We start from the raw sequence: 56,590 nt of genomic DNA, 5'->3' as shown, positions 1-56,590 counted from the left end.
CAGACGGGCACGGTGACCGTGACCGGGGTCCGCGGCCAGGACCCGGAGGTGGGGGCTGCGGCGGGGGCGGCGGCCGGGGCCGAGGCGCCGCCGCTGACGATGACCGGCGCGTTCACCGTGACCGCGCCGGGCCCGGTCACCCTGACCCCGGGGGACCACGTCCTGCACACCACCCCGTGCACGCTGGACGACGCGCCGGTCGCGGCTCGCCTCGACACGACGCCGCTGCCGATGGCCAACCTGCGCTCGGTGTCCCTGGCCACGCCCTCCGGACGGCCGGGGGAGAGGGTCACGGTGACGGGCCGCGGCTTCGTGCCGGGGGCGGCGGTCACCGTGACGGGCCGGGCGGGCGAGGCGCCGACCGCGGACCGGGCGACGGCGACGGCGGACGGGGCGGGCGGGTTCAGGGCGGAGCTGGCGGTCACGGACCGGGGCACGACGGGGATCGTGGCGCACGAGGGCACGGAGTGGGTGGCGGGACGGTCGTCGGGGGTGGCGGCGTACGCGGTGACGGCGCCGACGCCGGTTCCGGTGCCGGGCGCTCTTCCCGCTCCCGCGCCCACGGCCGGAGCCGGGCCGGGCACGCTGTCGATGGCCCAGACCGGTGCGCAGATCACGCTGGGCGCGGTCGCGAACGGCGCGGGCGGCGGGGCGGCGGGCCGGATCGGCACGGTCACGGTGACGGACACCCGGGCCGGCGGTGGCCGGGCCGGGTGGACCCTGACCGGGAAGGTCACGGTGTTCACGGGGCGGGCCGGCAAACCGTTGCAGGGGGCGAGGCTGGTGTGGCGGCCGGCGTGCGGTGGCGGCCGGTGCGCGCCGGGTCCGGCGGGGCCGGTCGGGGTGGACGGCGCGGTCCTGGCGTCCGGGCCGGCGGGCTCGGGCACGGTCACCGTGGACGCCACGGTCACGCTGGAGGTCCCGCGGTACACCCCGCCGGGCGCGTACACGGCAGTCCTGACACTGACGCTGACGCCGTCGTAACGCGCCCCGGTCCGCTGCGCGGAGCCTTTCCCCCACCCCGCCCCTGCCCGAATCCGGGGCAGGCCCCGGCCCCGCGCCTCGTAAGCCGGCGTTCGAGGCGGACCCGGAGGCGGGGCCTCTGGGACGGGGCGGCCGGGGTCCTGGCGGCCGCTGGTCGGCGCAAGGGGCCGCATCGGGGAGAATGGCCCGTATGAGCGATCGTTCCCCCGAGCCCACCGCCCCGCACCGTGCGGGCTTCGCCTGCTTCGTCGGCCGCCCCAACGCCGGCAAGTCGACCCTGACCAACGCACTCGTGGGCACGAAGGTCGCGATCACCTCCAACCGGCCGCAGACCACCCGCCACACGGTCCGCGGCATCGTGCACCGCCCGGACGCCCAGCTGGTGCTGGTCGACACGCCCGGCCTGCACAAGCCGCGCACCCTGCTGGGCGAGCGGCTCAACGACGTCGTGCGCACCACCTGGGCCGAGGTCGACGTGATCGGCTTCTGCCTGCCCGCCGACCAGAAGCTCGGCCCCGGTGACAAGTTCATCGCCAAGGAGCTCGCGGGCATCAAGAAGACGCCCAAGATCGCCATCGTCACCAAGACCGACCTGGTCGACTCCAAGACGCTCGCCGAGCAGCTGATCGCGATCCAGCAGCTCGCGCAGGAGCTCGGTTTCGAGTGGGCGGAGATCGTCCCCGTCTCGGCGGTCGGCGACAGCCAGGTCCAGCTGGTGGCCGATCTGATCGCCCCGCTGCTGCCGGAAAGCCCTCCGCTGTACCCGGAGGGCGACCTCACGGACGAGCCCGAGATGGTCATGGTGGCCGAGCTGATCCGCGAGGCCGCGCTGGAAGGCGTCCGCGACGAGCTGCCGCACTCCATCGCCGTCGTCGTCGAGGAGATGCTGCCGCGCGAGAACCGCCCGGCGGACAAGCCGCTGCTGGACATCCATGCGAACGTCTACATCGAGCGCCCCAGCCAGAAGGGCATCATCATCGGCCCGAAGGGCTCCCGCCTGAAGGAGGTGGGCATGAAGTCGCGCAAGCACATCGAGGCCCTCCTCGGTACGCCGGTCTTCCTGGACCTCCACGTGAAGGTCGCCAAGGACTGGCAGCGCGACCCCAAGCAGCTGCGCAAGCTCGGCTTCTGAGACCGGCCGGGCCCGGGGGCCCGCCGCCTCAGCCCATGCGGCGGACCTTCAGCGCGTTGTCCAGCCGGACCCCGGGGCGGCCGTCCGGCGCCGGCTGTACCCGCTCGTGCTCCGCGCACACCTGGACCTCCCAGTCCCCCTCCGGCAGGTCCAGGTCCGCCAGGACCTCCTCGGCCGTGGGGAAGGTGATGTCGGGGCGCGGGTTCTCCTCCCACGAGGGCCAGCCCGCGTGGCCGACGATCAGCAGGGTGCCGCCGGGGGCCACGGCCGCGGCCGCCGTACGCAGGATCCGCTCGCGCGGCATGTCACCGGGCGAGTGCAGGAAGCAGGCCGAGACCAGGTCGAAGTGCCCGGCGGGGAAGGACGCGCCCAGGTCGTGGCGCTCGAAGGCGATCCGGCCCGCGACCCCCGCCTCGGCGGCGTGCTCGGCCGCCCGTTCCAGGGCGACGGCGGAGATGTCCGTACCGGTCACCTGCCAGCCGCCCCGGGCCAGCCAGACGGAGTCGGCGCCCTCCCCGCAGCCCAGGTCGAGGGCCCGCCCGGCGGGCAGCCCCTCGACCTCGCGGACCAGGGCGGCGTTCGCCTTGCCGCTCCAGATCCGGTCGCTCTCGCGGTAGCGCTCGTCCCAGAACTCCTGCTCCGACCGGTCGGCGGTGGCCCGGGTGCCGTGCTGCCGGGCGTGGTCGTGCTCGTGCTCGCTCATGTGCGGTGCCCCTCTTGTCTCGACGGGGGTGACACCGGCGATGCTCCGCCGCCCAGGCGGAGGGGGCAAACTTCGTTGCCGGTTCGGCAACCCGCCCGCCGCGCACGGGCGCGAGGAGCCCGGCTACTGCGCCGGCTCCGCGATCAGTGCCGTCGCGACCCGGCGGAAGCCCACCCGCCCGTAGATCCGGGCCACGTCCTCGTCGCCCGCCGACAGGAACACCGTCTTCGCCCCGCTCGCGAGCGCGTCGGCCACCAGCGCCGCCGTGACGCCGAGGGCCAGCCCCTGACGGCGCGCCGCCGGGAGGGTGCCCACGCCCACCACCTCGGCCACGTCGCCCACCGGGTTGTACTGGCCGGAGCACAGCACCACCCCGTCGCGCACCGCGACCGCCGCGGCGGTCCGCCCCGACGCCAGCATCCTCGACACGTGCGCCCGCCGGGACTCCGTCGAGGGATCGGTCACCGTGGTCTCCAGCTCGGCCGGGCCCGCCTCGCCCAGCGCCGTGCCCGGCGCCGCGAAGGCCAGCATCGGTACGGCCACCGCCTGCAGCAGCAGCGGGTCCTCCGCGCCGAGGTGCCGGACCTCCGGGTGCGGCGCCGGGAGCTCGGCCGCGGGGTCGAGCACCATCAGCGGGTGTGCATGAACATGCAGTCCGGCCGCCTCGACCGCGGCGCGCAGGGAGGGGGTGGTTTCGGCCACCCATTCGAAGGCCTGGGGCACGTTCAGCTCGCGCTGGCGCTCCAGGACCCGGTTCACCTCCGCCACGGTGACGTCACCGGCCGGGCCGTCGAGCGTAGGGCGGGCGTAGTAAGGCCAGCCCTCGCCCTCCTGGACGAACAGGGTCAGCGGGCCGAAGTCCTCGGCCCGCGCCCCGCCCACGCGCGGAACGGTGTCGTAGTAGCGCTCAAGGTCATCAAGAAGGGTCATCGGGCCATCCAAACAAAGAAGCCCAGCTCAGGCACCCTCTTTGAGGACCTTGGAGATCAACTGCCGCTGGGCCTCCGACAGGTGCGGCTCGTGGACGGACACCGTCCGCCCGTCGACCGTGATCCGGTACGAGAAACCGTCCCGCACCCGGTCGCCGGGCCGGCCGTCCGGCGCCGGCCCCGGCCGCAGCGCCAGCTGGGCCAGCGCCCGCCACTCCTCCTCGTCCGGCCGGCCGGAGGTGTCCACCTCGGCCTGCCGCTCGATGCCCGCGAAACCGCCCGTCCGCACCACGTGAATCCGCATGGCCCCTTGTCTACCCGTCCTGGCCCGCCGCCGCGCGCCGTCGCGCTATTCGGTGGGCACGCCCACCGACGACCAGGCCTTGAGGAGCGCCTGGTGCTCCGCTCCGCCGTCCCCGAACCGGGTCACCGCCGCCGCCACCGACTGCCGCGCGAAGTCCTTGAACGTGGCGTTCGTGCGCAGCTCGCCGCCGGTGAGGGTGTCGTACCAGATCTGCCCGGCCCGCTCCCAGGCCTTTCCGCCGAGGTCGGTGGCCAGCAGGTAGAAGGCGTGGTTGGGGATGCCGGAGTTGATGTGGACGCCGCCGTTGTCGCGGGAGGTGTTGACGTAGTCGTCCATCGTCGCCGGCTGCGGGTCCTTGCCGAGCTCGTCGTCGTCGTACGCCGTGCCCGGCGCCTTCATCGAGCGCAGCGCGACGCCGGAGACGTTCGGGCCGAGCAGCCCGGCGCCGATCAGCCAGTCGGCCTGGTCGGCGGTCTGGTCGAGGGTGTACTGCTTGATCAGGGAGCCGAAGACGTCGGACATCGACTCGTTGAGCGCGCCGGCCTGCTTGTAGTACTCCAGGTTGGCCGTGTACTGCGTGACACCGTGCGCCAGCTCGTGCCCGATGATGTCGACGGACACGGTGAAGTCGAGGAACAGGTCGCCGTCGCCGTCGCCGAAGACCATCTGGCGGCCGTCCCAGAAGGCGTTGTTGTACTCCTCGCCGTAGTGGACGGTGGCGTCCAGGGCCAGGCCCGCGTCGTCGATCGAGCGGCGCCCGAAGGCCTTCAGGAACAGCTCGAACGTCGCGCCGAGACCGGCGTACGCGCGGTTGACGGTGGCGTCCTTGTGCGGCTCGCTGCCCTCGCCGCGCACCTTGGTCCCGGGCAGCCGGGTGCGGTGCTGGGCGTCGTAGATGGTGCGCTCGGGCTGGTCGGGGGCCGGTACGGAGCCGAGGGCGGCCGGGGTGATGCCCCGGACGGTGGTGATCCGGCGCCGGGTGCGCTGGAGGGAGTCGTGCTCCAGGGTGCGCTGGGCGATGTCGGCGCGGGCGGTGTTCCCGGACTGCGCGATCTTGTCCAGCAGGTGGGGCGGCACGATCGTGCAGAAGACGGGGTGGAGGGTCCGGGCGTGGGTGGCGGTGGCATCCATAGACCGGAAATGTGGCAGTGCGTCATGACGGTGTCACTAGCTGCGACCATGATTCATTCGACTGTCTGAAAGGTGTCACGCTGGAGTTGACGGATCCCCCGGAGCTCGGGGCGAGGGATGCGACGTAGCTCACAAACAGCGCAAAACGGACACTCGGATCTTGCATACTGAAACAGGTCCGCGCATCAAGGCGCGGCTCGGCTAGGCTGCGGCACATCATGCGTTTCGGGCTGCTTCTCCTTAGCTGCCGCGGCGAGGGTCTGTAGTCGTAGGCCGACCCCCTCCCCGCGGAGTCCGGTGTTGCGCCGTCTCACTGAACCGAGGCAGTACGACCTGTCGGCCGCTGAAGCGAACCACGCGCGGATACGCGAGGAGCCCAACGCCATGAGCCAGACCATCGGTCGCCCCACGCCCATCACCAACGCGACCCACACCCAGAAGCCCTCCGGGATGCCGATCCACAAGTACGGCGTGTACGAGCAGGTGGACATCCCGGACCGCACCTGGCCGGACAAGCGGATCACCCGGGCCCCCCGCTGGCTGTCCACCGACCTGCGCGACGGCAACCAGGCCCTGATCGACCCGATGAGCCCCGCCCGCAAGCGCGAGATGTTCGACCTGCTGGTGCGCATGGGCTACAAGGAGATCGAGGTCGGCTTCCCCTCCTCCGGCGACACCGACTTCAACTTCGTCCGCTCGATCATCGAAGAGGGCGCGATCCCGGACGACGTCACCATCTCCGTACTGACCCAGGCCCGCGAGGACCTGATCGAGCGCACGGTCGAGTCGCTGCGCGGCGCCAAGCGCGCCACCGTGCACATGTACAACGCGACCGCCCCGACCTTCCGCCGGGTCGTCTTCCGCGGCTCCAAGGAGCAGATCAAGCAGATCGCCGTCGACGGCACCCGCCTGGTCATGGAGTACGCCGAGAAGATCCTGGGCGACGAGACGGTCTTCGGCTACCAGTACAGCCCCGAGATCTTCACCGACACCGAGCTGGACTTCGCCCTGGAGGTCTGCGAGGCCGTCTGCGACGTCTGGCAGCCCGAGGCCGGCCGCGAGATCATCCTGAACCTGCCCGCCACCGTGGAGCGCTCCACGCCGTCCACGCACGCGGACCGCTTCGAGTGGATGTCCCGGAACCTGACCCGCCGCGAGCACGTCTGCCTGTCCGTGCACCCCCACAACGACCGCGGCACGGCGGTCGCGGCGGCCGAGCTGGCCATCATGGCCGGCGCCGACCGCATCGAGGGCTGCCTGTTCGGCCAGGGCGAGCGCACCGGCAACGTCGACCTGGTGACCCTGGGCATGAACCTGTTCTCCCAGGGCGTCGACCCGCAGATCGACTTCTCGCAGATCGACGAGATCCGCCGTACGAGCGAGTACTGCAACCAGATGGAGGTCCACCCGCGCCACCCCTACGCGGGCGACCTGGTCTACACCGCCTTCTCCGGCTCCCACCAGGACGCCATCAAGAAGGGCTTCGACGCCATGGAGGCCGACGCGGCCGCCGCCGGCAAGAGCGTGGACGACATCGAGTGGGCGGTCCCGTACCTGCCGATCGACCCGAAGGACGTCGGCCGCTCCTACGAGGCGGTCATCCGCGTCAACTCGCAGTCCGGCAAGGGCGGTATCGCGTACGTCCTGAAGAACGACCACAAGCTGGACCTGCCGCGCCGGATGCAGATCGAGTTCTCGAGGATCATCCAGGCGAAGACGGACGCCGAGGGCGGCGAGGTCACGCCGAAGGCGATCTGGGACGTGTTCGCCGACGAGTACCTGCCCAACCCGGAGAACCCGTGGGGCCGCATCCAGCTGCGCTCCGGCTCGACGGCCACCGACAAGGACGGCACGGACACCCTGACCGTCGAGGCGGTCGTGGACGGCGCGGACACCGTCCTGACGGGTACCGGCAACGGCCCGATCTCGGCCTTCTTCGACGCGCTGGCCGGCATCGGGGTCGACGCCCGCCTGCTGGACTACACGGAGCACACGATGAGCGAGGGCGCGTCCGCGCAGGCCGCCTCGTACATCGAGTGCGCGATCGACGGCCGGGTGCTGTGGGGCATCGGCATCGACGCCAACACCACGCGCGCGTCGCTGAAGGCGGTCATCTCGGCGGTGAACCGGGCGGGGCGCTGAGCGGCCACGCCGTCGTCGTGACGGGCCCCGTCCCCTCCGGCCGGAGGGGACGGGGCCCGTTCGTATACGGGACCGGGACCGGTTCGGGTACGGGTGGTCAGCGGGCGAGGTAGCCGCCGTCCACGGGGAGCACCGCGCCGGTGATGAAGGAGGCCGCGTCCGAGGCCAGGAAGGCGATCGCCCGCGCCACCTCCGCCGGCTCGCCGAGCCGGCCCATCGGGTGCAGGGCCGTGATCTCCGTCAGGTACTCGGGGCCGCCCGGCTCGTCCTGCAGCGCCCGCACGCGCTCGGTACGGATCGTGCCGGGCGCGACCGCGTTCACCCGGATCCCGCGGGCGGCCCACTCCACCGCGAGGTGCTTGGTGAGGCCCGTGGCCACGAACTTCGCCGGCCCGTACGCCGCCTGGCGGGCCTGGCCGGCCATACCGGAGATCGAGGACACCAGGACCAGCGCCCCGCCGGCGGGGTCCTGCGCGGTCATCGCCTCGATGGCGTACTTGCAGGTGAGGAACATCCCCCTGCCGTCCACCGCCATCACCCGGTCCCAGTCGGCGGGCGACGTCTGCGTGACATCCGAAAGGGGGAGCAGACCGGCGTTCGCCACGGCGACGTCAAGGCGGCCGTACACCCGGACGGCCGTGTCGACCATCGCCCGATGGGAGTCCGGATCGGAGACGTCACCGGTCACGATCTCGACGCCGAGGCCGTCCTCGGCCAGCTCGGAACGGAGGGCGGCCAGGCCCTGCGCGTTGATGTCGGCCGCGGTGACCCGGGCCCCTTCGCGGGCCAGCAGCACGGCGGTGGCGCGGCCGATGCCGCTCGCGGCGCCGGTGACCAGACAAGACTCATTGTTCACGGGAGCCGAGGGTAGGGGGCGCGGGGGAGCACGAGGGGCGCACTTCGGCCAAGTGCGTGCGCTGCCAGATGTTGTCCTGTCACACGGCTGACGCATCCTCACCGATGTGGCTAACATCACGCCAACCCGGCGAAGCTGTCGTGGGTTTGGGGTGACGGAGGTTCGACGTGCTGCCAGCTCGAGGTGGGACCGGCCGGAAAGTCATGGTCTGGGGCATTCGTACCACCTGGAACACCGTGGGCGACGGGGAGTTCTTCTGCCCGGCCTGCGGGGGCGACCGCAACTACCGCAGGCGCACCGGACGCCGCCGGTTCACGGTCCTCGGGGTGCCGCTGCTCCCGCGCGGGGCGATCGGCCCGGTCGTCGAGTGCGGGGCGTGCCGGGACCGCTTCGACACCGAGGTCCTGGACCACCCGACGACCACGCGGCTGTCGGCGATGCTGCGCGACGCCGTGCACACGGTGACGCTGGCGGTGCTGGCGGCGGGCGGCACGGCGTCCCGCTCGGCGCTGGAGGCGGCGGTGGCGTCCGTACGGGCGGCGGGCTTCCAGGACTGCTCGGAGGAGCAGCTGGAGAGCCTGGTCGCGGCGCTGACCGTGGAGGAGGGCCGCCTGCCGGGTCTCTACGACGGCCCGGAGTGCTGCGGGGCGGCCCTGTCGATCGAGCTCCACGAGGCCCTCGAACCGCTGGCCCCGCACCTGGCGGCGGTGGGCCGCGAGTCGCTGCTCCTGCAGGGCGCGCGCATCGCCCTCGCGGACGGCCCGTACACGCCGGCCGAGCGCGAGGTCCTGGCGACGGTGGGCGCGGCGCTCCGGCTGGACAGCGACGAGGTGGCCCGCCTGCTGGCGGGGGTCTGGCTCCGGTGACCCCGTCCCCCCGGACGGTGGGGGAATCGGTTCCGGGCCTCTCGACCCGGTCGGCCGGGGCGGCGGAAAACCGTCCAAAGCGCCCGCCGCGCACGTAACGATCCGGCCTCGGGAGCGGTTCTCGGCCAGGTTCGGGCGCCGCGGAGGCGCGGGGGCCGGGGTGCGGTGTCCACCCCTCGGACAGCCGCGGCGGGGGCTTCGGGTGTGCTGGGGGCGGCAGTCGCCGGGCGAACTCGCCTGGTCAGCGCCGCCCCCTTCGTCATCGCGCGGCGTGAGCCGCCCTTCCGGCGGCCGTTGCGCTTACCTCGGCGATCCGCACTCCCGCCACTGGCGGAACCTCCAGAAACTCGCCGTCGAGCCTTCAACAATTTGTGGAAGTCGACGATATCTGTGAGGCCCCCCACAGGCGTTCAATTCCGGTCACACGACGAGACGCCGCCGGTAACACAGCGGGGCTTCGATTCACGTGAACGCACTGACAACCCTGGCGGAAAACGGGATGACGACCCACTCCGGCCAGGGATAACCAGATCTCCTCTCACTTACCTACCTTGAAGGGCTAGGCAGAGATGGCACGTGTCGCCGCCCGGCTTTCCGCGAACGGAGAGCAGAGCACGCACCCGGTCGACGAGGTGCTCCCCCTTCCCAAGCTCGCCCTCTACGGCTTCCAGCACGTCCTCGCGTTCTACGCGGGCGCGGTGATCGTGCCGATCATCGTCGGTGGCGCCCTGGGGCTGAGCAAGGCCGAGCTGGTCTACCTGATCAACGCGGACCTCTTCACCTGCGGTATCGCCTCGATCATCCAGGCCCTCGGCATCGGCCGGATCGGCGCGCGCCTGCCCCTGATCCAGGGCGTCACCTTCACCGCCGTGTCGCCGATGATCGCCATGGGTCTCGGCGCGGGCGGCGGCACCGCCGCGCTGCTGGTCATCTACGGCGCCGTCATCACCGCGGGCATCGCGACCTTCGCCTTCGCCTGGCTGCCCGCCAAGGCCTTCCGGGCCGTGATGCGGGTCTTCCCGCCCGTGGTGACCGGCACGGTCATCACCGTCCTCGGCATCGTCCTGATCCCCGTCGGCCTCAACGACGCGGCCGGGGGCCTGGGCAGCCCGGACTTCGGTGACCCGAAGAACTTCGCGTACGCCGGCGGCACGATGCTCTTCATCCTCGTGCTGATGAAGCTCGGCCGCCCCTTCCTCTCCTCCATCGCGATCCTGCTCGGACTCGTCGGCGGTACCGCGGTCGCCTTCCTGCTCGGCGACGCCTCGTTCGGCGACGTCGGCGAGGCGGACTGGATCGGCGTCACCACGCCCTTCCACTTCGGGATGCCGAAGTTCGAGTGGTTCCCGATCGTGCTCATGCTGATCGTCATGCTGATCACGATGGTCGAGACGACCGGTGACACCTACGCCGTCGGCGACATCGTCGGCAAGGAGGTCGACAGCGAGACCGTCGCCCGCGCCCTGCGCGCCGACGGCGCCGCCACCGCGCTGGGCGGTGTCCTGAACTCCTTCCCGTACGTGGCCTTCGCCGAGAACGTCGGTCTGGTCCGGATGACCAAGGTCAAGAGCCGGTTCGTGGTCGTCGCCGCCGGTGTGTTCATGATCGTCCTGGGTCTGCTGCCGAAGGCCGCGGCGGCCGTCGCCTCCGTCCCGCACGCGGTGCTCGGCGGCGCGGCGACCGTGATGTTCGGGATGGTGGCCCTGGCCGGTATCCAGACGCTGGCCAAGGTCGACCTCAAGGAGGAGAAGAACGCACTGGTCGTCGCGGTCTCGCTGGCCGCGGCCCTGCTGCCCGCCACCGTGCCGGTCTTCTTCAAGGACCACATGGACGCCGACCTCTCCTCGCTCCTGAACAGCGGTGTGACGCTGGGCGCCGCGGCTGCGATCATCCTGAACCTGATCTTCAACGGGCCGGCCAAGGACGACGCCCAGACCGCGGTCCTCGACGGACCCGCGGCCGTACCCCCGCAGACCGGCAGGGCCGACAGCACCGACGAGGCCGGCAGCGCCCCCAAGGCCGACAGCGCCGCCGAGGCCGACAGTGACCCCAAGGCCGACGCCGACGCCGTCGAGGGCGAGCCCACGCCCGCCTCCTGAGCCTCCCAAGGGGTGACGGCCCCCCGCCCGGTACCAGCGACCGGGCGGGGGGCCGTCGCTGTCCCCGGGAGCGGTGACAATGGGGCCATGAGTCTGTTCCGCGACGACGGCATCGTGCTGCGCACCCAGAAGCTGGGTGAGGCGGACCGCATCATCACGCTCCTGACCCGCGGCCACGGGCGGGTGCGCGCGGTGGCGCGCGGGGTGCGGCGCACGAAGTCCAAGTTCGGCGCCGGGCTGGAACCTTTCTCCCATGCCGACGTGCAGTTCTTCGCCCGCGGCAGCGATCTGGTCGGCCGCGGTCTCCCGCTGTGCACCCAGACCGAGATCATCTCCCCGTACGGCAACGGCATCGTCACCGACTACGCCCGCTACACCGCCGGCACCGCGATGCTGGAGACCGCCGAGCGGTTCACCGAGAACGAGGGCGAGCCGGCCGTCCAGCAGTACCTGCTGCTGGTGGGCGCGCTGCGCACGCTGGCGCGCGGTGAGCACGAGCCGCACCTGATCCTGGACGCCTTCCTGCTGCGCTCCCTGGCCGTCAACGGCTACGCGCCCAGCTTCGAGAACTGCGCGAAGTGCGGGATCCACGGCCCCAACCGGCACTTCTCCGTCGCCGCGGGCGGGGTCATATGCGGGGACTGCCGGGTGCCCGGCAGCGTCGTACCCTCGTCGGAGGCCATCGCCTTGCTCAGCGCCCTGCTGACGGGCGACTGGGCCCACGCGGACGCGTGCGAGGCGCGCCACGTGCGGGAGGGGAGCGGGCTGGTTTCCGCCTACTTGCACTGGCATCTGGAGCGCGGGCTACGCTCCCTGCGTTACGTCGAGAAATAGGAGCTGGGCACATGGCACGACGCGGGATCCTGGGACGCCGCCGCGACGACTACAAGCTTCCCGAGCCGCACCCCTCCGGTGAGCGCCCGCCGAAGATCCCGAGCGACCTGGTCCCGAACCACGTCGCGGTGGTCATGGACGGCAACGGCCGCTGGGCCAAGGAGCGCGGTCTGCCCCGCACCGAGGGTCACAAGGTCGGCGAGGGCGTCGTGCTCGACGTGCTCAAGGGCTGTCTGGAGATGGGCGTCAAGAACCTCTCGCTGTACGCCTTCTCGACGGAGAACTGGAAGCGCTCGCCCGACGAGGTGCGCTTCCTGATGAACTTCAACCGTGACGTCATCCGGCGCCGCCGCGACGAGATGAACGAGCTGGGCATCCGGATCCGCTGGGTCGGGCGGATGCCGAAGATGTGGAAGTCGGTCGTCCAGGAGCTCCAGGTCGCCCAGGAGCAGACCGTCGGCAATGACGCGATGACCCTGTACTTCTGCGTCAACTACGGTGGCCGTGCGGAGATCGCGGACGCGGCGCAGGCCATCGCCCGCGACGTGGCGGCCGGCCGGCTGGACCCGTCGAAGGTCAACGAGAAGACCCTCGCGAAGTACATGTACTACCCGGACATGCCGGACGTGGATCTGTTCCTGCGCCCCAGCGGCGAGCAGCGGACCTCCAACTACCTGCTCTGGCAGAGCGCGTACGCCGAGATGGTCTTCCAGGACGTGCTGTGGCCGGACTTCGACCGCCGTGACCTGTGGCGGGCCTGCCTGGAGTACGCGCAGCGCGACCGCCGCTTCGGCGGAGCGGTGCCCAACGAGGTCCCCGGCCAGGCGACCGGCTCCTGACCGGCACGCCGGGCCTCGCCCCCGCCCTGCCCAGTTCCTGACGGGCGGGGCGGGCACAGGGGTCCTGACCTGCGCCGTAGGCTTCATCCATGACTTCGGGTGGGGAACACACGATGACGGGCCGCAGTGTCGAACTCGTCTACCGGACCACGGCTGCCGACGTGGCGGCGGCGCTGCGCACCCGGGCGGGCCACACGCCCGCCGGGCGCCGGCAGCGGCTGAGACTGACGGTGCTGGGGGTGGTGATGCCGATGCTCACGGCAATGCTGGCGCAGTCGGAGGGGGCGTTCGCCGCCCCCGTCGTGGTCTGCGGACTGGTGACCCTGGTGGTGTGGGCCCTCGTGGGGTTCGGTCCCGAGCTGCAGGCCCGGGCGCTGGCCCCGGCACTGGCCGGCGCCGGGGAGACCCGGACCCTCGTGGACGACTCGGGCCTGTGCATCGCCACCGCAGGCACGCGGACCCGGATCGCGTGGTCGGCGCAGCCGTCGTACGTCGAGACCGATGACCTGTTCCTGATGCTCAGCGACGATCCCCGCGGTGTGCGGATGACCATCCTGCCCAAGCGGGGCGCGCCGGACGCGGCGGACGTGGACCAGCTGCGCAGCCTGCTGTACCGGAACCTCAAGAGGCTCTAGGGGTGTCCCGTCGGCGCCGGCGGACGTCAGCCCGCCGCCGCGCAGTCCGCGCAGGTGCCGAAGATCTCCACGGTGTGGGCGACGTTCACGAAGCCGTGCTCGGCGGCGATCGTGTCGGCCCACTTCTCGACGGCCGGGCCCTCCACCTCCACGGCCTTGCCGCACTTGCGGCAGACCAGGTGGTGGTGGTGCTCGCCGGTCGAGCAGCGCCGGTAGACGGCCTCGCCGTCGCTGGTGCGCAGTACGTCGACCTCGCCGGCGTCGGCGAGGGACTGGAGGGTGCGGTAGACGGTGGTCAGGCCCACGGAGTCGCCGCGGTGCTTGAGCATGTCGTGCAGCTCCTGGGCGCTGCGGAACTCGTCCACCTCGTCCAGAGCGGCCGCCACGGCGGCACGCTGCCGGGTGGATCGCCCTCGTACTGGCGCGGTATTCATCTCGCCAGGCGCAGTCGCCACCGGTTCCTCCTCATTTCGGGGCCCGGGTCGGGCCTTGGGGCCATTGTGCCAGGACCCTAGACCTTCACATCGTCCTGCGTGCAGACCTCCTCGGCGGCGAGCGCGGCGCGTGCGCGCCTTCTGGCCAGGGGCGCGGACAGGGCGGTCGTCGCGAGGAAGACCGCGATGGCGATCAGCACGATCGTGGCGCCCGAGGGCACGTCGATGTAGTACGTGACGGCGGTGCCGCCGAGGGAGACGGCCATGCTGATGGCGATGGCCACGCCGAGGGTGGTGGCGAAGCCGCGGGTGAGGCGCTGGGCGGCGGCGACCGGGATCACCATCATGGCGCTGACCAGCAGCAGGCCGACGATGCGCATCGCGACGGTGACGGTGACGGCGGCGGTGACGGCGATCAGCAGGTTCAGGGCGCGCACCGGCAGACCGGTGACCTTGGCGAATTCCTCGTCCTGGCAGACGGCGAAGAGCTGGCGGCGCATGCCGATGGTGACGGCGACGACGAAGGCGGTGAGGATCATCATCGCCGTGACGTCCTCGGCGGCGACCGTCGTGATCGAGCCGAACATCGCGCTGAGGAGGTTGGTCGTGGATCCGCCCGGCGCCAGGTTGATGATCATCACACCGCCGGCCAGGCCGCCGTAGAAGAGCATCGCGAGCGCGACGTCGCCGCTGGTCTTCCCGTGCGAGCGGATGAGCTCCATGCCGACGGCGCCGAGGACGGCGACCAGGGTGGCCATCCACACCGGGCTGGTGTTGAGCAGGAAGCCGAGGGCGACGCCGGTCATCGCGACGTGGCCGAGGCCGTCGCCCATGACGGCCTGGCGGCGCTGGACGAGGTACGTGCCGATGGCGGGCGCGGCGAGGCCGACGAGGCCCGCGGCGATGAGGGCCCGCTGCATGAAGGCGGTGGTCAGGATGTCCATCAGCTCAGCAGTCCCGTCCGGAGCGGCTCGGCGTCGTGCGCCGCGTGGGGGTGTACGTGGTCGTGGCCGGGCAGGGCGTGCTGGCCCACGGCCTCCGGGGGAGGTCCGTCGTGCACCACGCAGCCGTCGCGCAGTACCACCGCGCGGCTGATCAGCGGCTCCAGCGGACCGAGTTCGTGCAGGACGAGCAGGACGGTGGCCCCGGCCCGGACCTGCTCGCGCAGGGCGCGCGCCAGGACTTCCTGGTTGGCGAGGTCCACGCCCGCCATCGGCTCGTCCATGATCAGGAGTTCGGGTTCGACGGCGAGCGCGCGGGCGATGAGGACCCGCTGGTGCTGGCCGCCGGAGAGGGCGTTGACGGAGGCGTCCGCGTGGCCGTCCATGTCGACGAGGGCCAGCGCGCGGTCGACGGCGGCCCGGTCGGCCTTGCGGAGCAGGCCGAAGCGGCTGCGGGCGAGCCGGCCGGCGGAGACGACCTCGCGGACGGTGGCGGGGACGCCGCTGGCGGCGGTGGTGCGCTGGGGCACGTACCCGATGCGCGACCAGGCACGGAAGCGCTTGAACTCCGTACCGAAGAGGGACAGCTCGCCGCTGCTCAGCGGGACCTGGCCGACCACCGACCGGACGGCGGTGGACTTGCCGGAGCCGTTGGCGCCGAGCAGCGCGACGACCTCGCCGCGGTGCACGGTGAGGTCGATCCCGCGCAGCACGGGGCGCGAGCCGAGCGAGGCCGAGGCCCCGCGCAGGGATATGACGGGCTGGTCCGCGGCCGCTTCGGGCTTGGACTGCATGGCGCGCGCCTCCGTTGCTACTGCCATTACGGGGTACCGAGGGCCTTCTGGAGGTTCTTGAGGTTGGACCGCATGACCTCGAAGTAGTCGGTGCCCTGGGACTTGTCGGTGATCCCCTCGAGCGGGTCGAGGACATCGGTCTTCAGGCCCGTGTCGGCCGCGAGGGTCTTGGCGGTCTTGTCGCTGGCCAGGGTCTCGAAGAACACGGTGGAGACATTCTCCTTCTTCGCGACGGTCTGGAGCTCCTTCATGCGCGCCGGGCTCGGCTCGGACTCGGGGTCGACGCCGGAGATGCCCTCCTGGTCGAGGCCGTAGCGCTCGGCGAGGTAGCCGAAGGCGGAGTGGGTCGTGATGAACGTCTTGGTGGTGGTGTTCTTCAGGCCGTCCTTGAACTCGGTGTCCAGGGCGGTCAGCTTGGTCAGGAGTTCGTCGGTGTTCTTCTTGTAGTCCGCCGCGTGGCCGGGGTCGGCCTTCTCCAGGGCCGCGCCCACGCCCTTGGCGATCTCCGCGTACTTGACCGGGTCGAGCCAGACGTGCGGGTCCTGGCCGGCCTCGCCGTGGGCGTGGTCGTGGCCCTCCTCGGAGTGGCCCTCCTCGGCGCCGTGGTCGTGGCCACCGCCGCCGTGCGCTTCGAGGCTGGTGAGGGTGGCGGCGTCGACGACGGTCTTCACGCCGGACTGGGCGACGGCCTTGTCGACGGCGGGCTGGAGGCTCTTGAGGTAGAGGACCACGTCGGACTCACCGAGCGCGGCGGTCTGCTTGGGGGAGATCTCCAGGTCGTGCGGCTCCACGCCCGGCTTGGTCAGGGTGCCGACCGTGACGTGGTCCTTGCCGATCTGTTCGGCGAGGAACTGCAGCGGGTAGAACGACGCCGTGACGGCGAGCTTGCCGTCCTGGCTTCCGCCGGCGGCGGTCGCTCCGGAGCAGGCGGTCAGGGCCGTGGCGCCGAGGGCGACGGCTCCGGTGAGGGCGGCTGCGGGTATGAGGCGTCGTACGTTCATGACATCCATTTTCATCAAAGATGGAAACGGTTGTCAAAAACCCTGGTGAGGGGCCTGGGGACGGGGAACCGATTTGAAAGGGAGGGTGCGGGCGCCGGTAACCTGAGGCATTCGCGTTCGTCCTCGTAATGAAGAGAGCATCGTGGCCGCCGACAAGATCGACACCATCGTCAGCCTGAGCAAGCGCCGTGGCTTCGTTTTCCCGTGCAGTGAGATCTACGGCGGTTCCAAGGCCGCCTGGGACTACGGCCCGCTCGGTGTCGAGCTCAAGGAGAACATCAAGCGCCAGTGGTGGAAGGCGATGGTCACCGGGCGTGAGGACATCGTCGGTATCGACTCGTCCGTGATCCTGGCCCCCGAGGTGTGGGTCGCCTCCGGTCACGTCGCGACCTTCTCCGACCCGCTGACCGAGTGCACCTCCTGCCACAAGCGCCACCGCGCCGACCACCTGGAGGAGGCCTACGAGGCCAAGCACGGCCGCCTGCCCGAGAACGGCCTGGCGGACGTCAACTGCCCCAACTGCGGTGTGAAGGGCCAGTTCACCGAGCCCAAGCAGTTCTCCGGCATGCTGGAGACCCACCTCGGCCCGACCCAGGACACCGGTTCCAAGGCGTACCTGCGTCCCGAGACCGCCCAGGGCATCTTCACCAACTTCGCCGTGGTCCAGCAGACCTCCCGCAAGAAGCCGCCCTTCGGCATCGCGCAGATGGGCAAGTCCTTCCGCAACGAGATCACCCCCGGCAACTTCATCTTCCGCACCCGCGAGTTCGAGCAGATGGAGATGGAGTTCTTCGTCAAGCCGGGCGAGGACGAGCAGTGGCAGGAGTACTGGATGCAGGAGCGGTGGAACTGGTACCGCGACCTCGGCATCCGCGAGGAGAACATCCGCTGGTACGACCACCCGAAGGAGAAGCTGTCCCACTACTCGAAGCGCACCGCCGACATCGAGTACCGCTTCAACTTCGGTGGCAGTGAGTTCTCCGAGCTCGAGGGTGTGGCCAACCGCACCGACTACGACCTCAAGGCCCACTCCGCCGCCTCCGGCCACGACCTCACGTTCTTCGACCAGGAGGCCGGCGAGCGCTACACCCCGTACGTCATCGAGCCGGCGGCCGGCGTGAACCGCGCCATGCTCGCCTTCATGCTCGACGCGTACAACGAGGACGAGGCCCCCAACGCCAAGGGCGTCATGGAGAAGCGCACCGTGATGCGCCTCGACCCGCGCCTGGCCCCGGTCAAGGTCGCCGTGCTGCCGCTGTCCCGCAACGAGAAGCTGTCGCCGAAGGCCAAGGGCCTCGCGGCGGACCTGCGCAGGAACTGGAACATCGAGTTCGACGACGCCGGCGCCATCGGCCGCCGCTACCGCCGCCAGGACGAGATCGGTACGCCGTTCTGCGTCACCGTCGACTTCGACACCCTGGACGACAACGCGGTGACCGTGCGCGAGCGCGACACCATGAAGCAGGAGCGCGTCTCCCTGGACCAGATCCAGGCCTACCTCGGCGCCCGCCTGCTGGGCTGCTAGGTCCTGGGGACAAGATCCCGTCCGGCCGCCCCGAGGGCGGCGGACACGACGGTGGCCCGGTGCGCGAGACGCGCACCGGGCCACCGGTCGTTCGCGGCGGCATCGCCGCTCAGGCGCGCAGGCCCCGGATCACCAGGGCGGTGACGGCCTCGAACTCCGCGGCGATCGTCGGCGAGGTCCACTCCGGTGCGTACTGCGGGTCGTGGAAGCGGCCGGTCGCGTCGAAGACCGCGCGGGCCGCCGCCGGGACGTCGGGCGCGGCCAGGGTGCCGGCGCCGACCCCCTCCTCGATGATCCGTGCCAGCTGGGCGATCAGCTCGTTCAGGTGCGCGTCGACCACGCCGCTGTTCTCGGCGAGCAGCACCGTGTACGTGGCGAACAGCTCCGGCTCGTCGCCCGCCTTGGCCCGCTTGGCCTCGAACAGCGCCTCCAGCCAGGCCTCCAGCCGGGACGGCGCCGGCTGGTCGGCGGCTCCGGCGATCTCCGCCAGCCGGTCCGCGGTCCTGCCCAGCCAGCGGTCGGTGACCGCCTCGCGCAGTGCGGCCTTCGACGGGAAGTGCCGGTAGACGCTGCCATGGCTGACTCCCAGGGCCCGCGCCACGTCCACCACGGTGGCCTTGGCCGGGCCGAAGCGGCGCAGCACCTCCTCGGTCGTCTCGAGGATGCGCTCGGGGGTCAGGGGTTCGGCGGCAGCGGGTGGCATGGGTACGACCGTACCGTCAGCTCAGTGCTCGCTGTCGAGGTGGGCCATCTGCGCCGCCGGGTAGCGCTCGCCGGCCACGGCGTCCGCCGGGACCGCCTCCTCGACGGCCGCGAGGTCCTCGGCGCTCAGGGTGATGTCCAGGGCGCCGAGCGCCTCGGCCAGCCGGTCCCGGCGGCGGGCGCCGACGAGCGGCACGATGTCCTCGCCGCGCGAGAGCACCCAGGCGATGGCGATCTGGGCGACCGAGGCGCCCTTGTCCTCGGCGACCTTGCGCAGCGCCTCGACCAGGTCCAGGTTGCGGGAGAGGTTCTCGCCCTGGAAGCGCGGGCTCATGCCGCGGAAGTCACCCGGGGCCAGCTGCCGGTCCCGGCTGAAGTGGCCGCTGATCAGGCCGCGCGAGAGCACGCCGTAGGCCGTGACGCCGATGCCGAGCTCGCGGGCGGTGGGCAGGATCTCCGGCTCGATGCCGCGCGAGATCAGGGAGTACTCGATCTGCAGGTCCGCGATGGGGGTGACCGCGGCGGCCCGGCGCAGGGTGTCCGCGCCGACCTCGGACAGGCCGACGTGGCGGACGTGCCCGGCCTGGACGGCCTCGGCGATCGCGCCGACGGTCTCCTCGATCGGGACGTCCGGGTCGACGCGGGCGATCCGGTAGATGTCGATGTGGTCCCGGCCGAGCCGCTGGAGGGAATAGGCCAGGAAGTTCCGCACGGCGTCGGGGCGCCCGTCGTACCCGCTGAAGCCGCCCTCGACCGTGCGCAGCGCGCCGAACTTCACGCTGGTCAGCGCCCGGTCGCGGAGCGCCGCGGGCGCGGTCCGCAGAGCCTCGTCGATCAGCAGCTCGTTGTGCCCCATGCCGTAGAAGTCGCCCGTGTCGAGCAGGGTGACGCCGGCGTCGAGGGCCGCGTGGATGGTGGCGATCGACTCGGCGCGGTCGGCCTCCCCGTAGAGGGCGGACATGCCCATGCAGCCCAGGCCCAGCGGGAAGACGGAGGGGCCGGTGCTGCCGAGGGTGCGGTGCGGGCGGGGCTGTGCGGGGGTGTGGGTGTGCGTCGTCATGCCACCAACCATGACATGACCGATGACAGATTTCAATATCTGTCATCGGTCATGCGGAAGGTGATGGACAACGCGTGTGCGGGGTTCGGGTACGGCCGCCGGTTACCGGCCCGGCGCCACCGCCGCGCCGGGGCCGCCCTCGGGGGTGGGTTCCAGTTCGCGGGCGGTGCGCTCGGCCGTCGCCCGGGCCCAGGCGCCCGTGGTGAGCAGCCCCAGGACCAGCACCAGGGCGCCGGAGACCGTGATGATCCACCAGGCCGGGCCGGCCGCCGTGGTGAACTCGTGGCCCCGCGCCAGCCCGGCCGCCAGGACCGAACCGATCACCGCCACCCCCAGGGTGCCGCCGGTCTGCCGGCTGGTGGCGGCGACGGCCGCCGCGACGCCCGCCTGGGAACGCGGCATGCCCGAGACCGCCGTATTGGTGATCGGCGAGTTGACCATGCCGAAGCCCAGTCCGAACAGCAGGAACGCGGCGAGCATCAGGGCGTTCGAGCGCTCCGCCGCGAAGGCGGCGAACAGCAGCCCGCTGCCGCCCATCCCCAGCCCCGCCACCACCAGCGGCAGCCGCGGCCCGCGGGAGGCCACCAGGCGCCCGGACAGCGGCGCGATCAGGCAGGTCACCAGCGCCAGCGGGAGCATCCACAGACCGGCGTGCAGGGCGTCCAGCCCCCGTACGTCCTGCAGGTAGAGGGTGGTCAGGAAGAGCATCCCGGACAGCCCGGCGAACGCGCTGATCGCGATGACCGTCGCGCCGCTGAACGGGGCGCTGCGGAAGAACCGCGGGTCGATCAGCGGATCCGTCCGCCGTGGCTCGTACACCAGGATCCCCACGAAGGAGATCACCGCGACCGCCGCGCAGCCCAGGACCAGCCCGCTGTCCAGCCCCGCCGACGGCGCCTCGATGATCCCGTACGTGATCGATCCCAGCAGGGCCATGATCAGCAGCTGGCCCACCGGATCCGGCCGGCGCGGCCGCGGGGCCCGCGACTCCGGGACGTAGCGCACGGTCAGCGCGAGCGCGACGAGCCCGATCGGCAGGTTGAGCCAGAAGATGGACCGCCAGCCCACCGAGTCCACGAGCACGCCGCCGACGAGCGGGCCGGCCGCCATCGAGATGCCGGCCACACCGCCCCACACGCCGATCGCCCTGGCCCGTTCGGCCGGATCGGTGAAGGTGTTGGCGATGATCGACATGGCGACCGGGTTCAGCATGGCCGCGCCCACCGCCTGGACGGCCCGGAAGGTGATGAGCCATCCGATGTCCGGGGCCAGGGAGCACAGCAGCGAGCCGGCCATGAACAGGACCAGGCCGGCCAGGAACACCTTGCGGCGGCCGATCCGGTCGGCGGTGGAGCCGGCCAGCATCAGGAGGGACGCCATCACCAGGGTGTAGGCGTCGATGGTCCACTGCATGCCCGAGATCGGGGCGTGCAGTTCGCGCCGCATCTGCGGCAGGGCAACGTTCAGGACGGTGTTGTCGAGGCTGACGATCAGCAGGCTCATGCAGCAGATCGCCAGGACGAGCATGCGCCGCCGGGGACTCACCTCGTGCATGCCGCCGATAGTACGGAGACCTGATCACCGCGGCATGCGGGAGAATGGGGGGATGACCACGCTCCCTGACGCCCTCGCGATCGGCCCGCACACCGTGCGGCCGCCGGTGGTGCTCGCGCCCATGGCCGGCATCACCAATGCCCCGTTCCGCACCCTGTGCCGCGAGTTCAGCGGCGGCAAGGGGCTGTTCGTGAGCGAGATGATCACGACGCGCGCCCTGGTCGAGCGCAACGAGAAGACCATGCAGCTGATCCACTTCGACGCGACCGAGACGCCCCGGTCGATCCAGCTGTACGGGGTGGATCCCGCGACGGTCGGCAAGGCCGTCCGGATGATCGTCGAGGAGGACCTCGCCGATCACATCGACCTGAACTTCGGCTGCCCGGTCCCCAAGGTCACCCGCAAGGGCGGCGGCTCGGCCCTGCCGTACAAGCGCCACCTGCTGCGGGCGATCCTCAAGGAGGCCGTGGCCGGGGCCGGCGACCTGCCGGTGACGATGAAGATGCGCAAGGGCATCGACGACGACCACCTCACCTACCTGGACGCGGGCCGGATCGCGGTCGAGGAGGGCGTCACCGCGATCGCGCTGCACGGGCGCACCACCGCCCAGCACTACGGCGGCACCGCCGACTGGGAGGCCATCGCCCGGCTCAAGGAGCACGTGCCGGAGATCCCGGTGCTCGGCAACGGCGACATCTGGTGCGCCGAGGACGCGCTGCGGATGGTCCGCGAGACCGGCTGCGACGGCGTGGTGGTCGGCCGCGGCTGCCTGGGGCGCCCGTGGCTGTTCAACGACCTGGTGGCGGCTTTCGAGGGGCGTACGGAGGACTACACGGCGCCCGGGCTGCGCGAGGTCGCCGGCGTGATGCTGCGCCACGCGACGCTGCTGGGCGAGTGGATCGGCGACGAGGCCCGCGGGGTGATCGACTTCCGTAAACACGTGGCCTGGTACCTCAAGGGCTTCTCGGTCGGTTCCGAGATGCGCAAGAAGCTGGCGGTCACCTCCTCCCTGGCCGAGCTGGACGCTCATCTGAGCGAGCTTGATCTGGACCAGCCCTGGCCCGAGGGTGCGGACGGTCCGCGCGGCCGGACGTCCGGAAACAACCGGGTTGTCCTCCCGGACGGCTGGCTGAAGGATCCGTACGACTGCGCCGGGGTGAGCGAGGACGCCGAGCTGGACACGTCCGGAGGCTGAGAAAACGGCCCCCAGGACCCCCTCGGGCAGCGTGAGATACGCCACGCATGGGTGGGGTTGCGCTCAGATGAGCATGAACATCACGGGTATGACTTCCAAAGGGTGGCACTGGGTGCCACCCTTTGTGCGTTCAAGACTTGAACGCAAATGTATCGATGATCGCTCATCCGAGCGTGATCATGCGACAGGAGCGCATGCTCGCTTCGGCTTGTGAAGGCTCTTCGGAGCTTTTGGCTACCAGTGAGTTACTTTCGATCCATGGGCGCATGGGTGGTTACGGCCATGTGTCGGCCAAGTGGACGTACCCAGAAGCCTTCGATCTGGGTATGTTCCTCGCCGTCAGGGCAGCCACCGAGTCCTCGAGGAGTCGAGACCCGTGTCGGAAAACAAAGATCAGAAGTTCGTCTACGACTTCACTGAGGGCAACCGCGACCTCAAGGACCTTCTCGGCGGCAAGGGTGCCAACCTCGCCGAGATGACCAACCTGGGTCTGCCGGTCCCTCCCGGCTTCACCATCACCACCGAGGCCTGCAAGGTCTACCTGGAGAGCGGCGAGGCCCCGGCCGCGCTGCGCGACGAGGTCAGCGCCCACCTGGACGCCCTCGAGAAGAAGATGGGCAAGAAGCTCGGCCAGTCCGACGACCCGCTCCTGGTCTCCGTCCGCTCCGGCGCCAAGTTCTCGATGCCCGGCATGATGGACACGGTCCTCAACATCGGCCTCTCCGACGCCTCCGTCACCGGCCTCGCCTCCCAGGCCGGCAACGAGCGTTTCGCCTGGGACTCCTACCGCCGCCTGGTCCAGATGTTCGGCAAGACCGTCCTGGGCATCGACGGCGAGCTCTTCGAGGAGGCCCTCGACGAGGCCAAGGCCGCCAAGAAGGTCAGCGTCGACACCGACCTCGACGCCGCCGACCTGAAGAAGCTGGTCACCCGCTTCAAGAAGATCGTCGCCGAGCAGGCCGGCCGCGAGTTCCCGCAGGACGCCCGCGAGCAGCTCGACCTCGCCGTCGAGGCCGTCTTCAACTCCTGGAACACCGACCGCGCCAAGCTCTACCGCCGCCAGGAGCGCATCCCCGGCGACCTGGGCACGGCCGTCAACATCTGCTCCATGGTCTTCGGCAACCTCGGCCCCGACTCCGGCACCGGCGTCGCCTTCACCCGCGACCCCGCCAGCGGCCACCAGGGCGTCTACGGCGACTACCTGCAGAACGCGCAGGGCGAGGACGTCGTCGCGGGCATCCGCAACACGGTCCCGCTCGCCGATCTGGAGCAGCTCGACAAGAAGTCCTACGACCAGCTCATGGACATCATGGAGACCCTCGAGACGCACTACAAGGACCTGTGCGACATCGAGTTCACCATCGAGCGCGGCCAGCTGTGGATGCTCCAGACCCGCGTCGGCAAGCGCACCGCCGGCGCCGCCTTCCGCATCGCCACCCAGCTCGTCGACCAGGGCCTGATCGACGAGGCCGAGGCCCTCCAGCGGGTCAACGGCGCCCAGCTCGCGCAGCTGATGTTCCCCCGCTTCGACGAGTCCGCCCAGGTCACCCGGATCGGCCGCGGCATCGCCGCCTCCCCGGGCGCGGCGGTCGGCAAGGCCGTCTTCGACTCCTACACGGCCGTCAAGTGGTCCCGCTCCGGCGAGAAGGTCATCCTGATCCGCCGCGAGACCAACCCCGACGACCTGGACGGCATGATCGCCGCCGAGGGCATCCTGACCTCCCGCGGCGGCAAGACCTCGCACGCGGCCGTCGTCGCCCGCGGCATGGGCAAGACCTGCGTCTGCGGTGCCGAGGAGCTCGAGGTCGACACCAAGCGCCGCCGGATGACCACCAAGGACGGGCAGGTCATCGAGGAGGGCGACGTCGTCTCCATCGACGGCTCCACCGGCAAGGTGTACCTCGGCGAGGTACCCGTCGTACCGTCCCCGGTCGTCGAGTACTTCGAGGGCCGGATGCACGCGGGCGCCGACGACGCCGACGAGCTCGTCGCCGCCGTCCACCGGGTCATGGCCTACGCGGACCGCGTCCGCCGGCTGCGGGTGCGCGCCAACGCCGACAACGCCGAGGACGCGCTGCGCGCCCGCCGGTTCGGCGCCCAGGGCATCGGCCTGTGCCGCACCGAGCACATGTTCCTCGGTGAGCGCCGCGAGATGGTCGAGCGCCTGATCCTCGCCGACACCGACGGCGAGCGCGAGGAGGCACTCAGTGCCCTCCTGCCGCTCCAGAAGAAGGACTTCGTCGAGCTGTTCGAGGCGATGGACGGCCTGCCCGTCACCGTCCGCCTGTTGGACCCGCCGCTGCACGAGTTCCTGCCCGACATCACCGAGCTCTCGGTGCGCGTCGCCCTCGCCGAGTCCCGCAAGGACGCCAACGAGAACGACCTGCGCCTGCTCCAGGCCGTGCACAAGCTGCACGAGCAGAACCCGATGCTGGGTCTGCGCGGCGTCCGCCTCGGCCTGGTCATCCCCGGCCTGTTCGCCATGCAGGTCCGGGCGATCGCCGAGGCCGCGGCCGAGCGCGCCAACGCCAAGGGCGACCCGCGGGTCGAGATCATGATCCCGCTGGTGGGCACCGTCCAGGAGCTGGAGATCGTCCGCGAGGAGGCCGACCAGGTCATCGCCGAGGTGGAGGCCGCGACCGGCACGAACCTCAAGCTGTCCATCGGCACCATGATCGAGCTGCCCCGTGCCGCGCTGACGGCCGGCCAGATCGCCGAGGCCGCGCAGTTCTTCTCCTTCGGTACGAACGACCTGACCCAGACCGTCTGGGGCTTCTCCCGCGACGACGTCGAGGCCAGCTTCTTCACCGCGTACCTGGAGAAGGGCATCTTCGGGGTCTCGCCCTTCGAGACCATCGACAAGGACGGTGTCGGCTCGCTGGTCCGCAGCGCCGTCCAGGCCGGCCGGGCCACCCGCCCGGACCTGAAGCTGGGCGTCTGCGGCGAGCACGGCGGCGACCCGGAGTCGGTGCACTTCTTCCACGAGGTGGGCCTCGACTACGTCTCCTGCTCGCCGTTCCGGATTCCGGTGGCGCGTCTGGAGGCCGGCCGCGCGGCCGCCGAGGCAAAGGGCTCCGACAGCCGCTGACCCTTACAGCGCCCCACTGACCGCGTCCGCCCCCGGGTTCCCTGACCCCCGAGGGCGGACGCGCAATTTTTTGTTGTTCAACAAATCTTTACGGCAGCAGGCGGCGGACGGATCCCCACCCGTCCACCGCCTGCTGTCAATCTGCCGGGCACGTCGGCGCTTCCCGGGGCGACCGACCGCCAGGCCCCGCAAAGCCCCCCACGGCCTTCGCGGAGCGTTTCGGTCGCACCGGAGTGTGCTCGGCGGAGTACAGGATTTCGGTTGTCACGCCCCTGCCGAAAGGGGTTTCAACTGTGGCCGAAAGGGCGTGGTGACGTCGTGTGACGGCGTGCATACTCATGGGGCGGGGGGATTGCGGTTGCACAGGTGGGGGTTCGGTGCTGCGTATCCATTTCACTGGAGTGGACCTGGCACGCGTACGGATGGCAGGGCGTCCCGATGCGTTGTGGGAAACGATTCTTAGTTTTCACCGTTTAAGAGACCGGCGTGACGCCCGGTTGTTCGGTGAATGGCGTACTGAAACGCGGAGCCGGTTGAATACTGAAACACGGCTCCTAGGTGCGCTCATACCGAGTCGTGGCTATTTCCCCGATTTTCTGACTCCTGTTGAGGGGCAGTACGGGTGGGACGTCGGCCTCGACGCGTTGCGCGGGATACGCGCGGAGCGGTTGCGGCGCGAGTTGTCCTTGGTGGGCGGTGGCGGTCCGCCGACGCCGCGGCTGCGGGAGTTCGCCGACGGCGGGCCCCGGCAGCTGCCGCGGCTGCTGGGGGAGCTGCGCGGCTACCACCGGGCGGCCGTGGAGCCGTACTGGACGCACATACAGGCCCAGATCGAGGCGGAGCGGGCCGCGCGCGGCCGGGCGCTGCTCGACGGCGGCGCGGACGAGCTGCTGGCCTCGCTGCCGCCGATGCTGCGCTGGCGGGCGCCGGTCCTGGAGTGCGACTACCCGGTGGACCGCGACGTGCGGCTGCGCGGGCGCGGGCTGCTGCTCCAGCCGTCGTTCTTCTGCCGGCGCACCGCCGTGACGCTGCACGACCCGCAGCTGCCGCCGGTGCTGGTCTATCCGGCGGCGGCGCACCTGGCCTCCGCGCCCACCGGCCCGGAGGCGATCCGTCCGGCCGTGCTGGAGGACCACCGCCAGCGCACCCTCGGCAAGCTGGTCGGCCACACCCGCTCGGTGGTCCTGCGGGCCATCGGGGACGGGGCGACCACCAGCGAGCTGGCCCGCCGCGCCGGGGTCTCGCTGGCCTCCGCGAGCCAGCACGCGTGCGTGATGCGCGAGGCGGGCCTGGTGACCACCCTGCGCCGGGGCAACGCGGTGCTCCACACGGTCACCCCGCTGGGCGCGGCCCTCCTCAAGGGCGGGGCCGTGGCCTCGTAGGGCCGCGCGGAGCGACGGGCCGCGCCCCCGCCCCCCGAAACGGGGACGGGGGCGCGGCCCGCGGGCGGTGCTCAGGTACGGAAGGGGCCGGTCACCTCGTAGGTGATGCCGGCCGTCGAGCTGCCGCTCGTACCGCGCTGGCTGGAGAAGTACAGGCGGTTGCCGGCGGGGGAGAAGGCCGGGCCGGTGATCTCCGACGAGGACTGGCCGGTGATCCGCAGGAACGGCGCGACCACGTCGTCCGGGGTGATCACGCAGATCTCCATGTTGCCGCCGTCCTCGGCGATGTACAGGTCGCCGTAGGAGGAGCCGGTGACGTTGTCCACGCCGGTCAGCGGGGCCCCGCCGGAGACGAGCGAGTCGTCGTAGGCCAGCTCGTAGGTGTTGTTCGCCACGTTGAGCTGCCAGACCCGGTTGTCGCCCTTGGTGGTGAACCAGACCGTGTCGTTGGCGTAGTGGCAGCCCTCGCCGCCGTTGAACTTCTTCGCGCCCGAGACCTGGCTGCGGGTGGCGGTCGGCGAACCGTCCGGGTCGGGCACGTTCACCCAGGTGAAGGAGCCCGAGGTGGCCGTGCCGGCCTTGAGGACCTGGAGGGTGCCGGAGGAGAGGTTGCCCCAGGTGGTGGGGACGAAGCGGTAGAAGCAGCCGCTGGACTCGTCCTCGGTCAGGTAGATGACCTTGCGGACCGGGTCGGCGGCCGCCGCCTCGTGCTTGAAGCGGCCCATCGCGGGGCGCCGGACGGCGGCCATGATGCCGTACGGGTCGGTCTCGTAGACGTAGCCGCGGCTGACCTCCTCGCAGGAGAGCCAGGTGTTCCACGGGGTCTTGCCGCCCGCGCAGTTCTGCCGGGTGCTGCCGAGGATGCGGTACGCGCCGGTGATCGTGCCGGCGGAGTCGAACTTCACGGCGCTCGCGCCGCCGGAGGGGTCGATCTCCGAGTTGGACACGTAGATCCAGCCCTGGCCGTCGGCGAAGCACGCGCCGCCGTCGGGCGCGCTGTGCCAGGTGTACGAGGTGCCGCTGACGGTCTGCCCGGAGCGGGCGATGACGCGGCTGGTGAAGCCGCTGGGGAGCATGATGCCGTTCGCGTCCGCCGCGCCCAGGGCCCCGTAGGGGCCGGGGCCGGGCTGAGCCGGCGCTGCGTAGGCCGCGCCGTGCATCAGCGTGCCGCCGAAGGCGGCGGCCGACGTGCCGATGGCGGCACCACGCAGGAAGGTACGACGTTCCACGGTCACTCCTGTGGGAGGGGAGCCCCGCGGGCCGGCCGGCCCGTGAGGTCGCGCGCGTCGAGGAACCTAGGAGTCCAGAGTTGACTGGACATCAACACCTCATGACGCACGAGCGACCGGCGTGCGGTCAATTCCCCAGCAGTGACTTCCGTGGTCCGGACCGAGGCGCCGCCGCGGGGGACGGACCCGGCACCCGGGCGGTTTTCCGGACTTTCCGCCCCGGGGCGGAGCCGGCATCCGGCTGCTCGGCCCCTGCGTCACCCGGATCGCCCCGCACGCCGCCCTGCGGCTCCCTCCACCCGCCTGACCTGCACTTCCTCTCCCGCCGGAGATTTTTTTGAAGAAATCTCGCGGGGAGCGATGAGTTTCCCCGGCTCCCGCGGTCCACCTCTCGACAGCGCACACCGCGCGGGACGAGAGAGAAGAGAGAGACACCGAGATGTCCGCCACCATGATCTTCGTGAACCTGCCCGTCAAGGACCTGGACGCCAGCAAGGCCTTCTGGGTCGAGCTCGGCTACTCCTTCAACGAGCAGTTCACCGACGAGACCGCCGCCTCGCTCGTCATCAGCGACACGATCTTCGCGATGCTGCTGACCGAGGCCAAGTTCAAGGAGTTCACCCACAAGTCCATCACCGACACCGCCACCAGCACCGAGGTGCTGCTGTGCCTGAGCAACGAGAGCCGCGAGGCCGTCGACGCCCTCGTCGACAAGGCCGTGGCCGCCGGCGGCACCGAGCCGCGCCCGGCGATGGACCTCGGCTTCATGTACAACCGCACCTTCGAGGACCTCGACGGCCACACCTGGGAGATCATGTGGATGGACCCGGCCGCCGTGCAGGGCTGAGCGGTTCAGGCACGCCTCACGGAGTCACGGTGGACGTCGGGGCGGTCCGGACGGGGTACGTACGGACCGCCACCCCCTCGTCGTCCAGGCACTGCCCCGACTCCAGGTCGAAACGCTGCTTGAGCAGGGGTGACGCCACGAACGGACGCCCCTGCGCACAGCCGATCAGACCGCGCGAGAGCACGTGCGCGCCGGTGAAGGGATCCCGGTTGCTGATCGCGTACGGGCGGCCCGCGCGGTCGACGAAGACCGCTGCCTGGCTGCCGTCGGGCAGCAGGGCCGCCACGCCCCGCCCGGGGATGATCGCCGACAGTTCGCACACCGTCAGCCAGCCCTCGGCCACGCGCAGTTCCACGGTCATCGGGTGCCTCCCAGGGGTTCGAGGGTCAGGACGGTCAGGTCGGGCTTGACCTGCTCGCGCTCGGCGACGAACTTCACGGTCGGATCGGGCGCGCCGGGCGCGTTGACGAAGGACACGAAGCGGCGCAGCCGGTCCGGGTCCTGGAGGGTCTCGGCCCACTCGTCGCGGTAGTGGGCCACGTGGTCGGCCATCAGGGACTCCAGCTCCGCGCACAGCCCGAGCGAGTCGTGGACGACCACGTCGCGCAGGTGGTCCAGGCCGCCCTCCAGCCGCTCCAGCCAGGCGGAGGTCCGCTCCAGCCGGTCGGCGGTGCGGATGTAGAACATCAGGAACCGGTCGATGAGCCGGATCAGCTCGGCGTCCGAGAGGTCCTGGGCCAGCAGGTCCGCGTGGCGCGGGGTGGCCCCGCCGTTCCCGCCGACGTACAGGTTCCAGCCACTCGCGGTGGCGATCACGCCGAAGTCCTTGCTCTGTGCCTCCGCGCACTCGCGGACACAGCCCGACACCGCCGACTTCAGCTTGTGCGGGGCGCGCAGGCCCCGGTAGCGCAGCTCCAGGTCGATGGCCATCCGTACGCTGTCCTGGACGCCGTAGCGGCACCAGGTCTGCCCCACGCAGGACTTCACCGTGCGCAGCGCCTTGCCGTACGCGTGCCCGGACTCGAAGCCGGCGTCGACCAGACGGGCCCAGATCTGCGGGAGCTGGTCCACGCTGGCGCCGAAGAGGTCGATGCGCTGACCGCCGGTGATCTTCGTGTAGAGGCCGAAGTCCCGGGCCACCTCGCCGATCACGATGAGCCGGTCGGGGGTGATCTCCCCGCCGGGGATCCGCGGGACGACCGAGTACGAGCCGTTGCGCTGGAGGTTGGCGAGGAAGTGGTCGTTGGTGTCCTGCAGGGCGGCCTGCTCGCCGGCCAGGACGTAGCCGGGGGCGCCGATGGTCGGGGCGAGCGAGGCGATGATCGAGCCGACGGCGGGCTTGCAGATCTCGCAGCCGTCGCCGCCGCGCGCGCCCTCGCGCCCGTGGCTGTCCAGGAGCTGCTCGTACGAGGTCAGCCGCAGGGTGCGGACGATCTCGTAGAGCTCGGCGCGGGTGTACGGGAAGCAGCCGCAGAGCCCCTTGTCGGTGGCGGCCGGCAGCAGCTGGCCGATCACCTTCAGGCAGCCGCCGCAGCCGGTGCCCGCCTTGGTGCACTTCTTGACCTCGGGGACGGTGGTGTACGCGGTGATGGCCTTCTTGGTGACGTTGTGGCAGGAGCAGATCACCGCGTCGTCGGGGAGGGAGGACGGCCCGAGGGAGACGGACCCGCCGGCGCCGGCCGGCAGCACCAGCTGCTCGGGGGCGGCGGGCGGGACGCTGCCGGTGAGCGGGCGCAGCAGGCCGTACGCGTCGGCGTCGCCGACCAGGACCCCGCCGAGCAGCACCCCGTCAGGGGCGACGACCAGCTTCTTGTAGACCCCCGAGCGGGAGTCGGAGTAGACGACGTCCAGGCAGCCCTCGGTGGTGCCGTGGGCGTCGCCGAAGGACGCCACGTCCACGCCGAGCAGCTTGAGCTTGGTGGACAGGTCGGCGCCGGTGAACTCCGCCTCCCGGCCCAGGAGGTCGTCGGCGGCGGTCTCGGCCATCTCGTAGCCGGGGGCGACCAGCCCGTAGACGCGGCCGTCGACGGCCAGCGCGCACTCGCCGATCGCGTAGACGTGCGGGTCGGAGGTGCGGCAGCGGGCGTCGACGGCGATACCGCCGCGCTCGCCGACGGTCAGGCCCGTGTCCCGGGCGAGCTGGTCGCGGGGGCGGACGCCGGCGGAGAAGACCACCATCTCGGTGGGGACGGTGGAGCCGTCGGACAGCAGCATTCCGGCCACCGAGCCGTCCGGCCCGGTCACGACCTCCTGGGTGCCGACCCCGGTGTGGACGGTCAGGCCCATCGACTCGATGGTGCGCAGCAGGGCCGCGCCGCCGCCCTCGTCGACCTGGACGGGCATCAGGCGGGGCGCGAACTCCACGATCCGGGTGGCCAGGCCCAGCCCCTGGAGCGCGCCGGCGGCCTCCAGGCCGAGCAGCCCGCCGCCGACGACCGCGCCGTGCGTGCGGCCCTTGGCGTACTCCTCGATGGCCAGCAGGTCCTCGATGGTGCGGTAGACGAAGCAGCCCGGGGCGTCCTTGCCGGGCACCGGCGGGACGAAGGGGTAGCTGCCGGTCGCCAGGACCAGGACGTCGTACGGGAAGACCTGGCCGGAGCGGGCGGTGACGGTACGGGCCTCGCGGTCGATGCCGACGGCCGGGTCGCCGAGGTGCATCGCGATGCCGTGGTCGTCCAGGAACCCCTCGGGGGTCAGGGAGAGGTCCTCGGCGCTGCTGCCGGAGAAGTACGAGGTGAGGTGGACGCGGTCGTAGGCCGGGCGGGGCTCCTCGCAGAGCACCGTGATCCGGTGCGTGGCCGTCACGCCTCGCTCGGCGAGCGCCTCCAGGTAGCGCTGGCCGACCATGCCGTGACCGACGAGGACGAGCGCGGGCCGGTGCGGGGGGTTGCTCATGATCAGGAGCCTCCGTCGTCGGTGAACAGGTGGAACAGTCCGTCGGTGGGGAGCAGGGCCTCGTCGCCCTCCCAGGTGCGCGCGAGCGCGCCCACGGTGGCGAGCTCGCCGAGCAGGACGCCGCCGACCAGGCGGTCGCCGCGGACGACGACCTTGCGGTAGGTGCGGCGGGTGGCGTCGGCCAGGCGGACCACGTCGTCCCCCGGGCGCGGGGTGGTCTCGCCGAAGGCGGCGAGGTCGAGGGGGCGGCCGTCGGGGCTGCCGGTGGGGAGGGTGAGCCGGGTCAGGGCGCGGGTGCCGGTGTAGCGGGCGGCCGGCCGGCCCAGGAGGACGTCGGCGAGGACGTCGGCCTGTTCCAGGGCGGGCCCGGCCAGGCCGTACGTCCGCCCGGCGTGCTCGGCGCAGTCGCCGATGGCGTGGATGCGCGGGTCGGAGGTGCGCAGCCGGTCGTCGACGAGGATGCCGGTGCCGAGGTCCAGCCCGGCGGCCTGGGCGAGCCCGACGCGCGGCCGGACACCACAGGCGAGCACGACCAGGTCGGCGTCGAGCCGGTAGCCGTCGGCGAGCTCGACACCGGTGACCGCCCGGGGCACGGGGGCGCCACGGTGGCGGGCGCCGGGGGTCCGGCGGGCAGGGGCGGACGGGGGGTGCGGGGACTCCGTGGACTGCGGGGGCCGAGTGGACTCCGTGAACTCCATGGACTCCGGGGACTCGAGGGGCTCCGGGGGCAGCGGCGCGCGGTACGGGGTCAGCGCGGGAGGGACGGGGGTGGTGGTCAGGCCGCGGACGCGGCACTCGGTGTGGATCTCGACGCCGAGGCCGCCCAGGTGGGCGTGGAGCAGCGCGGACGCCTCCTCGTCCAGCTGGCGCTCCATCAGGCGGGCGCCCTGCTGGGCGATCACCACGCTCGCCGCGCCGCCGCCGCGGGCGGCCAGCGCGCGGGCGGCCGAGACCCCGAGGAGACCACCGCCGACGACCACCACCCGTGCCCCGGGCCGGCGCGCGAGCGCCTCGGACAGGGCCAGGCAGTCGTCCATGGTCCGGAACGGGTGGACCCCGTCCGGGAGTTCCCGCCCGCCCGGCTCGAACAGCCCGCGCAGCGGCGGCAGCACCGGGTTGGACCCGGTCGCCAGCACCAGGGTGTCGTACGGCTCGGCGCTGCCGTCGTCGCAGTGCACCAGCCGTTCGGCCCGGTCCACCCGCACCGCCCGCACCCCGCGCCGCAGCGCGGGCCCGGGGTCGGGCAGCGCGGCGACCTCGGCCGGGTACCGGCCCGCGAGCACCTCGGCCAGCAGGACGCGGTTGTACGGGGCGTGGCCCTCCTCGCCCAGGACGGTCACCGTCACCGGAGCCGGGGCGAGGCGCTGGGCGAGGCGCAGGCCGGCCAGGCCGCCGCCGATCACCACCACACGCTGTTGCGAGGTCATGGCACGAGCGTGCGGGCCCGCTGTTTCCCGGCCGCATCGTCGTTGTTACCCGGACGGAACGCTGACCTCCTCCCGCCCGGACGGGGCCTGTGAGCGCACCCCGGCCACGCCCGCGGCCCACGGCATTAAGGCCTGCCCAGGCCTTGCTCAAGGGCGCCTTAAGGATCTTCAGCGGGGGGTGTCCGGCGCCTAGCGTGGCGGCATGCGAGATACGGCGGGGCGGGTCAAGGGTGCGGTGCTGGGCGGGGCCGGTGCGGTCACCCTGCTGTGGGCGGCGCAGGTGCGCCCCTCCGCGCGGCTCGACGCGCTGTTCGCCACCGGCGCCCACCTCACCGGCCTGCTCGCCGGGTACGGCGTCCTCGTCATGCTCTTCCTGATGGCCCGGGTCCCGGCCGTGGAGCACGGTGTCGGCGCCGACCGCCTCGCCCGGTGGCACGCCGCCGGCGGCCGGCCCGTCCTGCTGCTGGTCGCCGCCCACGGGGTACTCGCCCTGCTCGGGTACGCCGTCCACCACGGCGTGGACGTCCTGACCGCCGGGCGCGGGCTGCTCGGCTACCCCGCGCTGGCCGCCGCCACCGCCGGCGCCGTCATGCTGGCCGCCGTGGGGGTCGCCTCCGCCCGCGCCGTACGCCGCCGGATCTCCCACGAGACCTGGCGCGGGATCCACCTCACGGTCCACCTCGCCGCCGCCCTCGGCTTCGTCCACCAGCTCGCGGGCCCTGATCTGGCCCCGGTCGCCTGGCTCTGGGCGTTCGCGCACACCGTGGTCGCCGTCCTGCTCCTGTGGTACCGCGCGGTGGTCCCCGTACGGCAGGCCCTGCGGCACGGCCTGCGGGTCGCCGAGGTGCGGGCCGAGGGGCCCGGAGTGGTCTCGGTGGTCGTATACGGGGAGCACCTGGCCGAACTGCGGGCCGAACCGGGCCAGTTCCTGCGCTGGCGGTTCCTCCAGCGCCGGCTGTGGCACACGGCCCTGCCGTTCTCGCTGTCCGCGCCGGTACGGGACGACACCCTGCGGATCACCGTCAAGGCGCTCGGCGGGCACACCCGGCGCATCCGCCGGCTGCGCCCGGGGACCCGGGTCGTCGCCACCGGCCCGTTCGGCGCGCTGACCGCCGCCCGCCGGACCCGGCCCAAGGTGCTGCTGATCGCGGGCGGGGTCGGCATCACCCCGCTGCGCGCGCTGTTCGAGACGCTGCCCGGCGGGCCCGGGGACCTGACCCTGCTCTACCGGGCCGGAGCCGCCGAGCACCTGGTGCTGCGTACGGAGCTGGAGGCCATCGCGGCCGAGCGGCGGGCGGGGCTGCACTACCTGCTGGGGCCGTCGGACGCCGCGTACGACCCGCTGGCCCCGCAGGCGCTGCGGGCGCTGGTCCCGGACCTGGCCGAGCACGACGTGTACCTGTGCGGGCCGCCGGGGATGGCCGGGGCCACGACGGCCGCGCTGCTGCGGGCCGGGGTGCCGGCCGGACGTATCCATTCCGAATGCTTCAGCTTCTGAGAGGGCGGCCCGTCATGCGCCATCCGCTGCACGTGGCCCTCGCCGTGGCCGTGGACCCGCCCGCCGAACCGCCCGCCGAACCGTCCGCCACGCGACCTGTCGGTGTGCCCGCCGCGCGATCCGTCGGCGCGCCCGGCCCGGGCGGGCGGCACCGCAGGCCCGTGGCGCGGCCGTGGGCCCGGGTGGCCGCCGTACCGCCGGCGCGGCGGCTCGCGGCCGGGCTCGGGCTCGCCGGCGCACTGGCCGCCACCGTCCTGACGGCCGCCCTGGAACCGGCGGCTCCGGTGGCCCCGGACCGGGTCCCGGCCCGGGAAAGCTCAAACCTTGCGCAAGAAACCGGAGATTGATGGCCTCTGCACCCATGTGATCCATAGGGTCGGGGCCGTGCCTGACATATCGACGACGATGATCATCGTGCTGTGCGTGGCCGCCGCGGCCGCCGGCTGGATCGACGCGGTGGTGGGCGGCGGCGGCCTGCTGCTCCTGCCCGCCCTGATGCTGGGTCTGCCCGGCCACGTCCCGCTGACGCACGCGCTCGGTACCAACAAGGCGGTGGCCATCGTCGGTACGACGGGCGCGGCCGTCACCTTCGCCCGCAAGGCGCCGGTCGACGTGAAGACCGCGGCCCGGATCGGGCTGGCCGCGATGGCGGGCGCGACGGGCGGCGCGCTGCTGGCCGGGGTGTTCAGCAAGGACACCATGCGCCCGCTGATCATGGTGGTGCTGCTGCTGGTCGCCGGCTTCGTGCTGTTCCGCCCCTCCTTCGGCTCCGTCCCGTCGGCCGGGCCGGTCGGGCCCGGCCGGGTCGCCGCCGCGATCGGCCTGGCCGGCCTCGGCATCGGCTTCTACGACGGCCTGATCGGCCCCGGCACCGGCACCTTCCTGGTCCTGGCGCTGACCGCGCTGCTCCACCTCGACCTGCTGACCGCCTCCGCCACCGCCAAGATCGTCAACGTGGGCACCAACCTGGGCGCGCTCGCCGTCTTCGCCGCCCGCGGCGAGGTGATGTGGCAGCTGGCGGCGCTGATGGCGGTGTTCAACCTGGCCGGTGGCATGGCGGGGGCGAGGATGGCCCTGAAGAAGGGCAGTGGATTCGTGCGCGCGGTCCTGCTGACGGTGGTCGCGGCGCTGGTGGTCAAGCTGGGCCTGGAGCAGTGGGCGTGAGGAGCTACGGCTACGGCTACGGCTATGGCCGCGGCTGTGGCCCGTACGTGCCCGTGAGGTGGGCGAAGACCACCACGTTGGCCGCGTAGCCGGTGCGCGGGGACCAGCGGCCGCCGCACGTGATCACCCGCAGCTCGGCGCGCGGGGCGGGCCCGTAGACCAGCCGGTCCGGGAACCGGGCGGTGTCGTACGCCTCGACGGCGTGGACGGTGAAGACGGCCGTACGCCCGTCCTCGCGCGGGATCTCGACGGTGGCCCCGCGGCGCAGCGCGCCCAGCCGGTAGAAGACGGCCGGGCCGCTGGCGTGGTCGACGTGACCGGCGACGATGGCGGTACCGACGGCTCCGGGAGTGGTGCCGTCGCGGTACCAGCCGGCCAGGGCGCGGCGGGCGGGCGGGGGCACGTCCAGGCGGCCCTCGGCGTCCAGGCCCAGGCCGGTCAGCGGGGCGTCGACCTCGATGGCCGGGATCCGGATCCGGGTGGGCCGGGAGCCCGCCAGCGGGGCGGCGTCCTTCCCGGGCCGTCCGGTGCGGCCGGTCCGCCCGGTCGCCCCGTCGGCGCCGTCCGTCACGTCCGTTCCCTCCATCCCGTCCGTTCCCTCCGTCCCGTGCGTGCCGCCGGTCGCGCCCGCGCGGCCCAGGCCTTCGGAGGCCGGGGGCAGGGGCGGCCGGACGCGCTCGGCGGAGCCGCTCGTGACCAGCCAGACGCCGGCGCAGGCGGCGAGCGCCACCAGGCCGATGCGGCCGGATCTCCCGGACGCGGCGCTCATGGGCACCCCCTGGTCGGTGGAGAGGGCCGTCGCCCGGCCCCGCGAACGGGGGGGACCTCGCGGGGGCGGGCGACGGGGGGCGGTACCGGTGACGGACCGCGGCCGGGGCCGCGGTGGGCGCCCGTCAGCCCCGCGTGCCGCTCGCCCGGCGACGCAGGAGCCAGGTACCGCCGACGGCGGTGGCGGCCAGCACTGCCGCACCCGCCGCGATCTTGGTGGGATCGGCGGTGGTCATCGCCGCGCCGCCTACTCCCGTGTGCACGTGGCCCTGCGGGCCGCGTTCGGTGACGACCAGGTCGCCGGTGGCGAACTTGCCGTTGGCGCAGGTCGCGCCGATGCCGTAGGTGCCGGGGGGCAGGCTGTGGCCGACGTGGAACTGGCCCACGACCACCTCTTTGCGCGGGCCCGGCGCCAGCCGGAAACGGCCCCCGCCGACCGTGGTCGCATCGCCGTCCGCGTGGCTGCCGGAGCCGCAGGCGGTGGTGTTGACCGTGACGGTGGTGCCGGGTGCCGCCGACTTGGGCCAGACCTCCAGCGGGGCGAAGTCGCCCGCAGAGAAGACGCCGACGCCGGTGCCGAGGTCCGCCGCCGCCACCGCGCCCGCGACCGGGCCGGCGAACGCGGTGGCGGTCAGCACGGCGGCGGTGAGCAGATGGGCGGTACGGCGGCGCATGGGGGCTCCTGCGGATCCTGAACGACGGACGCGGGGTCGTGTTTCCGAGGTAAACCGGCGTCGGCCGCCCGCGCTTGTCGAGGCGGTCGGCGGGCCCCGGGCCGGAGCCTGCGTGCAGGAACGTTTTGGCACGTCAGCGCCACCGCCGAGCCATCCGGGTCCCCCCTGCCCGTCCGGGTGACGAGGACCCCACCGCCCCGGCTGCCGCGCGTCAGGCCGCGGGCAGGACGACCTCGGCCAGGGCGCCGCCGCCGGGGGCGTCGGCCAGGGTCACGCGGGCGCCGATGACCTGGGCCTGGCCCAGGGCGATCGTCAGGCCCAGCCCCGTGCCCTGACCGCGTTCGGCGGCGCCGGTCAGGAACCGCCGCGGGCCCTCGGCCAGCAGGGTGGCGGGGTACCCGGGCCCGTGGTCGCGGACGCTCACCCGGGTGCCGCGGACCGTGACCTCCACCGGGTCGCCGCCGTGCCGCCGGGCGTTGGCCAGCAGGTTGGCCAGGATCCGCTCCAGGCGGCGCGCGTCGGTCCGTACGGCCGTGCCGGTCCCCGCACCCGTCAGGTGCGCGGTGACGCCCGAGCGCTGGACGATCGAGGCGACCAGCGGGCCCAGCCGGTGGACGTCCAGGGCCGGTTCCTCGCAGCGCGCGTCCAGCCGGGCGACCTCCAGCAGGTCCTCGGTCAGCGTGCGCAGCGCGGCCACCCGGTCCCGTACGAGCTCGGTCGGCCGCCCCTCGGGCAGCAGCTCGGCGGCGGTGTGCAGGCCGGTCAGCGGGGTGCGCAGCTCGTGCGCGACATCGGCCGTGAAGCGCTGCTCGGCCTCCAGCCGCCGCTGCAGGCTGGCCGCCATGGTGTCCACGGCACTGGAGAGTTCGGCCACCTCGTCCCGGGTCCCGGGTGCCCCCGAGGGGCCGATCCGGGCGTCGAGTTCCCCCGCGCTGATCCGCCGCGCGGTCTCGGCGGCGCGGCGCAGGTCCCGGCTGAGCCGGCCGGCGATCAGCGAGCCGCCGACCGCCGCGAGCGCCACGACGCCCGCGCCGTAGGCGATCAGCTGCTGGTCCAGCTCGGTGAGGTCCTCCGCCTCCTCCTGCAGCGACTGGCGCACCGACAGCACGTGCGTGCCGCCGATCGGCCGGGCCGCCCACACGGCCGGGTCCGGTCCGGTCATCTGGAGGTACGTGATGCGCCGGCCCGCGAGCGCGGCGGCGCGCAGCTCCTCGGGCGCCTGGGCGCAGTCGATCCGCGCGTCGGTCTCGCCGATCCTGCCGGGATCGAGCTGGCCGGTCAGCTCGTACACCTGGCGGACCCGGATCAGCTGGTTGACGGCGGTCTCGCGGGCGGCCTCCGCCACCTGGCGGACCCGGGCCTCGTGGATGAGCAGGCCGATGGTGAGCGCGACGAGCGAGCAGCCGCCCGCCAGCAGGACGGAGATCTTCCAGCGCAGCCCCGGGGCGGACAGCAGCCGCCGGCAGCGGGTCAGGGCCGGCCTCACCGCGGGGCTCCGACGGGGGGACGGGGCGTCGCCGACGGAGCGGTACCGGCCGGCGGCGGGCCCGGCGGGATGCTCGGCGGCGGGCTCGGCGGAACGCCGGGCGCGACCGGCTTCTCGTCGAGGTCCTTGCCCGGCGCCGGCTTGCGGTAGCGCTTCTCGTCCTGCACGACGGCCATCCGGTCGCCGTCCCAGCGGTAGCGGACGGCGTGCTCGACGCTGTCCTGCGCGGCGGTGCGCACCACCAGGTCGCGGCCCAGCGCCTCCACGGCCATCCGGGCGCCCGCCGTCAGCAGGACCGGGTAGACCCTGCCCTCGCGCGCCGTGTACGCCGCCAGCACGGTGCGGCCGCTCTCGGTGTCCGCGGCGACGACCAGATCGGGGTGCCCGTCGCCGGTGAGGTCCCGGTACACCGGCGGCCGCAGCCCCGCCCGGCCGGGCGCCTGGATCCAGCCCTGGGCGGCGTACGGCTTCATCCGCTGGTCGGCGCGGACGACGTCGAGCACGTCGACGCCCTCGCCGCCGAAGCCGCCCGCCGGGATCTCGGGCGCGTCCTCCAACGGCAGGGGCGGCGCCTCGCGCGTGGCCGCCGGGGCCCCGGGCGAGGTCGGTGAGGTGTCGGACCAGGCGGGCCACAGCGGGTCGGGGGACGGCTGGGCCGACACCGGCGGCGCGGGCTCGCCCGCGTCCAGCCCGCCGGGTGCGGCGCAGCCGCCGGCGGCGAGCGCGAGGCCGCCCGTGAGGACGCACACGAGACCGGCGAGGGCGCGGCGGGGGAGTCTGAACATGGCATACCGACGGTAGGCGGCGACCTTCACGGGCACCGGGAGGTTGTGTAACAGCGGTGCGTACGGTGGTCCCGGAGCCGTCACCCGGGACCTTCGACCCGGCCGACTGCCCCTTTTCGGGCCACTGTGTACCGTTCTATGCGAGAGGGAATCCCGTGACATCGGTCGATCGGCCAGAGATCCCAGAGATCCTCACCGTCCTGACGACCGTCGACGCGGCCGAGGCCGCGACGGCCCTGGCACACGGCGCGGTGGCGGCCCGCCTGGCCGCGTGCGCGCAGGTCGGCGCACCGGTCACCTCGGTCTACCGCTGGCAGGGCACGGTCGAGACGGCCCAGGAGCGGCAGGTGCTGTTCAAGACCACGGCGGCCCGCTACCCGGACCTGGAGGCCTGGCTGCTCCGCGAACATCCCTACGACACCCCGGAGATCATCGCCACCGCCGTGGTGCGCGGCAGCGCCGACTACCTGGCGTGGGTCGCGGCGGAGGTGGCCGGATGAGCCCGCTGCCCTTCTTCGTGTACGGCACCCTGCGCCCCGGCGAGTACAACCACGCCCTGTTCCTGCGCGGCCGCACGGTGGCCGAGGAGCCCGCCCGGCTCCCGGACGCGGCCCTGTACGACGGGCCGGGCTACCCGTACGCCGTCGACCACCCCGGCACCGAGATCGTCGGCGACCTGGTGACCCCGGCGGCCGGCGGGTACGGCGAGGTCCTCGCGGAACTGGACCGGCTGGAGGAGTACCACGGCCCCGACCGCCCGCTGAACGTCTACGACCGGCTGGCCCGCACCGTCCTGCGCGCCGACGGCACCCCGGTGCTGGCCTGGGTGTACCTGGCCGCGCCGCTGCTGGCCCGGCGGCTGTCCGAGACGGGCACCCGCATACCCGGCGGCGACTGGCTGACCCGCTACCCGAGGCCGGGCGACCCGGACAGACCCTAGACCCCTTCGGCCCCGGACCGACCGGCTCCTAGAGCCCCTCGGCGCCCCGGTTGCGCAGGCGCTGGCCGTACTGCTGGAGCACCCACAGCTCCTCCTGCACCGCCGTCAGCTGCTCCGACGGGGCGTGGGAGCCCAGGCGGGCCATGGTGCCCTGCACCTCGTGGACCCGGCGGTCGACGGCGCGCAGCCGGACCTGGACCAGCTGGACGCCCGCGTAGACCTCGTCCACCGACTTGGCGTGGATGGCCTCCACCGCCAGCTCGGTGACCAGGGCGCGGACCGTGTCGTTGGGCGCGGCGTCGCGGACCCGGGCCAGGTAGTCCTCGCCGCCGAGCGCCGCGCCGCCCGCGTCCTGGATCGCCTGGCGGACCGTCGCGTAGGGCGGCGCCGTGAACTCGTCCACGCCGTACGCGTCGAAGGCCGGCGAGACCAGCTCGGGCCGCTGCAGCGCCAGCTTGAGCAGCTCGCGCTCGGTGCGGTGGGCGGGGCTGCGCAGGTTCAGCGCGGGACCGGCCGGCCCCGGGGCGGGGGCGGGCACCGCCTCGTACGCCGGGCCGCCGCGCCCGGGACCGCCGCGCCCCGGACCGCCCTGCTGCGGGCGGCCGCCGCCACCGCCGTTGCCGCCGCCCGCGCGCTCGCGGGCCCAGCGGGCCAGCTGCGCGACCCGCTTGACCACGAACTGCTCGTCGCGGATGCCGAGCATGCCGGCCAGCTGGACCGCCGACTCGTGCTGGATCGCGATGTTCTTGATGTTCGCCACGACCGGCGCCGCCTCGTCCAGCGCGGCCGCCCGGCCCGCCGGGTTCTCCAGGTTGTGCCGGGCCACGATGTGCCGCAGCGCGAACTCGAACAGCGGCGTGCGCGAGTCCACCAGGGAGGCCACCGCGCCGTCGCCCTCCGCCAGCCGCAGCTCGCACGGGTCCATCCCGCCCGGCGTGATGGCGATGGAGGTCTCGGCGGCGAACTTCTGGTCGTCCTCGAAGGCGCGCAGCGCGGCCTTCTGCCCGGCCGCGTCCCCGTCGAAGGTGAAGATCACCTCGGCGGTCGCGTTGTCCATCAGCAGCCGGCGCAGGATCTTGATGTGGTCGCCGCCGAAGGCCGTGCCACAGGTGGCGATGGCGGTGGTGACCCCGGCCAGGTGGCAGGCCATCACATCGGTGTAGCCCTCGACCACGACCGCCCGCGAGGTCTTCGCGATCTCCTTCTTGGCCAGGTCGATGCCGTACAGCACCTGGCCCTTCTTGTAGATCGCGGTCTCGGGCGTGTTCAGGTACTTCGGCCCGTTGTCGTCCTCGCGCAGCTTGCGGGCGCCGAAGCCGACCACCTCGCCGGTGATGTCGCGGATCGGCCACATCAGACGGCCGCGGAAGCGGTCGATGGGCTTGCCGCTGCGGCTGTCCTGGGCCAGCCCGGACAGGATCAGCTCCTTGTCGCTGAACCCCTTGCCGCGCAGGAACCGGGTCAGGTGGTCCCAGCCGGCCGGGCTGTAGCCGACGCCGAAGTGCGCGGCCGCCGCCTGGTCGAAGCCGCGCTCGGCGAGGAACTTCCGGCCGATCTCCGCCTCGGGGCTCTCCAGCTGGTCGACGTAGAACTGCGCGGCGGCCTTGTGGGCCTCGACCAGGCGGATGCGCTCCCCGCGGCCGCTGGTGCCGGCGGTGTAGCCGCCCTCCTCGTAGCGCAGGGTGATGCCGGCCTGGCCGGCGAGCCGCTCCACCGCCTCCGAGAAGGAGAGGTGGTCGATCTTCATGATGAAGTCGAGGGTGTCCCCGCCCGCCTGGCAGCCGAAGCAGTGGTACAGCCCTTTGCTGGGGCTCACCTGGAACGACGGGGACTTCTCGTCGTGGAAGGGGCACAGGCCCTTGAGGTTGCCGCCGCCCGCGTTGCGCAGCTGGAGGTATTCGGACACGACGGCGTCGATCGGGACCGCGTCCCGGACCGCCTTCACATCGTCGTCGTTGATCCTGCCTGCCACGCGTGAATTCTACGGCCGGTCTCCGACAACCGGTGTCAGGCCCCCTCCCCGGCCACCAGCGACGACAGCGGAACGGACGGGTCCGCGAGCGCGTCCAGGTCCGGGGCGGCAGCCGTCCTGATCAGTGCCTGGATCGGGTCGGTGACGTCCCACACGTTGACGTTCATCCCGGCCAGCACCCGGCCCTCGGAGAGCCAGAAGGCGATGAACTCCCGCTTGGCCACGTCCCCGCGGACCAGCACCTGGTCGTACGTGCCGGCCGGCGCGTAGCCGGAGTACTCCAGCCCCACGTCGTACTGGTCCGAGAAGAAGTACGGGATCCGGTCGTACGACACCTCCTGGCCCAGCATGGCCCGGGCCGCCGCCGGGCCGCCGTTGAGGGCGTTGGCCCAGTGCTCCACGCGCAGCCGGGTGCCCAGCACCGGGTGGTGGGCGGCGGCCACGTCGCCCACCGCGAAGACGTCCGGGTCCGAGGTGCGCAGCGACGCGTCGACCGCGATGCCCCCGCCGTGCTCGCGGTCGACCAGCGCCAGCCCCGAGGTCTCGGCGAGCGCGGTGCGCGGGGCGGCGCCGATCGCGGCGAGCACGGCGTGCGCCGGGTGCTCCTCGCCGTCGTCGGTGCGCACGGCCAGCACCATGCCGTCCTGCCCCTTGATCTCGGTGAGCCGGGCCCCGAAGTGGAACCGGACCCCGTGCTCGGCGTGCAGCTCGCGGAAGAAGTCGCCGAGCTCGGGGCCGAGCACCGCGTGCAGCGGCGTGGGCTCCGGCTCGATCACGGTGACCTCGGCGCCGTACCCGCGGGCGGCCGCCGCGACCTCCAGGCCGATCCAGCCGGCGCCCGCGATCAGCAGGTGGCCGTTGTCCCGGCCGAGGGTGGCCAGGACCCCCTTGAGGCGTTCGGCGTGGGCGAGCCGGCGCAGGTGGTGCACCCCGGCCAGGCCGGTGCCCGGGATCTCCAGACGGCGCGGCTCGGCCCCGGTGGCCAGCAGCACCTTGTCGTAGTGCAGCACCGTCCCGTCCCCGAGGACGACCTTCCTGGCCTCGCGGTCCAGCTGGACGGCCGGCTGGCCCAGGTGCAGCTCGATGTCGGCGCGGGCGTACCAGGACGGCTCGTGCACGAAGACGCTGTCGCGCTGCTCCTTGCCGGTCAGGTAGCCCTTCGACAGCGGTGGGCGTTCGTAGGGGTGGTCCCGCTCGTCGCCGACCAGGATGACCCGGCCGGTGAAGCCCTCGGACCTCAGCGTCTCGGCCGCTTTCGCGCCGGCCAGCCCCGCGCCGACGATGACGAACGTCCGGTGTGCGTCGACCACCTGATGCCTCCTCATAACCTCTGCGTCACATGCGAGCACATGCGAGCGTCCCGCACCGAGCCTGCCGCGTGAAGGGGCCGTGGCCCGATCGCCTCACCCCCCGGCGCGTCGGGAGCGCCGGGTGAGACGTGCGTGCAACGAGCGTGCCGACGCGTCCGTGAGCGAGGCGATCTGGTCGATGACCGCGCGCTTTCGCGCCCGGTCGTCCGGCGCCGCGTCGAAGATCGCCCGGAACTGGGGGTCCAGGCCCTCGGGGGCGCGGGCCAGCAGCGCCTCCGCGAGTTCGGCCAGGACGATGCGCTGGTCGGCGCGGAGCCGCTCCTGCTCGTCGCGCTGCATGACGTACAGATCGGCCACGGCCTTGAGGACCGCGCACTCGTTGCGCGCCGCGCGCGGGACGACCAGCTCGGCCGCGTAGCGGGTGAGCCGGCCCGATCCGTACGCCTCGCGGGTGGCGCCCTCGGCGGCCAGGCAGAACCGGCCGATCAGCTGGCTGGTGGCGTCCTTGAGCCGGGCCTGGGCGACGGCCGAGCCGTCGTACCCGTGCGGCCACCACTCCTCGTCCAGCAGCCGGTCCAGGGCCTCGCGCAGCTCCTCGGGATCGGTGTCGGCCGGGACGTAGCGGCCGATGGCGACCCGCCAGATCTCGGCCCGCTCGGGCTCGGCCAGCAGCAGGTTGGGGTCGACGTGGGCGGCGTGCAGCCCGTCCTCGAAGTCGTGCACGGAGTAGGCCACGTCGTCGGCCCAGTCCATCACCTGCGCCTCGAAGCACTTGCGGTCGGCGGGCGCGCCGGCCCGCAGCCACGCGAAGACCGGCAGGTCGTCGTCGTACGCCCCGAACTTCACCGAGCCGGGGTCGGTGGGGTGGCCGCCGCGCGCCCACGGGTACTTCGTGGCGGCGTCCAGGCTGGCGCGGGTGAGGTTGAGGCCGACGCTGACCGGCTCACCGGTGCGCGGGTCGGGCACGAACCGCTTGGGTTCCAGGCGGGTGAGCAGCCGCAGCGACTGGGCGTTGCCCTCGAAGCCGCCGCAGTCCTTGGCGACGGCGTTGAGCACCTCCTCGCCGTTGTGCCCGAACGGCGGGTGGCCCATGTCGTGAGCCAGGCAGGCCGTCTCGACCAGGTCGGGGTCGCAGCCGAGGGCCGCGCCGAGCTCCCGGCCGACCTGGGCGCACTCCAGGGAGTGGGTGAGCCGGGTGCGGGGGCTGGCGTCCCAGTCGTAGGAACGGGTGCCGGGGGTGACCACCTGGGTCTTTCCGGCGAGGCGGCGCAGCGCGCCGGAGTGCAGCACGCGGGCGCGGTCGCGCTGGAAGGCGGTCCGGCCGGGCCGTTTGTCGGGCTCGGCGGCCCAGCGCTCGGTGTCGGCCGGATCGTACGAAGGAGTGGATGCGGTGCCTTCCATGCAAAGACGTTAACCGGAAGGACCGACAAACCGGGATCAGGCGGTGACGAGTTCCGGCCGGAACACGGTGCGGGGGCGGGCCAGCTCCCGGGCGGCGTCGTCGTAGCGGTGCAGCAGCAGCCGGGCGAGCGCCGGGTGGTCGCCGAGCGGGGCGGCGGCCAGGGCGGGCGCGGCGGCGGCGGTCTGGGCGGCGAACCGGCCCGGCGCGGCGAAGTACGAGGCCACGGCGATCCGGTGGTGGCCGCGGGCCGCCAGGGCCCGGACGGCCTCGGGCGCGGTGGGCGCGGCGGACGAGGCGTAGGCGGGCAGGACGGGCACGCCGTCGAGGCGCTCGGAGAGCAGGGCGGCGGTGCGGCGGGCATCGGCGGCGGACTGCGGGTCGCGCGAACCCGCCGCGGCGAGCACGACTGCGGTGCCGGGGGTCCAGCCGGCCTCCTCCAGCCGGTCGCGCAGGGCCTCGACGAGGAGCGGGTGCGGGCCGAGCGGGGCGGCGACGGCGACCCGCAGGTGGCGGGCGCGGGCGGCGGCCGAGGGGAGGTCGTGTTTGACGTGGTACCCGCGGCCGAGCAGGAGCGGGACGAGGACGGCGTCGCCGCGCAGGCCCTCCAGGGTGTCGTCGAGCAGCGGGGCGTTCAGCTCGATGTGGCCGAGCCGGACCTCGAGACGGGGCCGCAGCTCGCGGACCCGGTCGAGAAGGGCGTGGGCGGTGTGCAGGGCGCGGGGGTCGCGGCTGCCGTGCGCGACGGCGACGAGAGAGGGCTGCGGCATGGGCGGGCTCCGGGTGGGCGCAGGCTGCTCAGCTGACTGCCCAGCTGGATGGTGATGCGGCTGAGCAGTTCGGCCGCGCTGCCGAGGGGGAGGGGCATGGACACGGGAGGCTGCACCGGCTCCGTCATGAACCGATCCTGACGGCCGCAGATTGCGGGGCCGTTGCGCGGGGGTGACGGGTGTTTACCGGGACCTCACCCGCTCGTTCGTACGGGTGACAGGCCTGCGACGCCGCGCCGCCCGGGAACTGGGGACGGTGGCCGGTTCGTCCAACCGTGCGAACGAGGTACGAGGCGAGGGGGGACCGGTCATGAAGCTGCGGGGACGCGGAGGGCTGCCGGGACGCGGCGGGTTGCCGGGACGGGGTGGACTGCCGGGGCCGGGAGCTCCGCGGGGACTGCGCGGGCTGCGGGACATCCGGGTCCGGCGCCGTGCCGTCCAGGCCGTGATGCTGGCCTGCGTGCTGGCGCTGCTGCCCTCGGCGTGGACGCACGCCGAGGCGGCCGACCGGCTGCGCACCACGGCGACCGCCCCGGCGACGGAGGTCGCGGTGGTCTTCGGCGCGGGCCTGTGGAACGGGCGGCCCACCCCGTACCTGGCCCGCAGACTGGACGCCGCCGCCGAGCTGTACCGCACCGGCAAGGTCAAGGTCGTGCTGGTGACCGGGGACAACAGCCGCGAGGACTACGACGAACCCGGCTCGATGCGCGGCTACCTGCGCGAGCACGGGGTGCCGGACGACCGGATCGTCAGCGACCACGCGGGCTTCGACACCTGGGACTCCTGCGTACGGGCCAAGGAGATCTTCGGCGTCGAGCGGGCCGTGCTGATCAGCCAGGGCTTCCACATACGCCGCGCCGTCGCCCTGTGCCGGGCGGCGGGCCTGGAGGTGTACGGGGTGGGCGTCGACGACGAACACGACGCGACCTGGTACTACGGCGGCGCGCGCGAGGTCTTCGCGGCCGGCAAGGCGGCGCTGGACGCGACGTTCAGGCCGCGGCCGCACTTCCTGGGTCCCAAGGAGGAAGGGGTGTCGCGGGCCCTTCGGGCTCTGGCACACTGACGCGGCCCGGGGTATGACGATTAGTCATACCGCTCGTCATGCCGCCGGGGTCAGGGATCCCGATGTGTGCTGACGAGTGCAGAGGTGGTGCAGCCGTGGCTGTGGTTGATCTGAGCGGCAAGGTCGTCGTCATCACGGGGGGCGCGCGCGGGCTCGGCGCGGCCGCCGCGCAGGCCGTCGTCGACGGCGGCGGCACGGTGCTGATCACCGACGTGCTGGAGGAGGAGGGCGCCGCCACGGCGGCGAAGCTCGGGGACGCCGCGCACTTCCTGCGGCACGACGTGACCAGCGAGGCCGACTGGGAGACGGTCCTGGCGTACGCGGTCGACACCTTCGGCCGGCTCGACGGGCTCGTCAACAACGCCGGGATAGCCACCGGCCAGTTCCTCGAGCACGAGAGCGTCGAGCACTTCCGCCGCGTCGTGGAGATCAATCTGGTCGGCGTCTTCATCGGCATCAAGGCCGCCGTGCCGCACCTGCGGGCCGGCGGGGGCGGCTCCATCGTCAACATCTCCTCCGCCGCCGGCCTCACCGGCCTCCCGCTGACCGCCGGGTACGGCGCCTCCAAGTGGGGCGTGCGCGGCCTGTCGAAGATCGGCGCGGTGGAGCTCGCCGAGGCACGGATCCGCGTGAACTCCGTGCACCCCGGCATGACGCTCACCCCGATGACGGCACCGGTCGGCATCCAGCCGGGCGAGGGCAACTTCCCGGGCGCCCCCATGGGCCGCGTCGGCGCCCCCGAGGAGATCGCCGCCGCCGTCGCCTTCCTGCTCTGCGACGCCTCCGCCTACATGACGGGCGCCGAGCTCGCCGTGGACGGCGGCTGGACCGCCGGCCCCACGGTCCGCGCCCTCACGGGCCGGTGACCCGGGCCGGGAGGGTGCGCATTCCGGCCCGTAACGCGGGACGGCGGCAGGCGTAACACCGCCGTCGCATGCTGGCCGGCATGCACACCACCGCCACGCACTGCCCGTACTGCGCCCTGCAATGCGGCATGAACCTGCGCCCCGCACCGGACGGCCGGGCCGTGACGGTGGAGGAGCGCACCGACTTTCCCGTCAACCGGGGAGCCCTGTGCGGCAAGGGCCGCACCGCCCCGGCCGTGCTCTCCTCCCGGGTGCGCCTGACCCAGCCGCTGATCCGCACCCACGCCGGGCGGCTGGAGCCGGCCACTTGGGAGGAGGCCCTGGACGCCGTCGCGGCGGGCCTGGCCCGCACCCGCCACGACCACGGGCCGGACGCGGTCGGCGTCTTCGGCGGTGGCGGCCTCACCAACGAGAAGGCCTACGCCCTGGGCAAGTTCGCCCGCGTCGTCCTCGGCACCTCGCAGATCGACTACAACGGCCGGTTCTGCATGTCCTCGGCCGCCGCCGCCCACCAGCGCGCCTTCGGCCTCGACCGCGGGCTGCCCTTCCCGCTGGAGGACATCCCGCGCACCGGCTGCGTGATCCTCGTCGGCTCCAACCCGGCCGAGACCATGCCGCCGGCCCTGCGCTACCTCACCGAACTGAAGGAGAACGGCGGCACGCTGATCGTCGTCGACCCGCGGCGCACCCGTACGGCCGAACACGCCGACCTGCACCTGGCCCCCCGCCCCGGCACCGACCTGGCCCTCGCCCTCGGCCTGCTGCACCTGGTCGTCGCCGAGGGACGTACCGACGAGGCGTTCATCGAGGCCCGCACCACCGGCTGGCCCGAGGCCCGCGCCGCCGCCATGGCCCACTGGCCCGAACTGGTCGAGCGGATCACCGGGGTCCCGGTGCCCGCCCTGCGCGAGGCGGTCCGGCTCTTCTGCGCCCCCGAGTCGGCGATGGTCCTCACCGCCCGCGGCCCGGAGCAGCAGTCCAAGGGCACCGACACCGTCGGCGCCTGGATCAACCTGTGCCTGGCCACCGGCCGCGCCGGCCGCCCGCACTCCGGGTACGGCTGCCTGACCGGCCAGGGTAACGGGCAGGGCGGCCGCGAACACGGCCAGAAGGCCGACCAGCTGCCGGGCTACCGCAAGCTCACCGACCCCGCCGCCCGCGCCCACGTCGCCGGCGTCTGGGGCGTCGACCCCGACTCCCTGCCCGGCCCCGGCCGCAGCGCCTATGAACTCCTCGACGCCCTCGGCGGCGATGTCCGGGCCCTGCTCCTGATGGGCTCCAACCCCGTGGTCTCCGCCCCCCGCGCCGCCCACATCGAGTCCCGCATCCGCTCCCTGGACTTCCTCGCCGTCGCCGACGTCGTCCTCTCCGAGACCGCGGCGCTGGCCGACGTGGTCCTCCCGGTCACCCAGTGGGCCGAGGAGTCCGGCACCACCACCAACCTCGAAGGACGGGTGATCCTGCGCCGGCGGGCCCTGACCCCGCCGCCCGGCGTCCGCGGCGACCTCGACGTCCTGCACGGCCTCGCCCACCGCCTCGGCGTCGAGAAGGGCTTCCCGGCCGACCCGGAAGAGGTCTTCGAGGAGCTGCGCCGCGCCTCCGCCGGCGGCCCGGCCGACTACTCCGGCATCTCCTGGCGCCGGATCGCCGACGAGGACGGCGTCTTCTGGCCCTGCCCCGAGGGGGAGGCGGGCACCCCCAGGCTGTTCCTGGACCGGTTCGCCACCGACGACGGCCTGGCCCGCTTCGTCCCCGTCAGTCACCGCGACGCCGCCGAACTCCCCGACGCCGACTACCCGATCCTGCTCACCACCGGCCGCGTGGTCGCGCAGTACCAGTCCGGCGCCCAGACCCGCCGCGTCGACGAGCTCAACGCTGCCGCGCCGGGACCCTTCGTCGAGCTCCACCCCCGGCTCGCCGCCCGCCTCGGCGTCACCGAGGGCCGTCCGCTGGCGGTCGTCTCCCGCCGGGGCCGCGCCGTCGCCCCCGCCCGGATCACCGACGCCATCCGCGCCGACACCGTCTTCATGCCCTTCCACTGGCCGGGCGAGGGGCGCGCGAACACCCTCACCAACCCGGCCCTGGACCCGGTCTCCCGGATGCCCGAGTTCAAGGTCTGCGCCGTACGCGTGGAGCCGGCGGAGGGCTGAAACCGCCGGCGCACATCCGTACGACGTGCTTCGAGCGGCCGGGCGGCGGGTAACCATCCGGTCACGCAGCGGACTCAAAAAGTGCTCGCACGCCCCTCGTGGCGGCGATGTGTCGTACCCCACACTGAGTTGCGGTGCCTGAGTCCTCGGAGCCCTGGAGGTCGCCCCCGTGCAGACCCAGACCCTGACCGTGACCCTGACCGAGACCGCCGACGAGCCCGTGCCCGCGCCCGTGGCCGAGGCCGACCCCGAGGTCGAGGCCGTGGACGACGAAGCCGAGCCGCCGGAGCTCATCGAGAAGGTGCCGGATCAGCGGCGGCGGGCGGAGACCGGAGGCGGAGGGGGTCCCTCCGCCGACTTGTTCCGCCAGTACCTGCGCGAGATAGGCAGGATCCCCCTCCTCACCGCGGTGGAGGAGGTGGAGCTGGCCCGCCGGGTGGAGGCCGGGCTGTTCGCCGAGGAGAAGCTCACCTCCGCCCCCGACCTGGACTCCCGGCTCGCCCTCGACCTCGACAAGCTCGTCGTCATGGGCCGGATGGCCAAGCGCCGGCTCATCGAGGCCAACCTGCGGCTGGTGGTCTCCGTCGCCAAGCGGTACGTCGGGCGCGGGCTGACCATGCTCGACCTCGTCCAGGAGGGCAACCTCGGGCTGATCCGGGCGGTCGAGAAGTTCGACTACGCCCGCGGCTACAAGTTCTCGACGTACGCGACCTGGTGGATCCGGCAGGCCATGTCCCGCGCGCTGGCCGACCAGGCCCGCACCATCCGGGTGCCGGTGCACGTCGTCGAACTGATCAACCGGGTCGTGCGGGTGCAGCGGCGCATGCTCCAGGAGCGCGGCTACGAACCCACCGCCGAAGAGGTCGCCGTCCACCTGGAGCTGACGCCCGAGCGGGTCAGCGAGGTGCTCCGGCTCGCCCAGGAACCGGTCTCCCTGCACGCGCCCGTCGGCGAGGAGGACGACGTCGCCCTCGGGGACCTGATCGAGGACGGGGACGCGGCCTCACCGGTGGAGTCGGCCGCCTTCTTCCTGCTGCGCGAACACCTCGAAGCCGTGCTCTCCACCCTCGGCGAGCGCGAGCGCAAGGTCGTCCAGCTGCGGTACGGGCTGGCGGACGGCCGGCCCCGGACCCTGGAGGAGATAGGACGCATCTTCGGCGTGACGCGCGAGCGGATCCGCCAGATCGAGTCCAAGACCCTCAACAAACTGCGCGACCACGCCTTCGCCGACCAGCTGCGCGGCTACCTCGACTGAGGGGCGGCCCGCGGTCGCACCGGCCCCGGGAACGGTGCGGGGGCGCCGCGCGACGCGACGCCCCCACCCCCGCCGGCCGGCGTCCGCCACCGGCCGCCCGATCAGTCGACCTCGGCCACCGCCTGCGCGAACTGCGCCGCGTACAGCCGCGCGTACGCGCCCTGCGCCAGCAGCAGTTCCTCGTGCGTGCCCTGCTCCACGATCGAGCCGTTCTCCATCACCAGGATCACGTCCGCGTCGCGGATCGTGGACAGCCGGTGCGCGATCACGAAGGACGTCCGGCCGTGCGCCAGGCGCGCCATGGCCTTCTGGATCAGCACCTCGGTACGGGTGTCCACCGAGCTCGTCGCCTCGTCCAGCACCAGGATCACCGGGTCGGACAGGAACGCCCGCGCGATGGTGATCAGCTGCTTCTCGCCGGCGCTGACGCCCGCGCCCTCGTCGTCCAGCACGGTGTCGTAGCCGTCCGGCAGGGTACGGATGAACCGGTCCGCGTGCGCGGCCCTCGCCGCCTCCTCGATCTCGGCCCGCGTCACCTCGCGCGCCGCGCCGTACGCGATGTTCTCCGCGATGGTGCCGCCGAACAGCCAGGTGTCCTGGAGCACCATGCCGATGCCCGAACGCAGCTCCTCGCGCGTCATCTTCGCGATGTCCACGCCGTCCAGCGCGATCCGGCCGCCCGTCACCTCGTAGAACCGCATCAACAGGTTGACCAGCGTGGTCTTGCCCGCGCCCGTCGGGCCGACGATCGCGACCGTCTGGCCCGGCTCGACCGCCAGCGACAGGTCCTCGATCAGCGGCTTGTCCACCTCGTAGCGGAACGCCACCTTCTCCAGGGTGACCGCGCCCTTCAGATGCTCCGGCCGCTCCGGAACCCCGGTGTCCGGCTCCTGCTCCTCGGCGTCCAGCAGCTCGTAGACCCGCTCCGCCGAGGCGACACCGGACTGCACCAGGTTCGCCATCGAGGCGACCTGCGACAGCGGCATCGAGAACTGCCGCGAGTACTGGATGAACGCCTGCACGTCACCGATCGACAGCGAGCCCGAGGCCACCTTCAGCCCGCCGACGACCGCCACCAGCACGTAGTTGATGTTCGACATGAAGAACATCACCGGCTGCATGACACCGCTGACGAACTGCGCCTTGAAGGAGGCCCGGAACAGCGCCTCGTTCTGCTCGGCGAAGACCTGCGCGGACTCCTGCTGCCGGCCGAAGACCTTCACCAGGCTGTGGCCCGAGTACATCTCCTCGATGTGCGCGTTCAGCGTGCCCGTGGTCTTCCACTGCTCCACGAACTGCGGCTGCGACTTCTTGCCGATCTTCGCGGCCACGACGATCGAGACGGGCACGGTCACCAGCGCGACCAGCGCCAGCACCGGCGAGATCCAGAACATCATCGCCAGCACGCCGACGATCGTCAGCAGCGAGTTCAGCAGCTGGCCCATCGTCTGCTGGAGCGTCTGCCCGATGTTGTCGATGTCGTTCGTGGCCCGGCTGAGCACCTCGCCGCGCTTCTGCCGGTCGAAGTACGACAGCGGCAGCCGCGACAGCTTCGCCTGGAGCTCCTCGCGCATCCGGTACACGGTGCCGTTCATCACGTGGTTCGACAGCCGCGTCGCGACCAGCATCAGCAGACCCGCGAGCGTGAAGACCACCATCGCCCAGATCGCCAGCATGCCGACCGCGCCGAAGTCGATGCCCTCGCCCGGCGTGAAGTCCGTGCCCGACAGCATGTCCGCCATGCCGTCCTCGCCCTTGGCGCGCAGCCCCTCCAGGGCCTGCTCCTTGGTGAGCCCGGCCGGCATCTGCCGGCCCACGATCCCCGCGAAGACCAGGTCGGTCGCCGCGCCCAGGATCTTGGGGCCGACCACCGCGGCCGCGACGCTGCCGACCACGGCCACGACCATGCCCCACAGCTTGAGCCGGTCCTGCGCCAGCTGGCGCAGCAGCCGCCTGCCGGACCCCTTGAAGTCCAGGGACTGCTGGCCAGGCCCCATCATCATCCGTCCACCGGGCCCGCTCATGCGGCCTCCGCCTCCGTCAGCTGGGAGAGCACGATCTCCCGGTAGGTCTCATTGCCGGCCATCAGCTCGTGGTGGCGGCCCTCGCCGACCACCTGGCCCTCGTCGAGGACGATGATCCGGTCGGCGTCCCGGATGGTCGACACCCGCTGGGCGACGATCACCACGGTCGCGTCCTCGGTCTCCTGCGCCAGCGCAGCGCGCAGCGCCGCGTCGGTGGCGTAGTCCAGGGCCGAGAAGGAGTCGTCGAAGAGGTAGATCTCCGGGCGCTGCACCAGCGTGCGGGCGATCGCCAGCCGCTGGCGCTGGCCGCCGGAGACGTTCGTGCCGCCCTGGGTGATGGGCGCGTCCAGACCGCCCTCCAGCGCGGAGACGAACTCCTTGGCCTGCGCCACCTCCAGCGCCCGCCACAGCTCGTCGTCGCTCGCGTCGGGCCGCCCGTACCGCAGGTTGGAGGCGACCGTCCCGGAGAACAGGTACGGCTTCTGCGGCACCATGCCGACCGTCCTGGCCAGCAGCTGCGGCTCGATGCGCCGCACGTCCTCGCCGTCGACCAGCACCTCGCCGCCCGTCGCGTCGAACAGCCGCGGTACGAGCCCCAGCAGCGTGGACTTGCCGCTGCCCGTGGAGCCGATCACCGCGGTCGTCTCGCCGGGCCGGGCCACCAGGTCCACCCCGCGCAGCACCGGCGCCTCGGCGCCCGGGTAGCGGAAGTCGGCGCCGCGCAGCTCCAGCTGCCCGCGCCGGTCCAGCGTCCGCACCGGATCGGCCGGCGGGACCACGCTGGACTCGGTGTCCAGGACCTCCTGGATGCGCTCGGCGCAGACCTCGGCGCGCGGCACCATCATGAACATGAACGTGGCCATCATCACGGCCATCACGATCTGCATCAGGTAGGCGAGGAACGCCGTCAGCTGGCCGATCTCCATGCCGCCGCTGTCGATGCGCATCGCGCCGAACCAGACGACGGCCACGCTGGACACGTTGATCACGACGATGACGGTCGGGAACATCAGCGCCAGCAGCTTGCCGGCGGCCAGCGAGACGTCCGTCAGCTCGCCGTTGGCCCTGGCGAACCGATCCTTCTCGTAGTCGTCCCGCACGAACGCCCGGATCACGCGGTTGCCGGTGATCTGCTCGCGCAGCACCCGGTTGACGGTGTCCAGACGGTCCTGCATCTGCCGGAACAGCGGCCGCGTCCGCATCACGATCGCGCCGACCGACAGGCCGAGCACCGGCACGACCGCCAGCAGCACGCCGGAGAGCTTCACGTCGAGCGAGAGCGCCATGAGGATGCCGCCGACGCACATGATCGGCGCCGACACCATCAGGGTGAACGTCATCAGGACCAGCATCTGGACCTGCTGCACGTCGTTCGTCGTCCGGGTGATCAGCGACGGTGCGCCGAACTGGCCGAGCTCCCGGGACGAGAAGCTCTGCACCCGGTCGAAGATCGACGCCCGCATGTCGCGGCCGACGGCGGCGGCCGTGTGGGCGCCGTAGTAGACGGCGCCGACGTTGCACACCAGCTGCACGAGCGAGACGCCGAGCATCAGCGCGCCGAACGTCAGGATGTAGCCGGTGTCGCCGTTGACGACACCGGTGTCGATGATGTCGGCGTTCAGGGTGGGCAGGTACAGGGAAGCACTGGTCTGCAGCAGTTGGAGCAGCACCAGCAGGGCGATGGGTTTCCGGTACGGGCGCAGATGCGTCCGCATGAGTCGTATGAGCACGCGCAGGCTCCGGGTCGGCACAGGTCGGGGGTCACCCCATCTTCGGCCAACCCCGAGACCGATCCCCACCGTTTTTCGCAAAGGCGGGACAAAAGGAGGAACCGCCGCGCCCCACCGCCCTAGGACCCACCCCTGAGACCCGCCCCTGAGACCCGCCCCGGGGACCACTCCCCGGCGGTCAGCCGTGGAAGGCCCCGGGGTGGATCTGCTCGCGCGTGGCCACGTACTGCTGGCGCACCGCCCGCCAGGCCGGCAGCTCCTCGTCCGGCTCGAAGACCTGCGCCGCGGCCGCCGGCCACATCGGCGGGGTGTGCGGGGCCAGCGTGCCCTGCGCCACGCCCAGCGCCCACGCCGCCTGCCGGGCCGCGCCCAGCGCCGCGTAGTCCGCGGGGGCCGGTACGACGATCTGCGTACCGAAGAGCCCCGGCGCCGCCGCCTGGACGGCCGGCAGCTCGGCCGCCGCGCCCAGCAGGAACACCCGCCGGATCTCCACGCCCCGCGTGCGCAGCACGTCCAGGGCGTCGACCAGCCCGCACAGCATGCCCTCGAACGCCGCCCTCGCCAGGTGCTCGGGCTTCATCGAGTCCCGCCGCAGCCCGGACAGGGTCCCGGCGGTGTGCGGCAGGTTCGGGGTCCGCTCGCCCTCCAGGTACGGCAGCAGCACCAGACCGTGGGCACCCGGCGTCGACTTCAGCGCCAGCGCGCTCAGCCCCTCCAGGTCGGTGCCCAGCAGCTCCGCGGTGCCGCGCAGCGCCCGTACGGCGTTGGAGGTGTTCACCACCGGCAGGTGCATGCCGGCGGCGTCGGCCAGCGAGGTGATCAGACCGGCCGGCTCGGACAGCGCCTCGTGGTGCACGGCCATCACCGACCCCGAGGCGCCGAGCGAGACCACCGCGTCACCGGGGCCGACCCCCAGCCCGAGGGCGGCGGCCATGGTCTCACCGGTACCCGCCGAGATCAGCAGCCCCTCCGGCGTGGTCCCGGCCGCGTCGGCCGGACCGAGCACCTCCGGCAGCACCGCCCGGTGCCCCAGCGCCAGCTCCACCAGGTCGGGGCGGTACGCGCCGGTCGCCGCCGACCACCAGCCGGTGCCCGAGGCACCGCCGCGGTCGGTGGTGCGCCGGGCGGGCCGGCCCAGCAGCTGCCAGACCAGCCAGTCGTGCGGCGACATCAGCATGGCGATCCGGCGGGCCGCCTCCGGCTCGTGA

Annotated in this window: 49 protein-coding genes (2 of these 49 only partly in view); 22 read left to right on the top strand and 27 right to left on the bottom strand. The window is 72.7% G+C overall.

All coding sequences use genetic code 11. The features are described from left to right. Nucleotides 1-984 carry the 3' portion of a WxL domain-containing protein gene (locus ACZ6KO_RS11205; RefSeq protein WP_469302984.1) on the top strand. It extends 366 nt beyond the left edge of the window, so only the last 984 of its 1,350 coding nucleotides appear in the window; the start codon falls outside the window, past its left edge; it ends in the stop codon at nt 982-984. A gap of 181 nt (nt 985-1,165) precedes the next feature. After that, nucleotides 1,166-2,116, top strand: coding sequence for a GTPase Era (era, locus tag ACZ6KO_RS11200; protein WP_401448624.1), 951 nt, complete (start codon nt 1,166-1,168; stop codon nt 2,114-2,116). Nucleotides 2,117-2,144: 28 nt separating this feature from the next. Here the strand turns inward: era and ACZ6KO_RS11195 are convergent, their stop codons facing one another. The 4 genes from ACZ6KO_RS11195 to ACZ6KO_RS11180 form a co-directional block, all read right to left on the bottom strand. Then, entirely contained in the window at nt 2,145-2,819 is a 675-nt protein-coding gene (locus ACZ6KO_RS11195) for a class I SAM-dependent methyltransferase (protein WP_469302982.1), read from the bottom strand. Nucleotides 2,820-2,942: 123 nt separating this feature from the next. Further along, a complete protein-coding gene (locus ACZ6KO_RS11190; RefSeq protein ID WP_469302979.1) occupies nt 2,943-3,749 on the bottom strand; it encodes a GNAT family N-acetyltransferase in 807 nt (268 codons plus the stop codon). Between the two features lie 27 nt (nt 3,750-3,776). Then, nucleotides 3,777-4,052, bottom strand: a complete 276-nt coding sequence (locus tag ACZ6KO_RS11185; protein WP_469302977.1) for a protealysin inhibitor emfourin — start codon at nt 4,050-4,052, stop codon at nt 3,777-3,779. Nucleotides 4,053-4,097: 45 nt separating this feature from the next. Beyond that, nucleotides 4,098-5,183 carry a M4 family metallopeptidase gene (locus ACZ6KO_RS11180; protein WP_469302975.1) on the bottom strand — a complete coding sequence of 362 codons (1,086 nt, stop codon included), beginning with the start codon at nt 5,181-5,183 and terminating at the stop codon, nt 4,098-4,100. A gap of 384 nt (nt 5,184-5,567) precedes the next feature. Between ACZ6KO_RS11180 and leuA the strand changes: the two genes are divergently transcribed. After that, a complete protein-coding gene (gene leuA / locus ACZ6KO_RS11175; RefSeq protein ID WP_469302972.1) occupies nt 5,568-7,325 on the top strand; it encodes a 2-isopropylmalate synthase in 1,758 nt (585 codons plus the stop codon). Nucleotides 7,326-7,422: 97 nt separating this feature from the next. Here leuA and ACZ6KO_RS11170 read toward each other — a convergent pair whose 3' ends face one another. Next, on the bottom strand, nt 7,423-8,181 hold the full coding sequence (locus ACZ6KO_RS11170; RefSeq protein ID WP_469302970.1) for an SDR family NAD(P)-dependent oxidoreductase: 759 nt from the start codon (nt 8,179-8,181) through the stop codon (nt 7,423-7,425). A gap of 167 nt (nt 8,182-8,348) precedes the next feature. On the opposite strand from ACZ6KO_RS11170, the gene ACZ6KO_RS11165 reads away from it, so the two are divergent. The 5 genes from ACZ6KO_RS11165 (at nt 8,349) to ACZ6KO_RS11145 (ending at nt 13,454) form a co-directional block, all read left to right on the top strand. Continuing rightward, a complete protein-coding gene (locus ACZ6KO_RS11165; protein ID WP_401448640.1) occupies nt 8,349-9,047 on the top strand; it encodes a TerB family tellurite resistance protein in 699 nt (232 codons plus the stop codon). A 569-nt stretch (nt 9,048-9,616) separates the two neighbouring features. Next, nucleotides 9,617-11,146: a nucleobase:cation symporter-2 family protein gene (locus ACZ6KO_RS11160; protein WP_469302967.1), complete on the top strand. Its 1,530-nt coding sequence runs from the start codon at nt 9,617-9,619 to the stop codon at nt 11,144-11,146. 87 nt (nt 11,147-11,233) lie between these two features. Continuing rightward, a complete protein-coding gene (gene recO, locus ACZ6KO_RS11155) occupies nt 11,234-11,980 on the top strand; it encodes a DNA repair protein RecO (protein ID WP_469302965.1) in 747 nt (248 codons plus the stop codon). Between the two features lie 11 nt (nt 11,981-11,991). Beyond that, a complete protein-coding gene (locus ACZ6KO_RS11150) occupies nt 11,992-12,819 on the top strand; it encodes an isoprenyl transferase (RefSeq protein ID WP_469302962.1) in 828 nt (275 codons plus the stop codon). A 113-nt stretch (nt 12,820-12,932) separates the two neighbouring features. Continuing rightward, entirely contained in the window at nt 12,933-13,454 is a 522-nt protein-coding gene (locus ACZ6KO_RS11145; RefSeq protein ID WP_469302959.1) for a YcxB family protein, read from the top strand. A gap of 26 nt (nt 13,455-13,480) precedes the next feature. Here the strand turns inward: ACZ6KO_RS11145 and ACZ6KO_RS11140 are convergent, their stop codons facing one another. Genes ACZ6KO_RS11140 through ACZ6KO_RS11125 form a run of 4 tightly spaced genes read right to left on the bottom strand, consistent with a single transcriptional unit; the run spans nt 13,481 to nt 16,624 of the window. Continuing rightward, on the bottom strand, nt 13,481-13,909 hold the full coding sequence (locus ACZ6KO_RS11140; RefSeq protein ID WP_469302958.1) for a Fur family transcriptional regulator: 429 nt from the start codon (nt 13,907-13,909) through the stop codon (nt 13,481-13,483). A gap of 56 nt (nt 13,910-13,965) precedes the next feature. Continuing rightward, nucleotides 13,966-14,832, bottom strand: a complete 867-nt coding sequence (locus ACZ6KO_RS11135) for a metal ABC transporter permease (protein WP_469302955.1) — start codon at nt 14,830-14,832, stop codon at nt 13,966-13,968. Continuing rightward, on the bottom strand, nt 14,832-15,650 hold the full coding sequence (locus tag ACZ6KO_RS11130; RefSeq protein ID WP_469302952.1) for a metal ABC transporter ATP-binding protein: 819 nt from the start codon (nt 15,648-15,650) through the stop codon (nt 14,832-14,834). The genes ACZ6KO_RS11135 and ACZ6KO_RS11130 overlap by 1 nt, the downstream gene beginning before the upstream one ends. Continuing rightward, nucleotides 15,650-16,624 (bottom strand): metal ABC transporter substrate-binding protein, encoded by a 975-nt coding sequence (locus ACZ6KO_RS11125; protein ID WP_469302950.1) that lies wholly within the window; start codon nt 16,622-16,624, stop codon nt 15,650-15,652. The genes ACZ6KO_RS11130 and ACZ6KO_RS11125 overlap by 1 nt, the downstream gene beginning before the upstream one ends. A gap of 142 nt (nt 16,625-16,766) precedes the next feature. Between ACZ6KO_RS11125 and ACZ6KO_RS11120 the strand changes: the two genes are divergently transcribed. Continuing rightward, nucleotides 16,767-18,149, top strand: a complete 1,383-nt coding sequence (locus tag ACZ6KO_RS11120) for a glycine--tRNA ligase (RefSeq protein ID WP_469302949.1) — start codon at nt 16,767-16,769, stop codon at nt 18,147-18,149. A gap of 109 nt (nt 18,150-18,258) precedes the next feature. On the opposite strand, the gene ACZ6KO_RS11115 is transcribed toward ACZ6KO_RS11120, so the two are convergent. The 3 genes from ACZ6KO_RS11115 to ACZ6KO_RS11105 form a co-directional block, all read right to left on the bottom strand. Beyond that, nucleotides 18,259-18,852, bottom strand: coding sequence for a TetR/AcrR family transcriptional regulator (locus ACZ6KO_RS11115; protein ID WP_469302947.1), 594 nt, complete (start codon nt 18,850-18,852; stop codon nt 18,259-18,261). A gap of 21 nt (nt 18,853-18,873) precedes the next feature. Next, complete coding sequence (locus tag ACZ6KO_RS11110) at nt 18,874-19,911, bottom strand: aldo/keto reductase (RefSeq protein WP_469302944.1); 1,038 nt, start codon at nt 19,909-19,911, stop codon at nt 18,874-18,876. A 102-nt stretch (nt 19,912-20,013) separates the two neighbouring features. Beyond that, on the bottom strand, nt 20,014-21,465 hold the full coding sequence (locus ACZ6KO_RS11105; protein WP_469302941.1) for an MFS transporter: 1,452 nt from the start codon (nt 21,463-21,465) through the stop codon (nt 20,014-20,016). A 52-nt stretch (nt 21,466-21,517) separates the two neighbouring features. On the opposite strand from ACZ6KO_RS11105, the gene dusB reads away from it, so the two are divergent. The 3 genes from dusB (at nt 21,518) to ACZ6KO_RS11090 (ending at nt 27,130) form a co-directional block, all read left to right on the top strand. Beyond that, on the top strand, nt 21,518-22,660 hold the full coding sequence (gene dusB / locus ACZ6KO_RS11100) for a tRNA dihydrouridine synthase DusB (protein ID WP_469302938.1): 1,143 nt from the start codon (nt 21,518-21,520) through the stop codon (nt 22,658-22,660). A gap of 376 nt (nt 22,661-23,036) precedes the next feature. Beyond that, nucleotides 23,037-25,748 carry a pyruvate, phosphate dikinase gene (gene ppdK, locus ACZ6KO_RS11095; protein WP_469302936.1) on the top strand — a complete coding sequence of 904 codons (2,712 nt, stop codon included), beginning with the start codon at nt 23,037-23,039 and terminating at the stop codon, nt 25,746-25,748. A gap of 377 nt (nt 25,749-26,125) precedes the next feature. Next, on the top strand, nt 26,126-27,130 hold the full coding sequence (locus ACZ6KO_RS11090) for an ArsR/SmtB family transcription factor (protein WP_469302933.1): 1,005 nt from the start codon (nt 26,126-26,128) through the stop codon (nt 27,128-27,130). Between the two features lie 71 nt (nt 27,131-27,201). On the opposite strand, the gene ACZ6KO_RS11085 is transcribed toward ACZ6KO_RS11090, so the two are convergent. After that, nucleotides 27,202-28,359: an alkaline phosphatase PhoX gene (locus ACZ6KO_RS11085; RefSeq protein WP_469302931.1), complete on the bottom strand. Its 1,158-nt coding sequence runs from the start codon at nt 28,357-28,359 to the stop codon at nt 27,202-27,204. 439 nt (nt 28,360-28,798) lie between these two features. On the opposite strand from ACZ6KO_RS11085, the gene ACZ6KO_RS11080 reads away from it, so the two are divergent. Continuing rightward, nucleotides 28,799-29,206, top strand: a complete 408-nt coding sequence (locus ACZ6KO_RS11080; protein WP_469302929.1) for a VOC family protein — start codon at nt 28,799-28,801, stop codon at nt 29,204-29,206. A gap of 16 nt (nt 29,207-29,222) precedes the next feature. Here ACZ6KO_RS11080 and nirD read toward each other — a convergent pair whose 3' ends face one another. The 3 genes from nirD to ACZ6KO_RS11065 are packed head-to-tail and all read right to left on the bottom strand — an operon-like array spanning nt 29,223 to nt 33,528. Further along, nucleotides 29,223-29,567 carry a nitrite reductase small subunit NirD gene (nirD, locus tag ACZ6KO_RS11075; protein ID WP_469302927.1) on the bottom strand — a complete coding sequence of 115 codons (345 nt, stop codon included), beginning with the start codon at nt 29,565-29,567 and terminating at the stop codon, nt 29,223-29,225. Beyond that, nucleotides 29,564-32,101 (bottom strand): nitrite reductase large subunit NirB, encoded by a 2,538-nt coding sequence (nirB, locus tag ACZ6KO_RS11070; RefSeq protein ID WP_469302923.1) that lies wholly within the window; start codon nt 32,099-32,101, stop codon nt 29,564-29,566. Before nirB ends, nirD begins: the two co-directional genes overlap by 4 nt. 2 nt (nt 32,102-32,103) lie before the next feature. Beyond that, the gene (locus tag ACZ6KO_RS11065) at nt 32,104-33,528 is read right to left on the bottom strand and encodes an NAD(P)/FAD-dependent oxidoreductase (protein WP_469302920.1); all 1,425 of its coding nucleotides are present in this window, start codon (nt 33,526-33,528) and stop codon (nt 32,104-32,106) included. Nucleotides 33,529-33,730: 202 nt separating this feature from the next. On the opposite strand from ACZ6KO_RS11065, the gene ACZ6KO_RS11060 reads away from it, so the two are divergent. The 3 genes from ACZ6KO_RS11060 to ACZ6KO_RS11050 are packed head-to-tail and all read left to right on the top strand — an operon-like array spanning nt 33,731 to nt 36,190. After that, nucleotides 33,731-35,026 carry a ferredoxin reductase family protein gene (locus ACZ6KO_RS11060; RefSeq protein ID WP_469302916.1) on the top strand — a complete coding sequence of 432 codons (1,296 nt, stop codon included), beginning with the start codon at nt 33,731-33,733 and terminating at the stop codon, nt 35,024-35,026. Between the two features lie 14 nt (nt 35,027-35,040). Beyond that, on the top strand, nt 35,041-35,373 hold the full coding sequence (locus tag ACZ6KO_RS11055) for a hypothetical protein (protein ID WP_469302914.1): 333 nt from the start codon (nt 35,041-35,043) through the stop codon (nt 35,371-35,373). A 37-nt stretch (nt 35,374-35,410) separates the two neighbouring features. Next, a complete protein-coding gene (locus ACZ6KO_RS11050) occupies nt 35,411-36,190 on the top strand; it encodes a sulfite exporter TauE/SafE family protein (RefSeq protein WP_469302909.1) in 780 nt (259 codons plus the stop codon). Between the two features lie 22 nt (nt 36,191-36,212). Here ACZ6KO_RS11050 and ACZ6KO_RS11045 read toward each other — a convergent pair whose 3' ends face one another. The 4 genes from ACZ6KO_RS11045 to ACZ6KO_RS11030 all read right to left on the bottom strand — a co-directional run bounded on the left by ACZ6KO_RS11045 (nt 36,213) and on the right by ACZ6KO_RS11030 (nt 39,903). Beyond that, nucleotides 36,213-36,959 (bottom strand): class F sortase, encoded by a 747-nt coding sequence (locus ACZ6KO_RS11045; RefSeq protein ID WP_469302906.1) that lies wholly within the window; start codon nt 36,957-36,959, stop codon nt 36,213-36,215. A 124-nt stretch (nt 36,960-37,083) separates the two neighbouring features. Continuing rightward, complete coding sequence (locus ACZ6KO_RS11040) at nt 37,084-37,632, bottom strand: hypothetical protein (protein ID WP_469302903.1); 549 nt, start codon at nt 37,630-37,632, stop codon at nt 37,084-37,086. 211 nt (nt 37,633-37,843) lie between these two features. Further along, nucleotides 37,844-39,118, bottom strand: a complete 1,275-nt coding sequence (locus ACZ6KO_RS11035; RefSeq protein ID WP_469302901.1) for an ATP-binding protein — start codon at nt 39,116-39,118, stop codon at nt 37,844-37,846. Continuing rightward, nucleotides 39,115-39,903 carry a hypothetical protein gene (locus ACZ6KO_RS11030; protein ID WP_469302898.1) on the bottom strand — a complete coding sequence of 263 codons (789 nt, stop codon included), beginning with the start codon at nt 39,901-39,903 and terminating at the stop codon, nt 39,115-39,117. The genes ACZ6KO_RS11035 and ACZ6KO_RS11030 overlap by 4 nt, the downstream gene beginning before the upstream one ends. A gap of 179 nt (nt 39,904-40,082) precedes the next feature. On the opposite strand from ACZ6KO_RS11030, the gene cutA reads away from it, so the two are divergent. Next, nucleotides 40,083-40,403 carry a divalent-cation tolerance protein CutA gene (gene cutA, locus ACZ6KO_RS11025; RefSeq protein ID WP_469303870.1) on the top strand — a complete coding sequence of 107 codons (321 nt, stop codon included), beginning with the start codon at nt 40,083-40,085 and terminating at the stop codon, nt 40,401-40,403. Next, nucleotides 40,400-40,843, top strand: a complete 444-nt coding sequence (locus ACZ6KO_RS11020) for a gamma-glutamylcyclotransferase family protein (RefSeq protein WP_469302896.1) — start codon at nt 40,400-40,402, stop codon at nt 40,841-40,843. Before cutA ends, ACZ6KO_RS11020 begins: the two co-directional genes overlap by 4 nt. 28 nt (nt 40,844-40,871) lie before the next feature. Here ACZ6KO_RS11020 and dnaG read toward each other — a convergent pair whose 3' ends face one another. The 4 genes from dnaG to ACZ6KO_RS11000 form a co-directional block, all read right to left on the bottom strand. Beyond that, a complete protein-coding gene (dnaG, locus tag ACZ6KO_RS11015) occupies nt 40,872-42,815 on the bottom strand; it encodes a DNA primase (RefSeq protein ID WP_469302894.1) in 1,944 nt (647 codons plus the stop codon). Between the two features lie 35 nt (nt 42,816-42,850). Next, a complete protein-coding gene (locus ACZ6KO_RS11010; protein WP_469302892.1) occupies nt 42,851-44,125 on the bottom strand; it encodes an NAD(P)/FAD-dependent oxidoreductase in 1,275 nt (424 codons plus the stop codon). A gap of 93 nt (nt 44,126-44,218) precedes the next feature. Next, nucleotides 44,219-45,526: a deoxyguanosinetriphosphate triphosphohydrolase gene (locus ACZ6KO_RS11005; protein ID WP_469302889.1), complete on the bottom strand. Its 1,308-nt coding sequence runs from the start codon at nt 45,524-45,526 to the stop codon at nt 44,219-44,221. A gap of 36 nt (nt 45,527-45,562) precedes the next feature. After that, the gene (locus ACZ6KO_RS11000; protein ID WP_469302886.1) at nt 45,563-46,294 is read right to left on the bottom strand and encodes a sirohydrochlorin chelatase; all 732 of its coding nucleotides are present in this window, start codon (nt 46,292-46,294) and stop codon (nt 45,563-45,565) included. Nucleotides 46,295-46,604: 310 nt separating this feature from the next. Here ACZ6KO_RS11000 and ACZ6KO_RS10995 point away from each other — a divergent pair, with 310 nt between their 5' ends. The 4 genes from ACZ6KO_RS10995 to ACZ6KO_RS10980 all read left to right on the top strand — a co-directional run bounded on the left by ACZ6KO_RS10995 (nt 46,605) and on the right by ACZ6KO_RS10980 (nt 51,628). Next, complete coding sequence (locus ACZ6KO_RS10995) at nt 46,605-47,357, top strand: SanA/YdcF family protein (protein ID WP_469302884.1); 753 nt, start codon at nt 46,605-46,607, stop codon at nt 47,355-47,357. Nucleotides 47,358-47,458: 101 nt separating this feature from the next. Then, the gene (locus tag ACZ6KO_RS10990) at nt 47,459-48,223 is read left to right on the top strand and encodes a glucose 1-dehydrogenase (RefSeq protein ID WP_469303867.1); all 765 of its coding nucleotides are present in this window, start codon (nt 47,459-47,461) and stop codon (nt 48,221-48,223) included. A gap of 80 nt (nt 48,224-48,303) precedes the next feature. Next, nucleotides 48,304-50,373 carry a molybdopterin oxidoreductase family protein gene (locus tag ACZ6KO_RS10985; protein WP_469302882.1) on the top strand — a complete coding sequence of 690 codons (2,070 nt, stop codon included), beginning with the start codon at nt 48,304-48,306 and terminating at the stop codon, nt 50,371-50,373. A 154-nt stretch (nt 50,374-50,527) separates the two neighbouring features. Then, nucleotides 50,528-51,628: an RNA polymerase sigma factor gene (locus ACZ6KO_RS10980; protein WP_469303864.1), complete on the top strand. Its 1,101-nt coding sequence runs from the start codon at nt 50,528-50,530 to the stop codon at nt 51,626-51,628. Between the two features lie 101 nt (nt 51,629-51,729). Here ACZ6KO_RS10980 and ACZ6KO_RS10975 read toward each other — a convergent pair whose 3' ends face one another. The 3 genes from ACZ6KO_RS10975 to ACZ6KO_RS10965 form a co-directional block, all read right to left on the bottom strand. Then, nucleotides 51,730-53,652, bottom strand: coding sequence for an ABC transporter ATP-binding protein (locus tag ACZ6KO_RS10975; RefSeq protein WP_469302879.1), 1,923 nt, complete (start codon nt 53,650-53,652; stop codon nt 51,730-51,732). Beyond that, complete coding sequence (locus ACZ6KO_RS10970; protein ID WP_469302875.1) at nt 53,649-55,382, bottom strand: ABC transporter ATP-binding protein; 1,734 nt, start codon at nt 55,380-55,382, stop codon at nt 53,649-53,651. Before ACZ6KO_RS10970 ends, ACZ6KO_RS10975 begins: the two co-directional genes overlap by 4 nt. A gap of 178 nt (nt 55,383-55,560) precedes the next feature. After that, nucleotides 55,561-56,590: the 3' portion of an FGGY family carbohydrate kinase gene (locus tag ACZ6KO_RS10965; RefSeq protein WP_469302872.1), read on the bottom strand. Its footprint extends 416 nt past the window's final position; only the last 1,030 of its 1,446 coding nucleotides appear in the window; the start codon falls outside the window, past its right edge — the gene reads right to left on this strand; its stop codon occupies nt 55,561-55,563.

This window comes from Streptomyces sp. NPDC042102 (assembly GCF_055582305.1).
This window is presented reverse-complemented; position numbering and strand designations above follow the sequence as displayed.

Bases quoted from the DNA above. Each gene is read 5' to 3' on its own strand.
- era (WP_401448624.1), top strand. From the start codon at position 1,166: ATGGCCCGTATGAGCGATCGTTCCCCCGAGCCCACCGCCCCGCACCGT.
- ACZ6KO_RS11195 (WP_469302982.1), bottom strand. From the start codon at position 2,819: ATGAGCGAGCACGAGCACGACCACGCCCGGCAGCACGGCACCCGGGCC.
- ACZ6KO_RS11190 (WP_469302979.1), bottom strand. From the start codon at position 3,749: ATGACCCTTCTTGATGACCTTGAGCGCTACTACGACACCGTTCCGCGC.
- ACZ6KO_RS11185 (WP_469302977.1), bottom strand. From the start codon at position 4,052: ATGCGGATTCACGTGGTGCGGACGGGCGGTTTCGCGGGCATCGAGCGG.
- ACZ6KO_RS11180 (WP_469302975.1), bottom strand. From the start codon at position 5,183: ATGGATGCCACCGCCACCCACGCCCGGACCCTCCACCCCGTCTTCTGC.
- leuA (WP_469302972.1), top strand. From the start codon at position 5,568: ATGAGCCAGACCATCGGTCGCCCCACGCCCATCACCAACGCGACCCAC.
- ACZ6KO_RS11160 (WP_469302967.1), top strand. From the start codon at position 9,617: ATGGCACGTGTCGCCGCCCGGCTTTCCGCGAACGGAGAGCAGAGCACG.
- recO (WP_469302965.1), top strand. From the start codon at position 11,234: ATGAGTCTGTTCCGCGACGACGGCATCGTGCTGCGCACCCAGAAGCTG.
- ACZ6KO_RS11150 (WP_469302962.1), top strand. From the start codon at position 11,992: ATGGCACGACGCGGGATCCTGGGACGCCGCCGCGACGACTACAAGCTT.
- ACZ6KO_RS11145 (WP_469302959.1), top strand. From the start codon at position 12,933: ATGACGGGCCGCAGTGTCGAACTCGTCTACCGGACCACGGCTGCCGAC.
- ACZ6KO_RS11135 (WP_469302955.1), bottom strand. From the start codon at position 14,832: ATGGACATCCTGACCACCGCCTTCATGCAGCGGGCCCTCATCGCCGCG.
- ACZ6KO_RS11130 (WP_469302952.1), bottom strand. From the start codon at position 15,650: ATGGCAGTAGCAACGGAGGCGCGCGCCATGCAGTCCAAGCCCGAAGCG.
- ACZ6KO_RS11125 (WP_469302950.1), bottom strand. From the start codon at position 16,624: ATGAACGTACGACGCCTCATACCCGCAGCCGCCCTCACCGGAGCCGTC.
- ACZ6KO_RS11115 (WP_469302947.1), bottom strand. From the start codon at position 18,852: ATGCCACCCGCTGCCGCCGAACCCCTGACCCCCGAGCGCATCCTCGAG.
- ACZ6KO_RS11110 (WP_469302944.1), bottom strand. From the start codon at position 19,911: ATGACGACGCACACCCACACCCCCGCACAGCCCCGCCCGCACCGCACC.
- ACZ6KO_RS11105 (WP_469302941.1), bottom strand. From the start codon at position 21,465: ATGCACGAGGTGAGTCCCCGGCGGCGCATGCTCGTCCTGGCGATCTGC.
- dusB (WP_469302938.1), top strand. From the start codon at position 21,518: ATGACCACGCTCCCTGACGCCCTCGCGATCGGCCCGCACACCGTGCGG.
- ACZ6KO_RS11080 (WP_469302929.1), top strand. From the start codon at position 28,799: ATGTCCGCCACCATGATCTTCGTGAACCTGCCCGTCAAGGACCTGGAC.
- nirD (WP_469302927.1), bottom strand. From the start codon at position 29,567: ATGACCGTGGAACTGCGCGTGGCCGAGGGCTGGCTGACGGTGTGCGAA.
- nirB (WP_469302923.1), bottom strand. From the start codon at position 32,101: ATGAGCAACCCCCCGCACCGGCCCGCGCTCGTCCTCGTCGGTCACGGC.
- ACZ6KO_RS11065 (WP_469302920.1), bottom strand. From the start codon at position 33,528: ATGACCTCGCAACAGCGTGTGGTGGTGATCGGCGGCGGCCTGGCCGGC.
- ACZ6KO_RS11060 (WP_469302916.1), top strand. From the start codon at position 33,731: ATGCGAGATACGGCGGGGCGGGTCAAGGGTGCGGTGCTGGGCGGGGCC.
- ACZ6KO_RS11055 (WP_469302914.1), top strand. From the start codon at position 35,041: ATGCGCCATCCGCTGCACGTGGCCCTCGCCGTGGCCGTGGACCCGCCC.
- ACZ6KO_RS11045 (WP_469302906.1), bottom strand. From the start codon at position 36,959: ATGAGCGCCGCGTCCGGGAGATCCGGCCGCATCGGCCTGGTGGCGCTC.
- ACZ6KO_RS11040 (WP_469302903.1), bottom strand. From the start codon at position 37,632: ATGCGCCGCCGTACCGCCCATCTGCTCACCGCCGCCGTGCTGACCGCC.
- ACZ6KO_RS11030 (WP_469302898.1), bottom strand. From the start codon at position 39,903: ATGTTCAGACTCCCCCGCCGCGCCCTCGCCGGTCTCGTGTGCGTCCTC.
- ACZ6KO_RS11020 (WP_469302896.1), top strand. From the start codon at position 40,400: ATGAGCCCGCTGCCCTTCTTCGTGTACGGCACCCTGCGCCCCGGCGAG.
- ACZ6KO_RS11005 (WP_469302889.1), bottom strand. From the start codon at position 45,526: ATGGAAGGCACCGCATCCACTCCTTCGTACGATCCGGCCGACACCGAG.
- ACZ6KO_RS11000 (WP_469302886.1), bottom strand. From the start codon at position 46,294: ATGCCGCAGCCCTCTCTCGTCGCCGTCGCGCACGGCAGCCGCGACCCC.
- ACZ6KO_RS10995 (WP_469302884.1), top strand. From the start codon at position 46,605: ATGAAGCTGCGGGGACGCGGAGGGCTGCCGGGACGCGGCGGGTTGCCG.
- ACZ6KO_RS10985 (WP_469302882.1), top strand. From the start codon at position 48,304: ATGCACACCACCGCCACGCACTGCCCGTACTGCGCCCTGCAATGCGGC.
- ACZ6KO_RS10975 (WP_469302879.1), bottom strand. From the start codon at position 53,652: ATGAGCGGGCCCGGTGGACGGATGATGATGGGGCCTGGCCAGCAGTCC.